Annotated in this window: 49 protein-coding genes (2 of these 49 only partly in view); 19 read left to right on the forward strand and 30 right to left on the reverse strand. The window is 68.2% G+C overall.

The window, feature by feature from the left end:
• From M2351_RS15460 to M2351_RS15545, 18 genes are all read right to left on the reverse strand, one after another.
• A protein-coding gene (locus M2351_RS15460; protein WP_264657008.1) for an SDR family NAD(P)-dependent oxidoreductase crosses the window boundary here: on the reverse strand, positions 1–742 show its 5' portion. It extends 20 nt beyond the left edge of the window; 742 of the gene's 762 nt are visible here — the first part of the coding sequence; it begins with the start codon at positions 740–742; its stop codon lies beyond the left edge, outside the window.
• A gap of 41 nt (positions 743–783) precedes the next feature.
• Complete coding sequence (locus tag M2351_RS15465; protein WP_264657009.1) at positions 784–2,445, reverse strand: electron transfer flavoprotein-ubiquinone oxidoreductase; 1,662 nt, start codon at positions 2,443–2,445, stop codon at positions 784–786.
• Between the two features lie 34 nt (positions 2,446–2,479).
• On the reverse strand, positions 2,480–3,310 hold the full coding sequence (locus tag M2351_RS15470; RefSeq protein ID WP_264657010.1) for a universal stress protein: 831 nt from the start codon (positions 3,308–3,310) through the stop codon (positions 2,480–2,482).
• Between the two features lie 32 nt (positions 3,311–3,342).
• Positions 3,343–4,242: a hydroxymethylglutaryl-CoA lyase gene (locus tag M2351_RS15475; protein WP_264657011.1), complete on the reverse strand. Its 900-nt coding sequence runs from the start codon at positions 4,240–4,242 to the stop codon at positions 3,343–3,345.
• 2 nt (positions 4,243–4,244) lie between these two features.
• A complete protein-coding gene (locus M2351_RS15480; RefSeq protein WP_264657012.1) occupies positions 4,245–6,251 on the reverse strand; it encodes an acetyl-CoA carboxylase biotin carboxylase subunit in 2,007 nt (668 codons plus the stop codon).
• Between the two features lie 5 nt (positions 6,252–6,256).
• On the reverse strand, positions 6,257–7,051 hold the full coding sequence (locus tag M2351_RS15485; protein ID WP_264657013.1) for an enoyl-CoA hydratase/isomerase family protein: 795 nt from the start codon (positions 7,049–7,051) through the stop codon (positions 6,257–6,259).
• Positions 7,052–7,065: 14 nt separating this feature from the next.
• Positions 7,066–8,673, reverse strand: coding sequence for a carboxyl transferase domain-containing protein (locus M2351_RS15490; RefSeq protein ID WP_264657014.1), 1,608 nt, complete (start codon positions 8,671–8,673; stop codon positions 7,066–7,068).
• Between the two features lie 30 nt (positions 8,674–8,703).
• Positions 8,704–9,837, reverse strand: a complete 1,134-nt coding sequence (locus tag M2351_RS15495; protein WP_264657015.1) for an acyl-CoA dehydrogenase family protein — start codon at positions 9,835–9,837, stop codon at positions 8,704–8,706.
• A 135-nt stretch (positions 9,838–9,972) separates the two neighbouring features.
• Positions 9,973–11,154, reverse strand: a complete 1,182-nt coding sequence (locus M2351_RS15500; RefSeq protein ID WP_264657016.1) for an acetyl-CoA C-acyltransferase — start codon at positions 11,152–11,154, stop codon at positions 9,973–9,975.
• A gap of 24 nt (positions 11,155–11,178) precedes the next feature.
• Complete coding sequence (locus tag M2351_RS15505) at positions 11,179–12,351, reverse strand: isovaleryl-CoA dehydrogenase (RefSeq protein WP_264657017.1); 1,173 nt, start codon at positions 12,349–12,351, stop codon at positions 11,179–11,181.
• A gap of 232 nt (positions 12,352–12,583) precedes the next feature.
• Positions 12,584–14,077, reverse strand: coding sequence for an aldehyde dehydrogenase family protein (locus M2351_RS15510; protein WP_264657018.1), 1,494 nt, complete (start codon positions 14,075–14,077; stop codon positions 12,584–12,586).
• Positions 14,078–14,118: 41 nt separating this feature from the next.
• On the reverse strand, positions 14,119–15,348 hold the full coding sequence (locus tag M2351_RS15515; RefSeq protein WP_264657019.1) for a phenylacetate--CoA ligase family protein: 1,230 nt from the start codon (positions 15,346–15,348) through the stop codon (positions 14,119–14,121).
• A gap of 176 nt (positions 15,349–15,524) precedes the next feature.
• Positions 15,525–16,370 (reverse strand): ABC transporter ATP-binding protein, encoded by an 846-nt coding sequence (locus tag M2351_RS15520; protein ID WP_406567397.1) that lies wholly within the window; start codon positions 16,368–16,370, stop codon positions 15,525–15,527.
• 73 nt (positions 16,371–16,443) lie between these two features.
• Entirely contained in the window at positions 16,444–17,727 is a 1,284-nt protein-coding gene (locus tag M2351_RS15525) for an ABC transporter substrate-binding protein (RefSeq protein ID WP_264657020.1), read from the reverse strand.
• Between the two features lie 37 nt (positions 17,728–17,764).
• The gene (locus M2351_RS15530; RefSeq protein WP_264657021.1) at positions 17,765–18,838 is read right to left on the reverse strand and encodes a branched-chain amino acid ABC transporter permease; all 1,074 of its coding nucleotides are present in this window, start codon (positions 18,836–18,838) and stop codon (positions 17,765–17,767) included.
• 15 nt (positions 18,839–18,853) lie between these two features.
• Complete coding sequence (locus M2351_RS15535) at positions 18,854–19,741, reverse strand: branched-chain amino acid ABC transporter permease (protein ID WP_264657022.1); 888 nt, start codon at positions 19,739–19,741, stop codon at positions 18,854–18,856.
• Between the two features lie 157 nt (positions 19,742–19,898).
• Positions 19,899–21,833 (reverse strand): long-chain fatty acid--CoA ligase, encoded by a 1,935-nt coding sequence (locus tag M2351_RS15540; protein WP_264657023.1) that lies wholly within the window; start codon positions 21,831–21,833, stop codon positions 19,899–19,901.
• Positions 21,833–22,717 carry an ABC transporter ATP-binding protein gene (locus M2351_RS15545; RefSeq protein WP_264657024.1) on the reverse strand — a complete coding sequence of 295 codons (885 nt, stop codon included), beginning with the start codon at positions 22,715–22,717 and terminating at the stop codon, positions 21,833–21,835. Before M2351_RS15545 ends, M2351_RS15540 begins: the two co-directional genes overlap by 1 nt.
• Before the next feature lie 199 nt (positions 22,718–22,916).
• On the opposite strand from M2351_RS15545, the gene M2351_RS15550 reads away from it, so the two are divergent.
• Positions 22,917–24,572 carry an AMP-binding protein gene (locus tag M2351_RS15550; protein ID WP_264657025.1) on the forward strand — a complete coding sequence of 552 codons (1,656 nt, stop codon included), beginning with the start codon at positions 22,917–22,919 and terminating at the stop codon, positions 24,570–24,572.
• 196 nt (positions 24,573–24,768) lie between these two features.
• Here M2351_RS15550 and mmsB read toward each other — a convergent pair whose 3' ends face one another.
• A complete protein-coding gene (gene mmsB, locus M2351_RS15555; RefSeq protein WP_264657026.1) occupies positions 24,769–25,659 on the reverse strand; it encodes a 3-hydroxyisobutyrate dehydrogenase in 891 nt (296 codons plus the stop codon).
• Positions 25,660–25,724: 65 nt separating this feature from the next.
• Positions 25,725–26,864, reverse strand: coding sequence for an isobutyryl-CoA dehydrogenase (locus M2351_RS15560; RefSeq protein WP_264657027.1), 1,140 nt, complete (start codon positions 26,862–26,864; stop codon positions 25,725–25,727).
• 162 nt (positions 26,865–27,026) lie between these two features.
• On the opposite strand from M2351_RS15560, the gene M2351_RS15565 reads away from it, so the two are divergent.
• The 3 genes from M2351_RS15565 to M2351_RS15575 all read left to right on the forward strand — a co-directional run bounded on the left by M2351_RS15565 (position 27,027) and on the right by M2351_RS15575 (position 30,032).
• The gene (locus M2351_RS15565) at positions 27,027–27,716 is read left to right on the forward strand and encodes a GntR family transcriptional regulator (RefSeq protein WP_264657028.1); all 690 of its coding nucleotides are present in this window, start codon (positions 27,027–27,029) and stop codon (positions 27,714–27,716) included.
• A gap of 90 nt (positions 27,717–27,806) precedes the next feature.
• The gene (locus M2351_RS15570) at positions 27,807–29,357 is read left to right on the forward strand and encodes a malonate--CoA ligase (RefSeq protein ID WP_264657029.1); all 1,551 of its coding nucleotides are present in this window, start codon (positions 27,807–27,809) and stop codon (positions 29,355–29,357) included.
• 105 nt (positions 29,358–29,462) lie between these two features.
• On the forward strand, positions 29,463–30,032 hold the full coding sequence (locus M2351_RS15575) for a TetR/AcrR family transcriptional regulator (protein WP_264657030.1): 570 nt from the start codon (positions 29,463–29,465) through the stop codon (positions 30,030–30,032).
• Between the two features lie 97 nt (positions 30,033–30,129).
• On the opposite strand, the gene M2351_RS15580 is transcribed toward M2351_RS15575, so the two are convergent.
• The 3 genes from M2351_RS15580 to galE are packed head-to-tail and all read right to left on the reverse strand — an operon-like array spanning position 30,130 to position 32,891.
• A complete protein-coding gene (locus M2351_RS15580) occupies positions 30,130–31,317 on the reverse strand; it encodes a DUF2336 domain-containing protein (protein WP_264657031.1) in 1,188 nt (395 codons plus the stop codon).
• A gap of 31 nt (positions 31,318–31,348) precedes the next feature.
• On the reverse strand, positions 31,349–31,858 hold the full coding sequence (locus M2351_RS15585; protein ID WP_264657032.1) for a MarR family winged helix-turn-helix transcriptional regulator: 510 nt from the start codon (positions 31,856–31,858) through the stop codon (positions 31,349–31,351).
• 13 nt (positions 31,859–31,871) lie between these two features.
• The gene (gene galE / locus M2351_RS15590) at positions 31,872–32,891 is read right to left on the reverse strand and encodes a UDP-glucose 4-epimerase GalE (protein WP_264657033.1); all 1,020 of its coding nucleotides are present in this window, start codon (positions 32,889–32,891) and stop codon (positions 31,872–31,874) included.
• Positions 32,892–33,316: 425 nt separating this feature from the next.
• Between galE and M2351_RS15595 the strand changes: the two genes are divergently transcribed.
• The 13 genes from M2351_RS15595 (at position 33,317) to M2351_RS15655 (ending at position 50,225) form a co-directional block, all read left to right on the forward strand.
• Positions 33,317–35,038: a type I secretion system permease/ATPase gene (locus M2351_RS15595; protein ID WP_264657034.1), complete on the forward strand. Its 1,722-nt coding sequence runs from the start codon at positions 33,317–33,319 to the stop codon at positions 35,036–35,038.
• The gene (locus M2351_RS15600; protein WP_264657035.1) at positions 35,035–36,414 is read left to right on the forward strand and encodes an HlyD family type I secretion periplasmic adaptor subunit; all 1,380 of its coding nucleotides are present in this window, start codon (positions 35,035–35,037) and stop codon (positions 36,412–36,414) included. Before M2351_RS15595 ends, M2351_RS15600 begins: the two co-directional genes overlap by 4 nt.
• A gap of 105 nt (positions 36,415–36,519) precedes the next feature.
• Positions 36,520–36,723 carry a hypothetical protein gene (locus M2351_RS15605; RefSeq protein WP_264657036.1) on the forward strand — a complete coding sequence of 68 codons (204 nt, stop codon included), beginning with the start codon at positions 36,520–36,522 and terminating at the stop codon, positions 36,721–36,723.
• A 515-nt stretch (positions 36,724–37,238) separates the two neighbouring features.
• Complete coding sequence (locus M2351_RS15610; RefSeq protein WP_264657037.1) at positions 37,239–38,060, forward strand: calcium-binding protein; 822 nt, start codon at positions 37,239–37,241, stop codon at positions 38,058–38,060.
• 88 nt (positions 38,061–38,148) lie between these two features.
• The gene (locus M2351_RS15615) at positions 38,149–40,530 is read left to right on the forward strand and encodes a glycosyltransferase (RefSeq protein WP_264657038.1); all 2,382 of its coding nucleotides are present in this window, start codon (positions 38,149–38,151) and stop codon (positions 40,528–40,530) included.
• Positions 40,531–40,534: 4 nt separating this feature from the next.
• Positions 40,535–41,362, forward strand: a complete 828-nt coding sequence (locus M2351_RS15620; protein ID WP_264657039.1) for a class I SAM-dependent methyltransferase — start codon at positions 40,535–40,537, stop codon at positions 41,360–41,362.
• Positions 41,359–42,672: a glycosyltransferase family 4 protein gene (locus M2351_RS15625; protein ID WP_264657040.1), complete on the forward strand. Its 1,314-nt coding sequence runs from the start codon at positions 41,359–41,361 to the stop codon at positions 42,670–42,672. The genes M2351_RS15620 and M2351_RS15625 overlap by 4 nt, the downstream gene beginning before the upstream one ends.
• Positions 42,669–44,843: a glycosyltransferase family 2 protein gene (locus tag M2351_RS15630; protein ID WP_264657041.1), complete on the forward strand. Its 2,175-nt coding sequence runs from the start codon at positions 42,669–42,671 to the stop codon at positions 44,841–44,843. The genes M2351_RS15625 and M2351_RS15630 overlap by 4 nt, the downstream gene beginning before the upstream one ends.
• A gap of 32 nt (positions 44,844–44,875) precedes the next feature.
• Positions 44,876–46,189, forward strand: coding sequence for a glycosyltransferase family 4 protein (locus M2351_RS15635; RefSeq protein WP_264657042.1), 1,314 nt, complete (start codon positions 44,876–44,878; stop codon positions 46,187–46,189).
• Between the two features lie 167 nt (positions 46,190–46,356).
• Entirely contained in the window at positions 46,357–47,496 is a 1,140-nt protein-coding gene (locus M2351_RS15640) for a hypothetical protein (RefSeq protein ID WP_264657043.1), read from the forward strand.
• A gap of 65 nt (positions 47,497–47,561) precedes the next feature.
• Positions 47,562–48,749 carry a polysaccharide pyruvyl transferase family protein gene (locus M2351_RS15645; protein WP_264657044.1) on the forward strand — a complete coding sequence of 396 codons (1,188 nt, stop codon included), beginning with the start codon at positions 47,562–47,564 and terminating at the stop codon, positions 48,747–48,749.
• Between the two features lie 165 nt (positions 48,750–48,914).
• Positions 48,915–49,682, forward strand: a complete 768-nt coding sequence (locus tag M2351_RS15650; RefSeq protein ID WP_264657045.1) for a hypothetical protein — start codon at positions 48,915–48,917, stop codon at positions 49,680–49,682.
• Positions 49,683–49,790: 108 nt separating this feature from the next.
• A complete protein-coding gene (locus M2351_RS15655) occupies positions 49,791–50,225 on the forward strand; it encodes a group III truncated hemoglobin (protein ID WP_264657046.1) in 435 nt (144 codons plus the stop codon).
• 41 nt (positions 50,226–50,266) lie between these two features.
• Here M2351_RS15655 and M2351_RS15660 read toward each other — a convergent pair whose 3' ends face one another.
• The 3 genes from M2351_RS15660 to M2351_RS15670 all read right to left on the reverse strand — a co-directional run bounded on the left by M2351_RS15660 (position 50,267) and on the right by M2351_RS15670 (position 53,556).
• A complete protein-coding gene (locus M2351_RS15660; protein ID WP_264657047.1) occupies positions 50,267–50,764 on the reverse strand; it encodes a substrate-binding domain-containing protein in 498 nt (165 codons plus the stop codon).
• A gap of 49 nt (positions 50,765–50,813) precedes the next feature.
• Positions 50,814–53,231 (reverse strand): hybrid sensor histidine kinase/response regulator, encoded by a 2,418-nt coding sequence (locus M2351_RS15665; protein ID WP_264657048.1) that lies wholly within the window; start codon positions 53,229–53,231, stop codon positions 50,814–50,816.
• Between the two features lie 139 nt (positions 53,232–53,370).
• A complete protein-coding gene (locus M2351_RS15670; protein WP_264657049.1) occupies positions 53,371–53,556 on the reverse strand; it encodes a hypothetical protein in 186 nt (61 codons plus the stop codon).
• 142 nt (positions 53,557–53,698) lie between these two features.
• On the opposite strand from M2351_RS15670, the gene M2351_RS15675 reads away from it, so the two are divergent.
• Entirely contained in the window at positions 53,699–54,562 is an 864-nt protein-coding gene (locus M2351_RS15675) for an LOG family protein (RefSeq protein ID WP_264657050.1), read from the forward strand.
• 3 nt (positions 54,563–54,565) lie between these two features.
• Here the strand turns inward: M2351_RS15675 and M2351_RS15680 are convergent, their stop codons facing one another.
• Complete coding sequence (locus M2351_RS15680) at positions 54,566–55,375, reverse strand: DUF3750 domain-containing protein (RefSeq protein ID WP_264657051.1); 810 nt, start codon at positions 55,373–55,375, stop codon at positions 54,566–54,568.
• A gap of 138 nt (positions 55,376–55,513) precedes the next feature.
• Here M2351_RS15680 and M2351_RS15685 point away from each other — a divergent pair, with 138 nt between their 5' ends.
• Positions 55,514–55,966 carry a hypothetical protein gene (locus tag M2351_RS15685; RefSeq protein WP_264657052.1) on the forward strand — a complete coding sequence of 151 codons (453 nt, stop codon included), beginning with the start codon at positions 55,514–55,516 and terminating at the stop codon, positions 55,964–55,966.
• A 243-nt stretch (positions 55,967–56,209) separates the two neighbouring features.
• Here the strand turns inward: M2351_RS15685 and M2351_RS15690 are convergent, their stop codons facing one another.
• The 3 genes in view from M2351_RS15690 to M2351_RS15700 are tightly spaced (at most 3 nt apart) and all read right to left on the reverse strand, a layout consistent with a single transcriptional unit that may run on beyond the window.
• Entirely contained in the window at positions 56,210–56,560 is a 351-nt protein-coding gene (locus M2351_RS15690) for a carboxymuconolactone decarboxylase family protein (protein ID WP_264657053.1), read from the reverse strand.
• Positions 56,561–56,563: 3 nt separating this feature from the next.
• Positions 56,564–57,079 (reverse strand): RNA polymerase sigma factor, encoded by a 516-nt coding sequence (locus M2351_RS15695; protein ID WP_264657054.1) that lies wholly within the window; start codon positions 57,077–57,079, stop codon positions 56,564–56,566.
• Positions 57,076–57,262 carry the 3' portion of a YgaP family membrane protein gene (locus M2351_RS15700; RefSeq protein ID WP_264657055.1) on the reverse strand. It continues 20 nt past the right edge of the window, so 187 of the gene's 207 nt are visible here — the last part of the coding sequence; the start codon falls outside the window, past its right edge; its stop codon occupies positions 57,076–57,078. The genes M2351_RS15695 and M2351_RS15700 overlap by 4 nt, the downstream gene beginning before the upstream one ends.

A 57,262-nucleotide genomic window follows, 5' to 3' on the forward strand; every position in this document is an offset into this window, starting at 1 on the left:
TGGCGCCGTCCAGGCGGATGACGTCGCCGTTCAGCATTTCGTTCTCGAGGATGTGCTGAACCAGACGCGCGTATTCGTCGGGGCGGCCGAACCGCTTCGGGAACGGGACGCTGGCGGCGAGGCTGTCCTGCACCTCCTGCGGCATGTTCAGCAGCATCGGCGTGCCGATCAGGCCCGGCGCGATGGTCATGACGCGAACGCCACTGCGGGCAAGGTCGCGCGCGGCGCAGATGGTCAGCGCCACGATGCCGCCCTTGGACGAGGCGTAGGCCGCCTGCCCGATCTGCCCCTCATAGGCGGCGACCGAGGCGGTGTTGACGATCACTCCACGCTCCCCCGATTCGAGCGGGTCGAGCGTGCCCATGTCGGCGGCGGCGAGGCGCAGCATGTTGAAGGTGCCAATCAGGTTGACCTCGATCACCTTGCGGAAGTCGTCGAGCGCCATCGGGCCGTCGCGGCCGACGATCCGCTTGGCCGGTGCGACGCCGGCGCAGTTGACCAGCACGCGGGCCGGACCGTGGGCAGCGCGCGCCTCGGCGACCGCCTTTTCGGCCGACTCGGCGCTCGATACGTCGCACAGCAGGCCAAGGCCGCCAATTTCCTCCGCCACCTGCTTCACCGCTGCCTCGTTCATGTCGAGCACGGTGACCTTGGCGCCGAGCTTGGCAAGGTGACGGGCGGTCTCCGCGCCCATGCCGGACGCGCCACCGGTGACGATGGCGGCCTGACCGTTGATCTGCATGATGTTTTCCCCCTGAATGACTGTTTTCGGTGTGTTGGGTTTTACATGCCGCCGGGGTAGTTCGGCCCGCCGCCGCCCTCTGGCACGACCCAGTTGATGTTCTGGGTGGGGTCCTTGATGTCGCAGGTCTTGCAGTGCACGCAGTTCTGCGCGTTGATCTGCAGCCGCGGGTTGGTCCCGTCCTCGTTGCGCACGATCTCGTACACCCCGGCCGGGCAGTAGCGCGTCTCCGGCGCGTCGTACAGCGCCAAGTTCACCCGGATCGGCGTCTCCGCGTCCTTCAGCGTCAGGTGCGCCGGCTGGTCTTCCTCGTGGTTGGTGTTCGACAGGTACACCGACGACAGCCGGTCGAACGACACCACCCCGTCCGGCTTCGGGTAGGCGATCGCCGGCGCCTCGCTCGCCTTCTTCAGCGTCGCGTGGTCGCCGTGCCGGTGGTGCAGGGTCCAGGGCGACTTGCCCTTGGTCGCCGTCTCATACGCCGCGTTGGCCAGACCCGCCCACAGACCCTTCTGGAAGCCCGGGCGGATGTTGCGCACCTCGTGCAATTCCTTCCACACCCACGACGCCTTCAGCGCCTCCGGGTAGGTCGTCACTTCACGCCCATTTTCGCCGCCGGTCAGGTGCGCGAAGATGGTCTCGGCCGCCAGCATGCCCGACTTCATGGCGGTGTGGTTGCCCTTGATCTTCGGCACGTTCAGGAAGCCCGCCGCGTCGCCGACGATCAGACCGCCGGGGAAGGTCAGCTTGGGGATCGACTGCAAGCCGCCCTCCGACAGGGCGCGGGCGCCGTAGGCGATGCGCCGGCCGCCCTCGAAGGTCGGGCGGATGGCCGGGTGCGTCTTGTAGCGCTGGAACTCCTCGAACGGCGAGAGGTGCGGGTTCTCGTAGTCGAGCCCGACCACGAAGCCGACCGACACCAGGTTGCCCTCCATGTGGTAGAGCCAGCTGCCGCCGTAGGTCTTGGGGTCCATCGGCCAGCCGATGGTGTGGACGATCAGGCCGGGCTGCGACTTGGCGGGGTCGACCTCCCACAGCTCCTTGATGCCGATGCCGTAGGTCTGCGGGTCGACGCCGTCGCGCAGATCGAAGCGCTCGAACAGCGTCTTGGTCAGCGAGCCGCGGCAGCCCTCGGCGAAGACGGTCTGCCGGGCGTGCAACTCCATGCCGGGCGTGTAGTTGCCGGTCTTCTCAAAGTCCTTGCCGATGCCCATGTCGCCGGTGGCCACACCCTTGACCGCGCCGTCCTCGTCGTAGAGCACCTCCGCCGCGGCGAAGCCGGGGTAGATCTCCACGCCGAGTTCCTCGGCCTGGGCGGCCATCCAGCGGGCGAGGTTGCCCAGGGAGATGATGAAGTTGCCGTGATTGTGCATCTGCGGCGGGGTGAAGGGCGACTTCAGCGCCTTGGTCGGGGTGAGGAAGAGGAAGCGGTCCTCGCGCGCCGGCGTGGTGAGCGGCGCGCCCTTCTCCTTCCAGTCCGGGATCAGCTCGTCGAGCGCGTGCGGCTCGAACACGGCGCCCGACAGCAGGTGGGCACCGACCTCCGAGCCCTTCTCGATGACGCAGACCGACAGCTCCTGCCCGGCCTCATTGGCCAGCTGTTTCAGGCGGATGGCCGCGCTCAGGCCCGACGGGCCGGCTCCGACGACGAGGACGTCGTACTCCATAACCTCGCGCGGGTCGCGATCCATCGCCTCAGCCATGTCGGTGCTTCCTTTTGTTTAGGGGCTTTTTTTCTTAGTGGGACAACAATACGGGTAGGGTCATCTGCCGCAGAATTTGGCGGGTGTTGCTGCCGCGGCCGAACAGCGGGAACAGCGATCCGCCATAGCCGCCGAAGCCCCCCATCACCAGCAGGTCGGAACCGTGGTCGGAGGCGCGCGATAGCACCGCATCCATGGGCGTCATGGTGCTGATGGTCAGCCGCTCCTGCTCCGCCGTCACGCCGTGGCTCGCCAGATGCTCAAGGATGTCCACCTGCGGAACGTCGCCACCCTCCCCTGCCCCAGGATGGGTGTGGAAGGCGAGCAGCAGCACCGATGACGCCCGCTTCAGCAACGGCAGCGCGTCGTTGACGGCGCGCGTGGCCTCCCGGCTGCCGTTCCAGGCGATGACTGGGCGGTCGCCAAGGCGCGGGAAGCGGCCGGCGTGGGGCACGACCAGGACCGGGCGCCCGGCGTTCAGCACGACCTCTTCGATCAGGTCCGCCGGTACGCGGTTGTCGCCGTTGGGATCGTGCTGGCCGAAGATGGCGAGGTCGACGTAGCGGCAGCAGATGGTCGTTTCGGCAATGACGTGGCCGTACTCGCCGTGGCTGAGCTGCCACCAGCGGCACGCGACGCCGGCCTCGCGCGCCTTGGTCTCGAAGCTCTCCTTGGCCCGCTCGGCCGCCTGGAGGAGCGCCGGCCCGGCCCGCCGCGTGACGATTCCGGCGCCGGAGGACTCGCTCTGCGCGAACAGGCCGGTCAGGGTGGCGCCATGGCTCTGCGCCAGGGACAGGGCGAGGGTCAGGCGCTCTTCGCACCGTTCGGTGTCGTCCAGATGCACCAGCAGGTTCGTGTAGCTCATGGCACCCTCCCCTCTTCCATTTTGATGGACGATTACGCACACCCGCGCGCGCGGGCGACCTTCGAGGCGGTCGGCCGCGCGATGGCTTCGCTGATGTAGGCACCGGCCGCCACCAGCTTGTCCAAGTCGACGCCCGTCTCGATGCCGAGGCCGTTCAGCATGTAGAGGACGTCCTCGCTCGCCACGTTGCCGGACGCCCCCTTGGCGTAGGGGCAACCGCCCAAACCCGCGACCGAGCTGTCCACCACCGCCACGCCCAGTTCCAGCGCGGCCAGGATGTTGGCGAGCGCCTGCCCGTAGGTGTCGTGGAAGTGGACGGCGATCTTGCCCATCGGCACGCGCTCCGCCACCGCGGCGATCATCGCCTGGGCTTTGGCCGGCGTGCCGGTGCCGATGGTGTCGCCGAGCGAGATCTCGTAGCAGCCCATGGCGAGCAGCTTGTCCGCCACATCGGCCACGGCGGCCGGCGCGATCTCCCCCTCATAAGGGCAGCCGAGCACGCAGGAGACGTAGCCGCGCACCGGGAGCCCTTGCGCCTTCGCCGCCTCCATGACGGGGGCGAAGCGCTCCAGGCTCTCGGCGATGGAGCAGTTGATGTTCTTTTGGCTGAAGCTTTCGGAGGCCGCGCCGAAGACGGCCACCTCGTCCACCTTCGCGGCGAGTGCCCCCTCCAGCCCCTTGGCGTTCGGCGTCAGTGCTGCGTAGCGCACGCCGGCCCCGCGCCGGATTCCCGCGAAGACATCGGGTGTGTCGGCCATCTGCGGGACCCACTTCGGCGAGACGAAGCTCCCCGCCTCGACGACGGTTAGGCCGGCGTCGGTCAGGCGGTCCACGAGGCCGATCTTCACCTCGGTGGGCACAATCTGCTTTTCGTTCTGGAGGCCGTCGCGCGGGCCGACCTCCACCATGCGGACGAACTTGGGCAGGCGCATGCTCATTTCTCCTCCCCGACGTCGAGGACCAGCAGGTCCACGCCCTCGGACACCTGGTCGCCGGCCGCGAAGTTCACGGCGGTGACGGTGCCGGCGGCCGGAGCCTTGATGGTGTGCTCCATCTTCATCGCTTCCAGAAGCATCAGCGGTGCGCCGGCCTCGACGGTTTGGCCCGCTTCGACCAGCACGCGGACGATCGTGCCCGGCATGGGGGCGGTCAAGCGTCCGGAGCCGCCCTCCTGGTCCGCGGCGCGGGCGGTCGGGTCGTCCAGGTGCAGGCGCCACACCGACCCGTCGGACAGGATGGTCAGGTCGAGGCCCTGGAAGACCACCGTGGCGCGGGTGCGCACGCGATCGATGGTGGCGGTCAGAGTCTCACCGTCCCAGGCGACGTTTTCGGCGCGGATCGCCGGGCGTCCTTCCACTTCCACCTCGTAGTCGGTGGGGCGGAAATGCAGGGTCAGCGGGCGCGGCGTCTCGCCGTCGATCAGGCGCAGTTCGTGGTGGTTGTCGTCGTTGAGGCGCCAGCCGCTGGCCGACAGCCAGGGCGAGTGCGGGTCCGACGCGGCGCGGCGGGCCTTCTTCGTCTCGGCGTTGCGGCGGAGCAGGACGGCAAGCGCCGCCAGCACCAGCCCTCGGTCCGGCACCGGGGCCGGCGGGGGCAGCAGGTCGGCGCGGTACCGCTCGATGAAGCCGGTGTCGATCTCCACCGCGCGGAAGGCCGGGTGCGCGGCGATGGCGCCGAGGAAGCCGACGTTGGTGGTGACGCCCACGACCTCATAGGCGGCGAGCGCCACGCGCAGGCGGCGCAGGGCGGCGTCGCGGTCTTCGTCCCAGACGATCAGCTTGGCGATCATCGGGTCGTAGAACATAGTGACCTCGTCGCCCTCGCGGACGCCGGTGTCGACGCGGACGTGGTCGTTCTCGGCGGGCGGGCGCAGGCGGACGAGGCGGCCGATGGCCGGCAGGAACTCGCGCTGCGGATCCTCGGCGTACAGCCGCGCCTCGAAGGCGTGGCCGCGGCGGGTCAGCTGGTCTTGCATCAGCGGCAGCGTGCCGCCAGCGGCGACGCGCAGCTGCCACTCCACCAGATCCTGGCCGGTGATCTTCTCGGTCACCGGATGTTCGACCTGAAGGCGGGTGTTCATCTCGATGAAGTAGAAGCCGCCGTCCTCATACAGGAACTCCACCGTGCCGGCGCCGACGTAGTTCACCGCCTTGGCGGCGGCCACGGCGGCCTCGCCCATGCGGCGGCGCAGGTCGTCGGGCAGGCTGGGGGCCGGGGCCTCCTCGATCACCTTCTGGTGGCGGCGCTGGATGGAGCAGTCGCGTTCGAACAGATAGACGCCGTTGCCGTGGGTGTCGCAGAAGACCTGGATTTCCACGTGACGCGGACGGCCGAGATACTTCTCCAGCAGGACGCTGTCGTCGCCGAAGGCGGCTTTCGCCTCGCGCTTGGCGCCGGCCACCGCGTCGGCGAACTCGCCCGGCGCGCGCACGACGCGCATGCCCTTGCCGCCGCCGCCGGCCGAGGCCTTGACCAGCACGGGGAAGCCGATGCGCTGCGCCTCTGCAGCCAGCGTCTCCAAATCCTGGCCCTCGCCGTGGTAGCCGGGGACGAGCGGCACGTCGGCCTGGGCCATCAGGCGCTTGGACTCGGCCTTGGAGCCCATGACGCGGATCGCCTCGATCGGCGGGCCAATGAAGACCACGCCGGCCTCCGCGCAAGCCGCGGCGAAGCCGGCGTTTTCCGACAGGAAGCCGTAGCCGGGGTGGATGGCTTGGGCGCCAGTTTGCTTCGCGACCTCCAGGATCACGTCGCCGCGCAGGTAGCTTTCGCCGACTGGCGCCGGGCCGATGCAGACGGCCTCGTCGGCCATCTCCACATGCATGGCGCGGGCGTCGGCCTCCGAATAGACGGCGACGGTGCGGATGCCCATGCGACGGGCGGTGCGGATGACGCGGCAGGCGATCTCGCCGCGGTTCGCGATCAGAATCTTGTCGAACATCGGTCTCAGCTCCGCCACGCCGGTTCACGCTTGTCCAGGAAGGCGCCCACGCCCTCCTTGCCCTCGTCGCTTGCCCGCTGGCGGGCGATGCGCTGGGCGGTGTCGAGCATCACGTCGGTGCTCATCGGCCGGCGCGCCACGGCGCGGATCAGCTCCTTCGCCGCGGTCTGGGAAGCCGGGCCGCATTGCAGCAGGTTGCACAGTGTGGCCTCGACGGCGGCGTCCAGTTCCTCCGGCTTCACGGTCTGGTGCAGCAGGCCGAGCCGCAGCGCCTCCGCGGCCGAGAAGCGCTCGGCCGTCAGGAAGTAGCGGCGGCAGGCGCGCTCGCCCATCGCGGCGATGACGTAGGGGCTGATGACGGCGGGGATCAGGCCCAGCCGCACCTCGGTCAGCGCGAAGCTGGCCGTGTCGGCGGAGATGGCGATGTCGCAGGCCGCGACCAGCCCCACCCCGCCGCCGAAGGCCGGCCCCTGCACCACAGCGACCGTGGGCTTCGGGCATTCGTCCAGGGTGCGCAGCATGGTGGCGAGGCCCATGGCGTCCTGGACGTTCTCCTCGTGGCTGTAGCCGGCCATCTTCTTCATCCAGCCGAGGTCGGCCCCGGCGGAGAAGCTTTTGCCCGCCCCGCGCAGCAGAACGGCGCGGACGGACGAATCCTGGCCCAGCTTGCGGAAGGCGTCGGTCAGGTCGGCGATGACGTGCTCGTTGAAGGCATTGTGCACCTCGCCCCGGTTCATGGTGACGGTGGCAACGCCTTTCATGGGGCCGTTGGCGGCCCGGTCGATCAGAATGTCGCTCATGCTTCCATCCCCCATCACATCCGGAACACGCCGAAGGTGGTCTTCTCGACCGGGGCGTTCAGCGAGGCCGACAGGCCGAGGCCGAGCACCATGCGCGTGTCCGCCGGGTCAATGATGCCGTCGTCCCACAGCCGGGCGGAGGCGTAGTAGGGATGGCCCTGGTGTTCGTACTGCTGTCGGATCGGGGACTTGAAAGCCTCCTCCTCCTCCGGTGCCCAGCTCTTGCCCTGGGATTCCATGGCGTCGCGCCGGACCTGGGCGAGCACGCCGGCCGCCTGCTCCCCGCCCATGACGGAGATGCGGGAGTTCGGCCACATCCAGAGGAAACGCGGGCTGTATGCGCGGCCGCACATGCCGTAGTTGCCGGCCCCGTAGCTGCCGCCAATGATGACCGTGAACTTCGGCACCTTGGCGCAGGCGACGGCGGTAACCAGCTTCGCGCCGTCCTTGGCGATGCCGCCGGCCTCGTACTTGCGGCCGACCATGAAGCCGGTGATGTTCTGCAGGAAGACCAGCGGGATGCCGCGCTGGCAGCACAGCTCGACGAAATGCGCGCCCTTCAGGGCGGACTCGCTGAACAGGATGCCGTTGTTGGCGATGATGCCCACCGGATAGCCGAAGATGTGGGCGAAGCCGCAAACCAGCGTCGTGCCGTAGAGCGGCTTGAACTCGTCGAGCACCGAACCGTCGACCACGCGGGCGATCACCTCGCGCACGTCGAAGGGCTTGCGCGGATCGCTGGGGATCACGCCATACAGCTCGCGCGGGTCGTAGGCGGGCTCCTGCGGGTCGCGCAGGTCGAGGTCGATGCGCTTGGTGCGGTTCAGGTTCGACACGACCTTGCGCGCCATAGCGAGCGCGTGGGCGTCGTTCAGCGCGTAGTGGTCGGTGACGCCGGAGGTGCGGGAATGCACGTCGGCACCGCCCAGATCCTCGGCGGAGACGACCTCGCCGGTCGCGGCCTTCACCAGCGGCGGGCCGCCCAGGAAGATGGTGCCCTGGTTGCGGACGATGATCGCCTCGTCCGACATGGCCGGGACGTAGGCGCCGCCGGCCGTGCAGCTTCCCATGACCACAGCGATCTGCGGGATGCCCTGGGCCGACATGTTGGCCTGGTTGAAGAAGATGCGGCCGAAATGGTCGCGGTCGGGGAAGACCTCGTCCTGGTTCGGCAGGTTGGCGCCTCCCGAGTCCACCAGATAGATGCAGGGCAGGTTGTTCTGTTGCGCCACTTCCTGGGCGCGCAGGTGCTTCTTGACCGTCAGCGGGAAGTAGGTGCCGCCCTTCACGGTGGCGTCGTTGACGACGACCATGCATTCCTGGCCGGCGACGCTGCCGATGCCGGTGATGATTCCGGCCGCCGGAATGTCGTCGTCATAGACGCCGTAGGCGGCCATCTGCGACAGCTCCAAAAACGGCGAGCCGACGTCGAGCAGCTGGCGGATGCGCTCGCGCGGCAGCAGCTTGCCGCGCGACAAGTGCTTGTCGCGCGCCTTGGCGCCGCCGCCCTGCTTGATGGCGCCGACCTTCGCGCGCAGGTCGGCGACCAGCGCGGACATGGCGTCGGCGTTCGTCTGGAACTCGGCGGAGCGCGCGTTCAGGGCGCTCTTCAGGACGGTCATGGCCGTCGTCCTCCCGTATTCTTTTTTGTCTTACTGGGTGAGCGCGCGGCTGATGACCAGCCGCTGGATGTCGCTGGTGCCCTCGTAGATCTGGCAGACGCGGACGTCCCGGTAGATGCGCTCCACCGGGAAGTCGTTCAGGTAGCCGTAGCCGCCGTGGATCTGGATGGCGTCGGAGCACACGCGCTCCGCCATCTCCGACGCGAACAGCTTTGCCATCGCCGCCTCCTTCAAGCAGGGTTCCCCGGCGTCGCGGAGGGAGGCTGCATGCAGGACGAGTTGCCGCGCGGCCTCAACCTTCGTCGCCATATCGGCCAGCCGGAAGGTGACCGCCTGATGCTGGATGATCGGCACGCCCATGCTCTGCCGCTCCTGCGCGTAACGGACGGCGTGGTCGAGGGCGGAGCGGGCCATGCCCACGGATTGCGACGCGATGCCGATGCGCCCGCCCTCCAGGTTGGCGAGCGCCACCTTGTAGCCGCCGCCCTCCGCGCCCAGCATCAGGTCGGCCGGGATGCGGCAGTCCTCCAGCACGATTTGGCAAGTGTCGGAGCAGCTCTGGCCCAGCTTCTCCTCCACACGGGCGACCTGGAAGCCGGGCGTGTCGGTCGGCACGATGAAGGCGGTGATGCCCTTCTTGCCGGCGTCCGGGTCGCTGACTGCGAAGACGATGGCGACGTCGGCGTTCTTGCCCGACGTGATGAACTGCTTGGTGCCGTTCAGGACCCAGTGATTGCCGTCGCGGCGTGCCTTGGTCTTGATGGCGGCGGCGTCGGACCCCGCTTGTGGCTCCGTCAGGCAGAAGCAGCCGAGCTGCTCGCCGCGGGCCATCGGCTTCAGGAAGCGCTCCTTCTGCTCGGCATCGCCGAACTTCAGGATGGGCATGCAGCCGACGGAGTTGTGCACGCTCATGATCGTGGAGATGGCACCGTCGCCGGCCGCGATTTCCTCGATGGCGAGCGCGTAGGCGATGTGGTCGGTGGCCGCGCCGTCGAATTCCTCCGGCACCAGCATGCCCATCAGGCCGAGGCTGCCCATCTCGGCCAGCTCGTCCTTTGGAAAGGCGCCCGTGCGGTCACGTTCGGCCGCGGTCGGCGCCAGCCGCTCTGTCGAGAACGCGCGCGCCATGTCGCGCACCATCCGCTGCTCTTCCGTCAGCCGCATGTTTTTCCCTCCCGATTCACCCTCTTCCCTCCGGGGAGAGGGTCGGGGTGAGGGGGTTGCGCCTTTGCCGGACGTGGCAAAATGGCGGGACCCCCTCACCCTAACCCTCTCCCCAGAGGGGAGAGGGGACTTGTGTCAGACCAACTCCACCGCCACGGCCGTGGCTTCGCCGCCGCCGATGCAGAGCGAGGCGACGCCGCGCTTCAGGCCGTTCTTCTCCAGCGCGGCCAGCAGCGTCACCAGGATGCGGGCGCCCGAGGCGCCGATCGGGTGGCCGAGCGCGCAGGCGCCGCCGTGGACGTTGATCTTGTCGTGCGGGATGTCCAGTTCGCGCATTGCCGCCATGGCGACCACGGCGAAGGCCTCGTTCAGCTCGTAGAGGTCCACGTCCTTGGCCGACCAGCCGGCGCGCTCCAGCACCTTGTTGATGGCGCCGACGGGGGCGGTGGTGAACCAGGCCGGGGCCTGGGCGTGGTTGGAATGGGCCTTGATCTCCGCCAGGATCGGCAGGCCGAGCTTCTCCGCGTTCGACCGCGTGGTCAGCACCAGGGCCGCCGCGCCGTCGGAGATGGAGGAGGCGTTGGCCGCCGTCACCGTGCCGTCCTTTGCGAAGGCCGGCTTCAGCGTCGGGATCTTGGCCGGGTCGGCCTTCAGCGGCTGCTCGTCCTTGTCGATGACGGTGTCGCCCTTGCGGCCCTTCACGGTGACCGGCGTGATCTCCTTGGTGAAGCTGCCATCCTCGGTGGCGCGCTTGGCGCGGGCCAAGCTTTCCACGGCATAGGCATCCTGGGCCTCGCGGGTGAACTGGTAGTGGGTGGCGCACTCCTCCGCGAAGGTGCCCATCAGGCGGCCGCGGTCGTAGGCGTCCTCCAGCCCGTCCAGGAACATGTGGTCGAGCACCTTGCCGTGCCCCAGCCGGTAGCCGCCGCGGGCGCGGTCGAGCAGGTAGGGGGCGTTGGACATGCTCTCCATGCCGCCGGCCACCATGACCGTGGCCGATCCGGCCTTGATCAGGTCGGTGGCGAGCATCACCGCCTTCATGCCCGAACCGCAGACCTTGGAGATGGTCGTGCAGCCCGCGGCCTCCGGGATGCCGGCGCCGATGGACGCCTGGCGGGCGGGCGCCTGGCCGAGGCCGGCCGGCAGCACGTTGCCCATGAAGACCTCGTCCACGGCGTCGGGCGACAGGCCGGCGCGCTCCAGCGCCGCCTTGATCGCGGCGGAGCCCAGCTGCGGGGCGGTCAGGCCCTGCAGCTCGCCCTGGAAGCCGCCCATCGGCGTGCGGGCGGCGCCCGCGATGACAACGGTGTCGGTCATGACCCTCTTCCCTTCCCTTGGCGCTTACGCCGTTTCCTTGAACAGCTCGCGGCCGATCAGCATGCGGCGGATCTCGCTGGTGCCGGCGCCGATCTCGTAGAGCTTGGCGTCGCGCAGCAGGCGGCCCGTCGGGTACTCGTTGATGTAGCCGTTGCCACCCAGGGTTTGAATGGCCTCCAACGCCATCCAGGTCGCCTTTTCGGCGGCGTACAGGATGGCCCCCGCCGCGTCCTTGCGCGTGGTCTCGCCGCGGTCGCAGGCCTTGGCGACCGTATACACGTAGGCCTTGGCGGCGTTCATGATCGTGTACATGTCGGCGATCTTGCCCTGCATCAGCTGGAACTCGCCGATGGACTGGCCGAACTGCTTGCGGTCGTGGATGTAGGGAATGACCACGTCCATGCAGGCCTGCATGATGCCGAGCGGCCCGCCGGCCAGCACCGCGCGCTCGTAGTCGAGGCCCGACATCAGCACGTTTACGCCGCGCCCGACGCCGCCCAGGATGTTCTCCTCCGGCACCTCGCAGTCTTCGAACACCAGCTCGCCGGTGTTGGAGCCGCGCATGCCCAGCTTGTCGAGCTTCTGCGCGACGGAGAAGCCCTTGAACGACTTCTCGATCAGGAAGGCGGTGATGCCCTTCGGACCGGCGTTCACGTCGGTCTTGGCGTAGACCACCAGCGTGTCGGCGTCGGGGCCGTTGGTGATCCACATCTTCGTGCCGTTCAGGACCCAGATGTCGCCCTTCTTCTCGGCGCGGAGCTTCATCGAGACGACATCCGAACCCGCGTTCGGCTCCGACATGGCGAGCGCGCCGATGTGCTCACCGGAGATCAGCTTCGGCAGGTAGCGGCGCTTCTGCTCCTCCGTGCCGTTCTTGCGGATCTGGTTGACGCAGAGGTTGGAGTGCGCGCCGTAGGACAGGCCGACGGAGGCGGAGGCGCGGGAGATCTCCTCCATCGCCACGACATGCTCCAGATAGCCCATGCCGGCCCCGCCATACTCCTCCTCCGCCGTGATGCCGAGCACGCCGAGGTCGCCGAATTTCCGCCACAGCTCGTTCGGGAACTCGTTGGTGCGGTCGATCTCCGCGGCGCGCGGCGCAATCTCGTCGGCAGCGAAGCCGCGCACCGAATCGCGCAGCATGTCCGCGGATTCGCCGAGGTCGAAGTTCAGGGTCGGGTACTGGTTGGACAGCATGGTCTGGGCGCTCCCCCGATGATCGCTTTTTCTTTCAGCCATACGGCTGCGTATGGGGCCGTACGGTAGCGTATGGAGATGGGCGTGGCAAGGCCTCTTAGCCCTCTCCCCTCCGGCGAGAGGGTGGCCCAAAGGGCCGGTGAGGGGGTTGCGCGTGTTGGTGCGTCCAGCACAAGCGCAACCCCCTCACCCTAACCCTCTCCCCGGAGGGGAGAGGAGACAGCAGGGCTGCTCACTTCATGTTGATCATGATCGTCTTCTTGTGGGTGAAGTGCTCCAGCATCGCCTCAAGCGAGGCTTCCTTGCCGAGGCCGGAGGCCTTCACGCCGCCGTAGGAGATGTTCGGCTGCACGACCAAGTTCTGGTTCACCTGGACGAGGCCCGCTTCCAGCCGGTGCACCGCGTCCATGGCCAGCTTCAGGTCGCGGGTCCAGATGGTGGCGGCGAGGCCGTATTCGGTGTCGTTGGCCTGGGCGATCACCTCTTCATAGTCGGTCCAGCGGATGACGCAGCAGACCGGGCCGAAGATCTCTTCCTGGGCGATGCGGTCGCTGTTCTTCACACCGGTGAAGATGTGCGGCTGGACGTACAGGCCCTTGGTCAGATGCTCGGCCGTCGGCATGGCGGAGCAGACATGGGCGGTCGCCCCACCCTCCGTGCCGATGGCGATGTAGCTCCGCACCCGGTCCATCTGCTGCGGCGAGACGATGGTGCCGATGTCGGTCGACTCGTCCAGCGGGTCGCCCATCTTCATCGCATCGACCTTCTCCTTCAGCTTGGCGACGAAGGCGTCGTGGATGCTGTCGTGGACGAAGATGCGGGAGGAAGCGGTGCAGCTCTGCCCCTGGCGGGTGAAGCGCATGCCGGCGATGGCGCCCGCGATGGCCTGGTCCATGTCGGCGTCGGCGCAGACGATCATCGGGCTCTTGCCGCCCAGCTCCAGCGTCACCGGGATCAGCTTCTCGGCGGCGGTCTTGTAGACGATCTTGCCGGTCTCGACCGAGCCGGTGAAGGTCACCTTGTGCACGTCCTTGTGCGCGACCAGCGGCGCGCCGCATTCCGGACCATAGCCGGAGAGGATGTTCACCAGACCGGCCGGCAGTACCGTGTTGATCAGCTGCACGACGCGCAGCACGGCAAGCGGCGCCTCCTCCGCCGACTTCACCACCACGGCGTTGCCCGCCACCATGGCCGGGGCGATCTTCAGCGCCATCAGCAGAAGCGGCACGTTCCAGGGGATGATCGCGCCGACGACGCCCACGGGCTCGCGCACGGTCATGGTCAGCATGGAGGGGTTGAAGGGCACGGTCTCGCCCTTCAGCTCCGGCGCCAAGCCGCCGAAGAAGACGAAGGCGTCGGCCAGCACGCCGGCCTCGACGCGCGATTCGGTGCGGAGCGCCTTGCCGGTCTCCAGCGCGATCAGCTTGGCGATCTCTTCCTTGTGGGCGTCGAGGATGCGCCCGCATTCGGCGACCAGCTTGCCGCGCTCCCGCGCCGGGCGCTTGGCCCACTCCTTCTGCGCGGACTTGGCGGAGGCGACGGCGGCGTCCACGTCGGCGGCTTCGCCGAAGGCCGCCTGGGCCACGGTCTCGCCGGTGGCCGGGTTCACCACCGGGAAGCTCTGGCCCGAGGAGGCCGGGCGGAACTCCCCGCCGAAGAAGTGCTTGCCCGACAGCGCCGTGGCGAGCGCGAAGGGATCAAGCTGCAGGTCGGTGCTGACGCTCATATCTCAGGGGTCCTCTTGGTATCGGGTCGTTTGTTGTTGGTTCAGGTCCGCGTGTCGTCGATGACCTTGCCGTCGTTCGGCAGGCCACCGGGGGCGACGAACTCCACGGTCCCCTTCAATTTGGTGACGGACGCCAGAGTTTCACGCAAGGAGGACGCGAGGGCTTCCCCCGATTCCGCCGCTTCGCAGCGGAGCGTCATGGTGTCGTTGGCGTCCTGCCGCCCGACGACCAGCCGGGCCTTGGCCACCTGCGGGTGGCGGCGGACGACCTCCGCGACCTGCTGCGGGTGGACGAACATGCCCTTGACCTTGGTGGTCTGGTCGGCGCGGCCCATCCAGCCCTTCAGCCGCATGTTGGTCCGCCCGCAGGGGCTCATGCCCGGCAGCACGGCCGACAAGTCGCCGGTGGCGAAGCGGACCAGCGGGTAGGCCTTGTTGAAGATGGTCACGACCACCTCCCCCACCTCGCCCTCCGGCACCGGGTCGCCGGTGCCCGGCCGGACGATTTCGATGATGGCGCCCTCATCCACCACCAGACCGGCGCGGGCCGGCGTCTCGTAGGCGACGATGCCCAGGTCGGCGGTACCGTAGCTCTGGTACACGGCGATGCCGCGCCCCTCGTAGAAGGCGCGGGCGTCGGACAGGAAGGGGCCGCCGGCGACATGGCCGACCGTGACGGAGGAGACGTCGAGGCCAAGCTCGTCGCCCTTCTCCAGGATGATCTTCAGGAAGTCCGGCGTGCCGATGTAAGCCTTTGGCTTCAGCTGGGCGATCACCTGGGCCTGCATCTCCGTGTTGCCGGTGCCGGCCGGGATGACCGCGGCCCCGAGCGCGTGCGCGCCGGTCTCGAACATCGAGCCGGCGGGCGTGAGGTGGTAGGCGAAGCAGTTCTGCACGAGGTCGCCGCCACGGATGCCCGAGGCATAGAGCGCGCGGGCGGAGCGCCAGGGGTCCTTCCCATGCGGCTCCGGATCATGGATCGGGCCGGGCGAGGCGAAGACGCGGGCAAGCTGCCCGATGGCGACGGCGGCCAGCCCGCCGAAGGGCGGCGCGTCCTTCTGCAGCGCGATGAGGTCCGACTTGCGCGTCACCGGCAGCCGCGAGAGCGCCGCCCGATCGCGGATCGAGGCCGGGTCGACGTCGGCCAGCAGGCGCGCGAAGTACGGCGCGTTCGCCCTGGCGTGGGCGATCTGCGCCGGTAGTGCGGCGAACAGCTCCGCCTCGCGCTGGTCGGGGGAACGGGTTTCGAGTTGGTCGTAGAAGTCGGACACCGATGCCTCCGGGCCAAAATCCCCTCTCCCAGCCCCGCTGGGAGAGGGAGGGGCCCGCCGAAGGCGGGAGGGTGAGGGCAAGGTCATCCCGAGAAACCTAGCCCTCACCCTCCCACGCCATGGGCGTGGGTCCCTCCCTCTCCCGCCGGGGGCGGGAGAGGGGGATTATGATTTCCTCAAATCCAGCGCTTGCGGCGCTTGAAGCTCTTCAGGTTCTTGAAGCTCTTGCGCTCTTCGTTGCCGCCGCCGAGGTAGAATTCCTTCACGTCCTCGTTGTTGCGCAGCTCATCGGCGGTGCCGTCCAGCACGACCTTGCCGTTCTCCATGATGTAGCCGCGCGTCGCGGCCTGGAGCGCCATGCGGGCGTTCTGCTCCACCAACAGGATGGTGACGCCGAGGTCCTTGTTGATCTGGCGGATGATGCTGAAGACCTCCTTCACCATCAGCGGCGACAGGCCCATGGACGGCTCGTCCATCAGGATCAGCTTCGGGCGTGCCATCATGGCGCGGCCGATGGCCAGCATCTGCTGCTCGCCGCCCGACAGGTAGCCGGCGAGGCCGGTGCGTTCCTTCAGGCGGGGGAAGTAGTGGTAGACCATGTCGATGTCGTCCTTCACGCCGCCGTCGCGGCGGGTGAAGGCGCCGAGGCGCAGGTTCTCCTGGCAGGTCATGTCGCCGATGATGCGGCGGCCTTCCATCACCTGGAAGATGCCGCGGCGGACGATCTGGTCGGGGTCGATGCCGTTGATGCGCTCGCCCGCGAAGGTGACGTCGCCGCGCGTGACCTCGCCGTCCTCGGTCTTCAGCAGGCCGGAGATGGCCTTCAGGGTCGTGGATTTGCCGGCGCCGTTGGCACCCAGCAGGGCCACGATCTCACCCTCCGGCACCTCCAAGCTGAGACCGCGGAGCACCAGGATGACGTCGTTGTAGACGACCTCGATGTTGTTGACGGACAGCAGCGGCGCCTTGGCCGTGCCGGGAACCGGCGCGGGAGCAATCTCCGTCGCCATGGCAGCGTTCATCATGCGACACCTGATGCGAAGAGGGGCAAGGGAGCCCCCGCCGCTCTTTCACGGCGGCGGGGGCGATCCTGACTTACCAGCCCAGCCACTCCGGCTTGCGCGGGACGTCGACGGTGGCGATCTTCTCCAGCTTGATCGTGCCGGCCTTCACCAGCTCGTCCACGGAGGCACCGGTCTCGCCCTTCACGTTGGCGCGGTAGATGTTGACCTTGTCCATGCCGCGGTGATCGGTTTCGGTCCAGGTGGAGGGAACGCAGACGCCTTCCAGGCCGGCCGGGACCCAGTCCTTCTTCTGGTACATGCCCTTGCGGATGTTCGGGCCGGTCACGCCGCCGTTGCCCTTCGCCCAGTCCATCGCTTCCTTCATGTAGAAGGCGGAGCAGATGCCGGAGACGTAGTGCACCGGGCGGTAGGCGGTGCCCGCCGCGTCGGACATCTTGGAGATCTCCTTGACCGTCTTCATGCCCGGCGCGTCGTCGCCCCAGATGGTGGCGGTGCGGACCGGGAAGATGACGCCGTTGGCGGCGGTGCCGGCGGCCTTGGCGGCGTTCTCGTCCATGCCCCAGACGTTGCCCATGAACTGCACCTGCGCGCCGACCGTCTGGCAGGCCTTCAGCACCGAGATGTTGGAGCCCGCCGTGTTGCCGAGGTAGGCGTAGTTGGCGCCGGCCTCCTTCAGGGTCAGGCACTGGGCGGTGTAGTCGCCCGGCGTCAGCGCGAACTGTACGGCCGGCAGCACGTCGAAGCCCAACTCCTTGGCGAGCGCCTCGCCGGCTTCCTTCGGGGCGTTCGGGTAGGGGTGGTTGGCGCCCATGTGGACGTACTTCGGCTTGCCCGAGCCGCCCTTCTTCTTCCAGTCCTCCGCCGCCCAGGTCAGCATGGCGCGCAGGCCGTCGGAATAGGATGGGCCATAGAAGAAGTTGTAGGGCGCCGGCTTGGAGCCGTGCGGGCCCTTGCCCGCCGGGTCGGTCAGGTGGCCGGAGTAGGAGCCGGAGTAGAACGGGATCTCGTCCTTGCCGACGAAGCCGGTCAGCGCCTCGGTGTCGGCGGTGCCCCAGCCCTGGATGGCCGCGACCTTGTCGCTGCCCGACGACCACTTCTTGTACTGGCTGATCGCGCGCGGCGCCTGGTAGCCGTAGTCCACGCTCTCCACGGCCATCTGCGTGCCGCCGACGCCGCCGTTCTTGTTGATGTAGGCGAGCGCGTCGGCCACACCCTGCGCGAAGGGCACGCCCACGTCCGACGTGGCGCCCGACTGGTCGGCGAGGTGGCCGACCGGGATCTTCTGCTGGGCGTTGGCGGCGGCGGTGAAGGCCAGGACCGTGGCGGTCGCAAGCAGGACGGTCTTCATGGTCATAGTGCGTTTTCTCCCGTTCATTATGTTTTTCAGAAGCTCAGTGCGCGAAGGGATACAGTTTCCAATAGGCCTTGATCTGTTTCCAGCGGTGGGCCAGCCCGTCCGGCTCGAAGACCAGGAACAGGATGATGACGAGGCCGATGGACATCTCGCGCAGGAAGGCAATGGCGTCCTTCAGGTTCAGCGCGCTGTCGATCGCCGTGCCGGCGAGGCTGTTGGTGAAGGCCTGCATCACCTCCGGCAGCAGCACCATGAAGGCCGTCCCCATCAGCGAGCCCATGATCGAGCCCAGGCCGCCGATGATGATCATGCCCAGGAACTGGATCGAGAAGAGGATCGTGAAGCCCTCCACCGACACGAACTGCAGGTAGTGGGCGTACAAGGCGCCGCCGATGCCGGCGTAGAAGGCCGAGATGCCGAAGGACATCGTGCGGTACTTGGTCAGGTTGATGCCCATGATCTCGGCGGAGAGATAATGGTCGCGCACCGCCACCAGCGCGCGCCCGTCGCGGGTGCGCATCAGGTTGGTCGCCAGGATGTACATCACGACCATGTAGACCAGCACGACGTAGAAGTAGCGCTCGTCTGTGTCGAAGGCGAAGCCGAACAGGCTGAAGGGCTCCGCGATCGTCCCGGCGGTGCCGCCGGTGAACCAGTCAGCGCGGGCGAAGAAGTCCTGCAGGATGTACTGCGCCGCCAGCGTGGCGATGGCGAGGTACAGGCCTTTCAGCCGCGCCGCCGGCACGCCGAACAGCATGCCGACCGCGGTGGTCATCACGCCGGCCAGCGGGATGGCGAGCGCCACGGGGATCGCGAAGCTGTTGGACAGCCAAGCCGAGGCGAAGGCGCCGAAGCCGAAGAAGGCGGCGTGGCCGATGGAGATCTGGCCGGTGAAGCCCACCAGGATGTTCAATCCCAGCGCCGCGATGCCCAGGTAGCCGATCTGGATGCACAGGTTCAGCCAGTAGCGGTCCATGAAGGTCGGGAAGACCAGCAGGATCAGCACGCCCAGGATCGCGAAATTGCGGCTGGTGACCGTCGGGAAGATGGTCGTGTCGGCGGCGTAGGTCGTCTTGAAGTCGCCGCTGGGGATGAGGCTGATGTTCGCCATGGTTGCGGCCGCTCCTTACACGCGCTCGATGTCTTTGGTGCCGAAGAGGCCGTAGGGCTTGATCATCAAGATGACGATCAGGACGTAGAAGGGGGCGATCTCGTACATGTTGCCCCAGTTCAGCCACTGGCTGTCCACGTAGTGCGCCATGTTCTCCAGCACGCCGACGATCAGCCCGCCGAGCACCGCGCCGGCCACGCTGTCCAGCCCGCCCAGGATCACGGCCGGGAAGACCTTGATGCCGAAGAAGGACAGCGCCGAGGACACGCCGTTGACCACGCCGACCGTCACGCCGGCCACGGCGGAGACCATGGCGGAGATGGCCCAGCTCATCGCGAACATCTGGCGGACCGAGATGCCCAGCGACTGCGCCACCTGCTGGTCGAAGGCGGTGGCCCGCATGGCGAGGCCCATGCGTGAGTATTTGAAGAACCAGCCGAAGCCCGCCATGATCAGCAGCGAGATGGCCAGCGACATCACGTAGACCGTCTGCACCTCCAGCCCGAAGACGTTCATGGTCGGGCTGCCGAAGATCGGCGGGAAGGGCTTGGCGAAGACGCCGAACATCCACTTCATCATCGCCTGGAAGAAGATCGACAGGCCGATGGTGACCATGATGACGGAGATGATCGGCTCTCCGATCATCGGCCGCAGCACGACGATCTGAAGCACGACGCCGAAGATCAGCATGAAGGCCAGCGTGATCGGGAACCCGATCCAGAAGGGCAGCTGCCAGTGCGTCAGCAGCCACCAGCAGGTCCAGGCGCCGATCAGCAGGAACTCGCCCTGGGCGAAGTTCACGATGCGGCTGGCCTTGTAGATCAGCACGAAGGACATCGCGACGACGCCGTACAGTGCGCCGACGATCAGCCCGTTGACGAGAAGTTGGAAGAGCAAGGTCATGGCGTGGCCTCGTCTTTTTTCCCTCTCCCCTCTGGGGAGAGGGTTAGGGTGAGGGGGTTCAGGGGGGACCGGAGAGTTCGGCAAACGCCGGACCCCCTCACCCCGCCCCTCTCCCCGGGGGGGAGAGGGGGAAAAGTGTGCGTCTTCATGGTTCCACCTACGCCGCGACCGGGGCCGGCTTTTTCGCCGGGGTGGGCAGCAGGTCGACGACCTTCAGCACAGTGCGGATGCGCTGCTTGGTGCCGTCCTGGAAGGTGATGGTGGTGTCCACGTCGATGGCTGGCTGGCCGGCGTAGATGGAGTCGATGATCTCGCCGTACTTCTCCGCGATCACGCCGCGGCGCACCTTGCGGGTGCGGGTCAGCTCGCCGTCGTCGGCGTCCAGTTCCTTGTAGAGCAGCAGGAACTTGGTGATGCGCTGGTACTCCGGCAGCGTGGCGTTGACCCGCTCCACCTCCTGGCGCAGCAGTTCGTACACCTCCGGCTTCGACGACAGGTCGGAGTAGGTTGTAAAGGCGATGCGGTTCTTTTCCGCCCACTTCGACACGATGGGGAAGCGGATGCAGATGATCGCCGACAGGTACGGGCGCTTGTTGCCCAGGATGACGGCTTCGGCGACGTAGGGGCTGAACTTCAGCTTGTTCTCGATGTATTGCGGGCTGAAGCGGTCGCCGTTGCTGGTGGTGGCGATGTCCTTGATGCGGTCGATGATGACCAGATGGCCCTTCTTGTCGAAGAAGCCGGCATCGCCCGTGTGCATCCAGCCGTCGCGCAGGTCGGCCGTGGTCGAGGCTTCGTTCCGGTAATAGCCGGCGAACATGTTCGGGTGGCTGACCACGATCTCGCCGACGCCGTTCTGGTCGGGCTCGATCACCTTGACCTTCACCCCGTCGTCGAAGGGAACACCGACCGTGTCGAAGTCCACGTCGCCCGAACGGTGCACCGTGTAGGCGCCCATGGTCTCCGTCTGGCCGTAGATCTGGCGCAGCGGCACGCCAAGCGCCTGGAAGAACTTGAACGTGTCCGGCCCCAGGGCGGCACCACCGGTCGCCGCCGACTTCAGGTTGGTGAAGCCCAACCGGTCTCGCAGCGCTGCGAAAAGAATGCGATCGGCAACGGCGGAGCGCGTTCCGTTGGCGAGCGCCTCCAGCCCCAGCTTCATGCCGTAGTCGTACATCTTCTGCTTGAAGGGGGAGCTGTCCATCATGCGGGCGCGAACGTCGGCGGCGATCTGCTCCCACAGGCGCGGGGCGAACAGCACGAAGCTGGGCCCGATCTCGCGGAAGTCGTTCATCATCGTCTCGGCTTCCTCGACGAAGTTCACGCGCATCCGCGACACCATGCCCATGCCGACCGCGTAGATCTGCTCCATGATCCAGGACAGCGGCAGGACTGACACATACTCGTCCGTCGGCCCCTTGGGGTCCACCGACAGGTAGCTGGCACAATGGCGGATCAGCCGCCCGGCCGGCAGCATCGCCAGCTTCGGGTTGGAGGTCGTGCCCGAGGTGGTGCAGAGCACCGCCACATCCTCGCCCTTCGTCGCGGAAACCAAATCCTCGTAGAACTTCGGCTTCTCATTGTGCAGTGCGTTGCCCAGCCGCACCAGCTCCGACGCCTCCATCAGGCGCGGGTCGCTGTATTTGCGCATGCCGCGTGGGTCGGAATAGATGATGTGCTTCAGCGTCGGCAGGCGGTCGCCGAGGTTCAGCAGCTTGTCGACCTGCTCCTCGTCCTCCGCGAAGATGACGTGGACGTCGGCGTAGGTGATGAGGTAGGCGACCTCCTCGTCCATGGCGTCGCGGTAGACGCCCAGGCTCATGGCGCCCATGGCGTGGGCGGCGATTTCGCCCATCACCCAGTCCGGCCGGTTGTCGCCGAGCAGGGCCACCACATGGCCGCGCGCCACGCCCAGCTTGATCAGGCCCAGCGTGAAGGCGCGCACGCGGGCGTGCATGTCCGCCCAGGTGAATTCGCGCCAGATGCCGAAGTCCTTCTCGCGCATGGCGACCTCGCCGCCATGGTCGCGGGCGTGCAGGGTCAGCAGCTTGGGCAGAGTGTCGTGCTGGTTGAGATCGGGAAGTTGGGACATCACGCGACCTCCTGCTTGGGCTGCGGCGCGGTTTCGTCGACCTCGTCGTCCTCGCCGAGGTAGGCGCGCTTGACGCGCGGATCGGCCAGCACTTCCTCCGGGGACCCCTCGCCGATCTTCTTGCCGAACTCCAGCACCATCACACGGTGGGAGATGTCCATCACGACGCCCATGTCGTGTTCGATCATCACCACCGTCATGCCGAACTCCTCGTTCAGGTCGACGATGTAGCGGGCCATGTCCTCCTTCTCTTCCAGGTTCATGCCCGCCATGGGCTCGTCCAGGAGGATCAGGTCGGGTTTCAGCGCGATGGCGCGGGCCAGTTCCACGCGCTTGCGCAGGCCGTAGGACAGCGTGCCGGCGGTGGCCTTGCGGACGTGCTGGATTTCCAGGAAGTCGATGATCTCCTCCACCTCGCGGCGGTGGGAGAGTTCTTCCTTGCGGGCGCCGGTCAGCCAGTAGAGGGAGCCGGTGAAGAAGTTGTTCTTCAGCAGGTGATGGCGCCCGACCATGATGTTGTCGAGCACCGTCATGTGGCCGAACAGGGCCAGGTTCTGGAAGGTTCGGCCGATGCCGAGCGAGGCCCGGTGGTTGGGCGTCATGCCGGTGACGTCGCGGCCCTTGAAGAAGACCTTGCCGTCGGTCGGTCGATAGCGGCCGGAGATGCAGTTGACCATCGAGGTCTTGCCGGCCCCGTTGGGGCCGATGATTGAAAACAGCTCCCCCTTGCGGATGCGGAAACTTACGTCGGTCAGCGCCTGCACGCCGCCAAAGCGCAAGGACACGCCCCGGGCTTCGAAGATGACGTCCGATGGGGAGGCCGCGCGGGTGGCGTCGGCCGGCTGGGCGTAACCGCGTGGCGGTGCGGTGGGCGCGCCTGACATTTCCTCCTCCGTTGCTGTGGAACTGATTTTGTTGTTCGCCGGAATGTTCGGTTGGCGAACTGGTCCATAATGTGGACCGTCCTTTGTGCAACACCGGCACTATAAACCGCGATCGTCACAGTTTTCAACACGGACATTCCGCCGACGCATGTTTTTTCGGGCGACATTCGGCCGCAAGGTCCATAATATGGACCTTGCCATGACCCGAACCGTGACCGACATCGAAGCCCCCTCCTCCGGCGCGTCCGGCGGCACGCAGAGCCTGGAGCGTGCGCTGACGTTGTTGCGCACCGTCGCCGCCTATGGCGCGGACGGTGCGCGGCTGTCCGACCTGATGAGCGACACCGGCCTGTCCAAGGCGACGGCGCACCGGCTGCTGACCGCGCTCGCGCGGGAGCGCTTCATCGACCAGGACCCGCGCAGCCGCCGCTACCATCTGGGGCCGGATCTGGATTCGCTCGGCCGCATCGCGGCGGCCCGTTACCGCCCATCGGACGGGCAAGCGCCGGATGCCGGAGGCGCCGCCGTGCGCCCGACCGCCTTCCTGCGGCCGGAATACCAGGGCGACGCGATTCCGCTGGCCGACCTGCTGTGCGACCGCCACGCCCGTACCGACGGCGCGCACGCCGCCCTGCTGCACGAGAGCGTCGCCGGCCAAACCACCGAGCTGAGCTTCGCCCGGCTGGAGCGCGATTCGGCCCGCTTCGCCACGGTCCTCCACCGGCTCGGTGTCGGGCGCGGCGACCGGGTTGCGGTGCTGCTGCCCAAGGGGCCGGAAATGCTCATCGCCGCGCTGGCGATCTGGCGGCTGGGCGGCGTCTACATGCCGCTGTTCACCACCTACTCGGCCGCCGCGGTGGCCTACCGGCTGGCCGACAGCGAGGCGCGGGCGATCGTCACCACCGGCTTCCTGCGTCGCAAGATCCCGCGCGACAACAGCCGCCCCGTGGTGATGGTGGAGGGCGACGAGGCCTTCGGTCCCGGCGCCGACGCGGTGCCTTTCTGGTCCGCCCTGCATGAATCCGCCCCCCTGGCCGAGGTTGCCCGCTACGCCGACCGCGACGCCTTCGCGCTGATCTACACGTCAGAATCCGAGCCGAAGCCGCTCGGCGTCTCCCTGCCCGTGAAGGCGCTGTCGGGAATCGAGCAGTACATGCGGATCGGCCTCGATCTGCGCGACGATGACATCTACTGGAACATGGCCGACCCCGGCTGGGCTTACGGTGCCTATTACGGACTGGTCGGGCCGCTGCTGCTGGGGCGCACCACCATCTTCTGCGACGGCCCCTACGACGTGCGGCAAGGTTATCGGATGCTGACGAAGTTCGGCGTCACCAACCTGACCTGCGCGCCGTCCCAGATCCGCGCTTGGCACAGCGCCGACCCGGAGGGCGGCCCGCGCCAGCTGGCGTTGCGCATCCTCTCCGTGGTCGGCGAGCCGCTGCCGCCGGAGCTGATCGGCTGGGCCAACCGGGTCGTGGAGGTGCCGCTGCTCGACCAGTACGGCCAACGTGAGACCGGCATCTTCATGATGAACCGCTACGACCCCGACCACGCCGACCGGCCGGCGGACGCGTCGCTCGGCCGGCCGATGCCGGGCTTCCGGGTGGTGATCCTCGACCCGGAGGGCCGCGAGGCCCCGGTCGGCGGCGCCGGCGAGATCGCCATCGACGTGGAGAACTCACCGCTCTTCTGGTTCGAGGCCTACGCCAACGACCCGGACCGCACCTCTTCCCGCTTCCGCCACGGCCGCCGCTACTACCTGACCGGCGACTGGGCCTTTCTGGACCGCGGAGGCAACATCCACTTCCGCGGCCGGGCGTCCGACGCCATCGTCATGCAGCAGGGGGAGTGAGGCCCGCCGTGCCCCCACCCTCCCGCTCTCAGCGGACCCAAAGGGTCCGGCTGCCGCGTCAGCGCAAGCTTTGCTTGCGCGAGAGCTTCGCGGGTCCCTCCCTCCCCCGCTGGGCGGGGGAGGGCTTAGTTGCGGCTTTGCGGGAGAGCGGCGGAGTTCCCTCCCCCGCCCAGCGGGGGAGGGTTAGGGTGGGGGTTTACTTCTGCCCGCGCAGCATGTTGACGATGCCGGAGAAGTCCTTGCCGCCGAAGCCGGAATTGCAGAACAGGGTGTAGATCTGCGCCGCCTCGCCGCCCAGCGGCAGCGGGCTGCCGGTGCTCTGGCCGGCTTCGACCGCCAGCTTCAGGTCCTTCAGCATCAGCGCGGCGGCGAAGCCCGGCTGGTAGTCGCGGTTGGCCGGCGAGGTCGGGACCGGCCCCGGCACCGGGCAATAGCTGGTCAGCGACCAGCACTGGCCCGACGACTTCGACGCCACGTCGAACAGCCTCTGCGAATCCAGGCCAAGTTTCTCGGCGAGGGCGAAGGCTTCCGACACGCCGATCATCGAGATGCCGAGGATCATGTTGTTGCAGATCTTCGCAGCCTGCCCGTTGCCCGGTCCGCCGGTGTGGACGATGGCCTTGCCCATGGCCGCCAGGATCGGCTCGGCGCGCTTGAAGGCGTCTTCCGTGCCACCGACCATGAAGGTCAGCGTGCCCGCTTCCGCACCGCCGACACCGCCGGACACCGGCGCGTCGACCATGGCGAATCCGGCGGCCTCCGCGGCCGCGGCGACGGCGCGGGCGCTGTCCACGTCCACGGTGGAGCTGTCGATGAACAGGCTGCCGGGCTTGGCGCTGGCGATGACGCCGCCTTCGCCGGTGTAGACCTCCCGCACATGCTTGCCGGCGGGCAGCATGGTGATGACGACCTCGGCCCCGGCCGCCGCGGCCCCCGGGCCGGCGGCGATGGTGGCGCCCGCGTCGCGGGCGGCGGTGCAGGCGGCCTCCGACAGGTCGAAAGCCTGCACAGCGTGGCCGGCCTTCAGCAGGTTGCGCGCCATTGGCCCGCCCATGTTGCCCAGACCGATAAAGGCGATCGTCGCCATTGCATTTCCCCCTATTTTTGCGCCGCCGGACGTTGTCGCCGGTGGATTGCGTATTGATGCGGCGATCAGCCGCCCACCAGTTGGCGGGCGATGATGACGCGCATGATCTCGTTGGTGCCTTCCAGGATCTGATGGACGCGCAAGTCCCGGAAATACCGTTCGATCGGGTATTCCTTGACGTAGCCGTAGCCGCCGTGCAGCTGCAGCGCTTCGTTCACCACCTGGAAGCCGATGTCGGTGGCGAAGCGCTTGGCCATGGCGCAGTGCATGGTCGCCTCGGGCGAGGCCGCGTCGAGGCTGCTCGCCGCGCGGTGCAGCATCAGGCGCGCCGCGTCCAGCTCCGTCGCCATGTCGGCCAGCTTGAACTGGAGCGCCTGGAAGGCGTTCAGCGGCTTGCCGAACTGCTTGCGCTCCGCCGTGTAGGCGACCGCCTGTTCCAGACAGAAGCGGGCGCCGCCGATGGAGCAGGCGCCGATGTTCAGGCGACCGCCGTCCAGCCCCTTCATGGCGATCTTGAAGCCGTCGCCTTCCTCGCCGATGCGGTTGGCGACGGGGACCCGGCAGTTCTCGAAGATGACGGCGGAGGTCGGCTGGCTTTTCCAGCCGAGCTTGTGCTCCTGTTTGCCGAAGGACAGGCCGGGTGTGCCCTTCTCCACCGCGATGCAGGAGATGCCCTTCGGACCGGGCTCGCCTGTGCGGACCATGCAGACATAGACGTCGGACGAGCCGCCGCCGGAGATGAAGGCCTTCGACCCGTTCAGGACGTAATGGTCGCCATCGCGCTCCGCCCGTGTGCGCAGGGAGGCGGCGTCGGATCCGGCGCCGGGTTCCGTCAGGCAGTAGCTGGCGAAATGCTCCATGCTCGTCAGCTTCGGCAGGAAGCGCTCGCGCTGCTCCGCGTTGCCGAAGCGGTCGATCATCCACGACGCCATGTTGTGGATGGAGATGTAGGCGGCCGTCGACGGGCAGGCCGCCGCCAACTCCTCGAAGATCACAGCGGCGTCGAGCCGGCCAAGGCCGGAGCCGCCGACGTCGTCGCCCACATAGATGCCGGCGAAGCCCAGCGCCGCCGCCTGCCGCAGCGTGTCGACCGGGAAAATGGATTCTTCGTCCCAGCGGGCCGCGTGCGGCGCCATTTCCTGGCGCGCGAAGTCGCGCGCGGTGTCGCGGAACGCTTGTTGTTCCTCGGAAAGCGCAAAGTCCATGCGCATCCTCCCCCAAAACCGCTTGCGCGAAGGCCGCCGGGGCGCGGAAGGATTCCCGGCGCTGATTGTTGCGGCAGAGCACTATCACACTGGATACGCGGTGTCCATCTCTTGTATACAGAGTGGGACAGCCCCGTGGATGGATATGAGGACGCGCTCGGGATGAGCGATCGGATTGCCGACAGCGACAAGAAGGGCCTGACCCGTGCCGACGAGGTGCGCCTAGCCATCGAGGAGGACATCTTCCTCGGCCGCCTGCGCCCCGGAACGCGCCTGGACGAGGAAAGCCTGGCGCAGCGCTTCAACATCTCGCGCACGCCGATCCGCGAGGCGATCCTCCAGCTCGTCCACGCCGGGCTGGTGGAGAAGCAGCCGCGGCACGGCGCCGTAGTGGCGCCGCTGAAGCTGCACCGCATGGTGCAGATGTTCGAGGTGATGTCGGAAATCGAGGGGCTGTGCGCCCGATTCGCCGCCCGCCGCATGTCGGAGGAGGAGAAGCAGGCGCTGAAGCGGCTGCACGAGGCCTCCAACGCGCACATGAAGGCGCGGGAGTTGGACGCCTATTACGCCGTGAACCGGGAGTTCCACGAGGCCATCCAAGCCGGCAGCCACAACGAGCCGCTGCAGGAGATCGCCCGCGGCCTATTCGCCCGTTTGGCCCCCTACCGCCGCTACCAGCTGAACCACCCGTCGCGGATCAACGACAGCTTCGACGAGCATGGCGGCGTGGTCGACGCCATTCTGGCCGGTGACCCGGAGGCCGCCTACACCGCCATGCGGCGCCACGTGACCATCCAGATCGACATCTTTGCCGAGTTCGTGTCCATCATGGGCGGGAACGGAATACAATAGTCAGATTATCTGTATACAAGTATCTGGTCAGCCGAGCACCGGTGTGGTAGATCCGGGCTCCAGCTTTGGTGCGCATGGGAGGCAGGGCACATGTCCGACGCAGCGTCCGCGGTCAGCGGCAACATCTTCGATCTCTTCTGCTCCCGTTTCCCGGCGGACCGCAGCCGCCCATTCGCGGTGCTGGAGGATGGCCGCACGGTCACCTACGGGGACCTGGAGACGCTGACCGGTCGCTACGCCCGCCTGCTGTCCGACCTCGGCCTGAAGAAGGGCGACCGCGTCGCGGTGCAGGTGGAGAAGTCCGTCGAGAACATCGTCCTCTACCTCGCCACAGTGCGCGCCGGCGGCGTCTTCCTGCCGCTGAACCCCGCCTACACCAAGGCGGAGGTCGGGTATTTCCTGACCGATGCGGAGCCGCACGTCTTCGTCGCCAAGCCGGACACGGCGGATGGCCTGCGCGAGGTCGCGGACAAGGCAAAGGTCGCGCATCTGCTGACGCTGGGGACCAAGGGGGACGGCACGCTGCCGGAGCTGGCGGCGGGCAAGGGCGCGGAGTTCACGACCGTGCCGGCCGACCCTGACGATCTGGCCGCGATCCTCTACACGTCCGGCACCACCGGGCGGTCCAAGGGCGCGATGATGAGCCACCGGAACCTCGGTTCCAACGCGCTGACGCTGCATTCCTACTGGGGTTTCCGTCCGGACGACGTGCTGCTGCACGCGCTGCCGATTTTCCACACGCACGGCCTGTTCGTGGCGACCAACTGCGTGCTGCTGAACGGCAGCTCCATGATCTTCCTGCCGAAATTCGACGCCGACCAGGCGCTGGCCCTGCTGCCCCGGGCCACGGTGATGATGGGCGTGCCGACCTTCTACACGCGCCTGCTCGCCCATCCCGGCCTGACGAAGGACACTACGGCGCACATGCGCCTGTTCATCAGCGGCTCCGCCCCGCTGCTGGCCGACACGCACAAGGAGTTCTCCGCCCGCACCGGCCAAGCGATCCTGGAGCGCTACGGCATGACCGAAACCGGCATGCTGACCTCCAACCCGCTGGACGGGGACCGCATTCCCGGAACGGTGGGCTTTCCCCTGCCGGAGGTGTCGGTGCGCGTCGTCGATCCGGAAACCGGCAAGACGCTGGGCACCGACGAGATCGGCATCATCGAGGTGAAGGGTCCGAACGTCTTTTCCGGCTACTGGCGGATGCCCGAGAAGACGAAGCAGGAGATCAAGCCGGACGGCTTCTTCATCACCGGCGACGTCGGCAAGGTGGACGGTCGTGGCTACGTCCACATCGTCGGCCGCGCCAAGGACCTGATCATCTCCGGCGGCTTCAACGTCTACCCGAAGGAGGTCGAGACGGTCATCGACGCCATCGACGGCGTTGTGGAGTCGGCCGTGGTCGGCGTCCCGCACCCGGACTTCGGCGAGGCGGTGACCGCCGTCGTGCTGCGCAAGCCCGGATCCGCGCTGGACGAGGCGGCCGTGGTGACGGTGTGCAAGCAGCAGCTCGCCAACTTCAAGGTGCCGAAGCGCGTGTTCTTCGTGGACGAGCTGCCGCGCAACACCATGGGCAAGGTGCAGAAGAACCTGCTGCGCGACGCCCACAAGGACCTCTTCACGCCCGCAAAGGCATAAAGGGCGCTCACAAGCCCGGCGATTCCTGCGGCCTGACCGGCCATTTGCGGTTATGGTGCTCCGCTGTTGTCGGTACGCCACCGTATGGTCCTGGGAGCACCGCTGATGGAAGCGAAGACGCTGAACCGCGAATCCTGGCTGTCCGCCGCCTTCTCCGCCCTAGCGGAGGGCGGCGTCGAGCAGGTGCGCGTGGAGGTGCTCGCCAAGCGGCTGAAGGTCACCAAGGGCAGCTTCTACTGGCACTTCCGCGACCGGATGGAGTTGGTCGAGGCGATGCTGGAGGGGTGGAAGGTCGGCCGCATCGAGGCGATCAAGATGCAGACGCGGCTGGACGGCTGGGCGCCGGCCGACCGGCTCCGCGACGTTCTGTCGCTCTACGGTGGAACCAGCAACCCGCGCGGTATGGCGATCGAACTGGCCATGCGCGACTGGGCCCGCCGCGACCCGCGCGCCGCGGAGATCGTCGCGGAGGTCGACCGCGAGCGCCTGCGTTGCGTGACTGACCTGTTCACCGGGATGGGACTGACGTCCGACGAAGCCTTCGCGCGGGCCTACCTGTTCTATTCCTTCATCTTCGGCGAGGGCCTGCTTGCGCGTTCTGCGGCGCCCGACCGGTTCGAGAAGGCGCGGGACATCTGCGGGCGGGTGTTGGTGCCGGGGGATGCGGAGGGGTAAGGCGCGGGTCGCCGCCGTTGCCCCCACCCTCCCGCGCTCGCGCGCGGGTCCCTCCCCCTCCCGCGAAGCGGGGGAGGGTTAGGGAGGGGGCAACAGTTCACGTCCCCGTGCGCACCGGCGCAAACGGCAGCCCGGCCTGGTCGAGCGCGCGGTCGATGACGTCGTCGGACGCGCCGTCGAACAGCTGAAGCAACAAGTCGTCCACGATCCAATCGTTGGTCGGGGTCAGGTTGGCGAACAGCTCGCCCATCACCTCGGCCTGGAAGTCGTCGCGACGGTTGTCGCTGCCTTCATACTCCATGCGCTTGGCGACGCCGATGGCGATCTGGAAGGGCGGCACGAGAACGGGCGCGACCGATGCCCGCTTCAACACCGCCCGCAGGCCCAGCGCGCCGTCGTCCCAAGCCAGCGTGCGCGCGGCCTCGCTCGTGACTTCCGCCTTGGTGGCCAGACCGGCGGAGAACAGGGCGATGTCCCCGGCGCACAGCACCCGGAACAGCAGCGCCGTGGTGAAGCGTCCGTTGGCGTGCAGCCAGCGGGCCACCGATTCCACATCCTCCGACCCGCGGAGCGCCGGGCGCAGAAGGCGCATGGTCGCCGCCTCCCGCCCGCGGTTGGTCAGCCGCTCCACCAGTTCCCGCGACAGGCCGTGGGTGTGGGCCAGCGTCGCCCGCACGGCGTCGGAGACGAAGGCGACCAGCCGTTCCACCACGGCCAGCGGCAGGCCGGGACGGGTCGCCGCCGCCTCGCTGACCATGCGCACCCGGCCGAAGCGGTCGAGCGCCCGGTGCAGCGACGGTTCCGCCACATCCGCCCCGGGGTTGCGCAGCAGGGTGGTGACCACGGCGACGTTGCCCGATTCCACGATGGCGCCGGCCACCCGCGCCGACACGGTGCGGCGGCCGGCGATGGCCATGTGCTTGCCGCTGTCCGGATCCGCCAGCACGTCGAGCAGAAGCTCGTCGCTGAGCGACCCGCTGTCGCGCAGCAGCGGGAAGGCCACCCGACCGACGTCCTTCACCAAGCGTTCGGCCAGTTCTTCCGTCAGCATCGAGTTGTTGCGGATCTGCCAGGCCACGGCCTCGCGAACCGCGGCCTGGGCGTCGGCGGCGAAGCAATGCATCACCTCCAGCGCCAGCGACCGCTCGGCCTCGGTCAGGCGGCCCTGTTCGAGGTCGCGGACCAGCTTCGCCATGGTCTCGATGCGCGTCTCCGGCGACGGGGAGGCGAGCAGCCGTTCGACGTCGCGGGCGGAAAGCCCTGGGGATGGAGAGGAATCGGTCATCGTCAGTGGTCCTTCAATCGAGTCTGGCCCTTCAATCGAGACCTTGGCCGGCGTAGCGGACCATGTCGCCCCAGATGCGGTCGAGACGGCGCAGCGTGCGGTAGGCGGCCTTCAGCTCCATCGCCTCCGCGTCGTTGCGGACGAGCGCCGACGCCTGGATCTGCTCGAACTTCGTCAGCTCGTCGCGCAGCGCCTGCCCTTTGTCGGTCAGGCGCAGCCGGGCGGTGCGGCGGTCCCGCTGGCTGGCCCCGCGGTCGATGTAGCCGGCCTCCACCAGGATCTTCAGGCTGTAGGACGCGTTTGATCCCAGATAATAGCCGCGCTCCATCAGGTCGCGGACCGACGGTTCGTCGTCGCCGATCAGCATGACCATCAGCGCCTGCACCGGCCCGATGTCGTCGATGCCCTGCTTCAGCAGGCCCGCGCGCACCACGTCGAGAAACCGGCGGTGCATCCGCTCGATCAAGCGGGCAAGCCCGTGATATTCGGCAAGATCCGCCTGATCGACGGAATCGGGATCGTCCCGGCGCTGCGTGTTCATAGACAGCATCCTCTTATTCGGCAGCCTGCGCGGTCGCCGGGCCGCGGTAGCCGTTCGGATTGCGGCTGCGCCACGCCCAGGCGCCTCCGATGATGCTGTCCAGGTCGGGGAAGCGCGGGTTCCAGCCCAACTCCGTCCGGATGCGCTCGCTCGACGCGATCAGCACGGCCGGGTCGCCGGCGCGGCGCGGGCCGACCTTCACCGGAACCTTCAGGCCGGTCACGCGCTCCACCGCCTCGATCACCTGGCGGACGCTGTAGCCCGTGCCGTTGCCGAGGTTGTAGCGGACGCTGCGCGTCTCCAGCGCGTCCAGCACGCGCAGGTGCGCGTCGGCCAGGTCGCAGACATGGATGTAGTCGCGCACGCAGGTGCCGTCCGGGGTCGGATAGTCGTCGCCAAAAATCTCGATGTGGGAGCGCTTGCCCGCCGCGGCGTCCAGCACCAGCGGGATCAGGTGAGTCTCCGGGTGATGGTCCTCGCCCAGCAGCCCGTTGGGGTGCGCGCCCGCTGCGTTGAAGTAGCGCAGGCAGGCGGAGCGCAGGCCGTGGCAGCGGTCGGCCCAGTGCAGGGCGCGTTCGATGAAGAACTTCGACTCGCCGTAGGGGCTGCCCGGATCAATCGCTGTGTCCTCGTCGATCGGCAGGCGCTCCGGCGTGCCGAACAGGTTGGCCGTGGACGAGAAGACCATCTTGCGCACGCCGGCCTCGACCGTCGCGCGGATCAGGTTCAGCGAGTTGACCGTGTTGCCGTGCAGGTAGAGGTGCGGGTCGCGCATCGACTCCCCGACCAGCGACAGGGCGGCGAAGTGGAACACCGCGTCGAAACGCCATTCGGCGAAGACGCGCTTCAGCGCGTCGGTGTCGGCCAGATCGGCTTCGACGAAGGCCGCCTCCGCCGGGACAGCCGCACGATGTCCCTGGCGCAGGTTGTCCAGCACGATAACCTTGGCGCCGCGGTCCAGCAGTTCCGCCACGCAGTGGCTGCCGACATAGCCGGCGCCACCGGTCACGAGGACGGTCATGGGCGAGTTCATCGCAAATATTCCTTGGATTTGAGAAATAATCGAGTTTCCGGTGCACCCGCCATCGTCAAAGGAGGAGACCGCCTTCGAAAGCGAGGCAAATGTTGCGTGGTGCAGCATGCCGCGTCTTCAAGCCAAAGGCTAGTTGACGAAAAAGGGGCAAAACTGTGGCGCCCACGCCGCCGGGTGCTTGGAAAATCATTTGAAATCAGAGGCTTGGAGACGGTTTTCTACCGCTTTCGGACAAGCGCAAAAGGGGTAGCGACCCAAACTTATCACACGCCTGTCGTCGGTCGGAGACGTAAGCGAGAGCATGCGGGTGCTTTCCGGACGGTGCCAAACCGGCTTCGGGAAGAAAAGAGCTAGGACAATAATTTGTTAACCAAACGATCTTTGTTTGGGAAACGCCTGCGCGACGGCAACCGGAAGGACCTTACATGAGCGGAATGGATCGGTCGCTGCTGACCCAAGCCTATCGGAAGATAGGTCGCGGCCTACTCCTGGCCGGCGCATTGAGCTTCTTCGTGAATCTGCTGATGCTCGTGGTTCCGCTCTACACCATGCAGGTCTACGACCGCGTGATGAACAGCCACAGCGTGGAAACGCTGACCATGCTGGCGATCATCGCGGTCGGCGGGCTGGTGCTGTTCGGCGTGTTGGACTACATCCGCGCACGTGCCTTCATCGTGTCGGGCGCGGTGATCGCGCACCGCTTCAACGTCCCGGCGCTGGAAGCGGCGATCGTGGACGCGCTGGGCGGCGGCATGCGCAACGCCGGCCAGACCATGCGTGACCTGAACGACCTGCGCAACTTCATGTCCGGCAGCGCGGTGACCATCCCGCTGGAGCTGCTGTGGACCCCGATCTTCCTGGTCATCCTGTTCATCCTGCACCCGGTCTACGGCTGGATCGCGGTCGGCTCGGCGCTGCTGCTGCTGGCGATGAACGCGCTGACCGACGCGCTGACCCGCCGCCCCATCGCGGAGGCGAACGAGGCCTCCGCCAAGGTCTACGCCGATGTGGCGAGCGCCGTCCGCCACGCCGAGGCGATCGAGGCCATGGGCATGCTGCCGGCGCTGGCCCGGCGATGGCAGGCGGCGCAGACCGGTTCCGCCTCGCTGGTCGACCGCGGCACGCTGATGTCGCGCGGCATGGCGTCGGCCTCGCGCTCGCTGCGGCTGATCATTCAGATCGGCACCATCTCCGCCGGCGCCGCGCTGGTCATCAGCAACGAAGCCTCGCCCGGCAGCATGATCGCCACCGGCCTGATGATGGCCCGCCTGCTGGCGCCCTTCGAGCATCTGGTGGACAACTGGCGCCTGTGGGTCGGCGCGATGACCGCGCACAAGCGCATCCGCGAGCTTCTGAACGGCGAAGGGCAGCGGCGCGGCACCATGGCCATGCCGATGCCTCAGGGCAAGATCAGCGTGGACCGCGTCAGCCACGTGCCGAAGGGCTTGTCGCGCCCGGTGCTGCGCGGCGTGTCCTTCGCGCTGGAGCCCGGCGAGGTGCTGGGCATCATCGGCCCGTCGGGGGCCGGCAAGTCCACGCTGGCCCGCCTGCTGGTCGGCATCTGGGAGCCGACGGCCGGCGGCATCTACCTGGACGGCACCAGCACCTTCCTGTGGGAGCGGGAGAGCTTCGGCAAGTATGTCGGCTACGTGCCGCAATCCGTCGCCCTGCTGGACGGCACCATCGGCGAGAACATCGCCCGCATGGCGAACGCCGACCCGGCGGAGATCGTCCGCGCCGCCCGCATGGCCGGGGTTCACGACATGATCGGCCGCCTGCCCTTCGGCTACGACACGCCGGTTGGCGAGAACGCCTTCGCCCTGTCCGGCGGGCAGCGGCAGCGCATCGCGCTGGCCCGCGCCCTGTTCGGCCGGCCGCGCCTGATCGTGCTGGACGAGCCGAACTCCAACCTCGACCATGAGGGGGAGCAGGCCCTGCTGCACGCCATCGGCCAAGCCCGTGCGGAAGGCGCCACCATCGTGATGGTCGCCCATCGCCCCTCCATCGTGTCCGTCGCCGACAAGCTGCTGGTCCTGAAGGATGGCATGGTCGAGCATTTCGGCGCGCGCACCGACGTGTTGAAGCTGGTCCAGCCCGGCGGCGCGGTGAAGGTCGCCCGACTGGTCCGGACGGGAGAATCCGCATGACGAACGCCACGATCGAACAGCCCGCCCTGGCGGCTGCGACCGCCGCCCCTGCCCCGGCCTGGGCGCCCGTGATCGACGTCGCCCCGCACGAGCCATCGCTGCGCGGCACCGCGCTGGCCGGCGCGCTCGCTGTCGCCATTGGCTTCGGCGGGTTCTTCGGCTGGGCCTTCCTGGCCGACCTGGACAGCGCGGCGCTCGCCCCCGGCACGGTGATGGTGGAAAGCCACCGCAAGACCATCTCCCATCTGGAGGGCGGCATCCTCCGGGAGCTGCTGGTGCAGGACGGCGACGTGGTGAAGGCCGGGCAGATGCTGCTGCGGCTCGACACGACGCAGAGCGGCGCGGTGGTCGCGCAGATCCAGGGCCAGTACTGGACGGCGCTCGCCCGCCTCGCCCGCCTGCGCGCGGAGCAGACCGACGCCAGGACCCCGGTCTACGCCGAGGAACTGCTGAAGGCCGCCAAGAGCAACCCCGTCGCCGCAGAGGCCATGAGCGCCGAGCAGCGCCTGTTCGAATCGCGGCGCGACAGCTACGAGGGGCAGGTCGCCATCCAGCGCAAGAACATCTCGCAGCTTCGCGACGAGATCGCCGCGCTGGAGGCCCAGCGGGCCGCCACCGCCGACCGCCTGCGCTACACCCAGGACGAGCTGCACATCGTGGAACAGCTGCTCGCCAAGGGCTACGAGCGCAAGCCGCGCCTGCTGGAACTGCAGCGCAACGTCGCGGACGGCAAAGGCCGACTCGGCGAGCTTCAGGCGAACAAGTCGAAGGCTGAGCAGGCCATCGCCGGGGCGGAGCTGGAGATCATCAACCTCGCCAACACACGCCGGTCGGAGGTCGGGACCGACCTTCAGACCGTGCAGGCCAACGTGTCCGACCTGTCCGAGCGGCTGCGCGGCGCCGACGACGTGCTGAAGCGGCAGGAAGTCGTGGCGCCGCAGGCCGGCAAGGTGACGGGGCTGCGCTTCTTCACGCCGGGCAGCGCCATTCCCGCCGGCCAGCCGATCCTCGACATCGTGCCGCAGAACGACGACCTGATCGTCGAGGCGCGGGTGTCGCCGGCCGACGTGCAGCATGTGGAGATCGGCGCCAAGACCATGGTGCGGCTGACCGGCTACCGCCAGCGGGTCGTTCCGCCGGTGCCGGGCAAGATCGTCACCTTCTCCGCCGACCAGTTGCAGGACGACCGCACGGGCCAAGCCTATTTCATCGCCCGCGTCAGCCTGGACGTCGACACGCTGAAGCGCCTGCCGAACGTGGAGCTGCATCCCGGCATGCCGGCGGAAGTGATGATCCACGGCCACTCCCGCAAGGCGATCGACTATTTCCTGACCCCGCTGACCGACGGCATGAACCGCGCACTGCGCGAACAGTAAGGCTGGATTTTTTCCACTCCGGTGCCCCCTTTTCCGTCAGGGAGGAGGGGGCACAATCATTTCCGGAGCGTTCTGTTGCGGTGCTGGAAACCACAGGAGCGTGACATGGACCGGGATCGATTGAAGCGCGTCGCCAAGGCGCTGGGCGACGTCCACCTCTACGACAAGCACCACACCGGCGAGTTCATCGCCATGCGCCTTCGCGACTCGCTGGCCGACAACCCCGGCTACGACGCAGACGCTGTGCAAGACAAATTGATGGAGTTGGCAAAGGCGGCGTTGACCGCTGCAGAAGAGGGCGAAGAGTAAAGTCGGTTTGCGTGATGTTTTATTTTGAAATTGGCGGCGTCGCGCCGCTGCCCTGATTCCTCCGGCGTTCCGCTGGGCGGACGTCTCACCCCCCTCCCCCACGGACGATGAGGGAGGGGGCGCTGCACGGCGGATTTTTCCGCCGCCCAGGCTTCGTTTCGGCAATTTTTTCGCTGACTCGGCCTGCCGCTTTGAAAGATTTTTAAAAGCGACATACCCCGGTACGCACACAGTAGCAGGGATTTGCGGCCGCCGAGCGGGTCAGTGTCACCATTGCAAAGACAAGATGTTTAGAATTTCGTCGTTTTTTGAAAGCAAAGAACACTGCATCAAGCAACGAACATCTCCGATTATTACATTTCGACTCTCAAAGCTCAACATTTTCCTGCGTTTCGCCTCGTTGTTGTCACAGCCTCTGCGCCCAATATTTGGCTATAGCGTTGGGGGTAACTCGCCATTTCGGGGTAGGTGAAAACGCCACCCCAACCCAATCACATCGTTAAGGAGTATCAACAATGGCCACCCTTCCTGGCGGCAACTATGACGATGTCAATCTCGGCACGAATCACAGCGATCTGATCGACGGGGGCAAGGGCGACGACGTCCTGTTCGGTGGCAACGGCCATGACACGCTGATCGGCGGCGAAGGCGACGACGCGCTGTTCGGCGGCAATGGCCACGACGTCGTGACCGGTGGCGATGGCGACGATGTCATGATGGGCGGCAACGGTGCCGACTCGCTCAGCGGCGGCGCTGGCGACGACTACCTCAGCGGCGGCAACGGTGCCGACGTGCTGGCGGGTGGCGCCGGCAATGACATCATCGACGGCGGCAATGGCAATGACGTCCTTTCGGGCGGCGCCGGCGATGATATCCTGCACGGCGGCAACGGCGACGACCAGCTGCTGGGCGGCGACGGCAACGACATCCTCGATGGCGGCAAGGGCGCCGACATCCTGTCGGGCGGCAACGGCGACGACTACCTCAGCGGCGGCGACGGTGCCGACACGCTGCTCGGCGGAGCCGGCAACGACATCCTGGTCGGCGGCAAGGGCGACGACATCCTGTCCGGCGGCGCCGGGCATGACGTGTTCGTGTTCTCCGGCGGCGGCGGCCAGGACGTCGTGCTCGACTTCCGCGCGGGCGAGGACGTGCTGCAGATCGACCGCAACATCAACGGCCTCAAGATCGGCGATGCGTCCGACCTGGCGTCGCGCGTCACCGATCACGGCGGTGATGCGGTCATCGACCTCGGCAACGGCGACAGCATCACGCTGAAGGGCGTGTCGGCCGAGGACATCCACAACCACCCGAACGACTACTTCGTCATCCACTAAGCGACCGGACCGGCGGCGTGTGCACCCCCGCGCGCACGCCGCCGCAAAGTCCCAGTGAAATTCGGGCGTCTGTCTTGGGTGAATGCGCATGACCGTTCTCGCCGTCCTGCCGACCTCCACCACCATCGCTCCCGCGCAGCTTCATGCGCTGGGAGACGATTTCGTTCTCGCGTCTTGGGAAAGCGACGGTCCGGAGACCTCCGGCCGCGTCGTTCCCACGCTGGATGGTGCCGAGGTTCGGCCGCCCTATACCACGCTGTCCGTGCGGACGAGCTGGGGCGGGCAGCGCGTGCTGTCGATCCTGCGCACACCGGACCAGCCGGGCGCCGCGGCCCGGTTCGTGGCCCAAGGCCGCGTGATCGCGGAAGCCCCGACCGACACCGACTTTCCCCACCTGGATCCGGCCTTCCTGCTGGGCAGCCTCGACGCCGGCTCCCGCCTGCGGGTGGTGCGGTTCCTGTTTGATTTCGCGCGCTCCACCCCCGCGCTGCGCGGCGACGCCGGCTTCGCCGCCGTCTGCCGCCGCATGGTGCTGGAGCTGTCGCCCGTTCCCTCCCCCGTTACGGCGCGTGCCGCGGCGACCGACGAGCTGCTGCTGTGCGCCGGGTCGCTGTCCGCCGGATTCGGCGAGGTGACGGGGGCGGTGATCATCGGCCACGGCGCCGTCGGACCTGCGCCCTTCGACGTCTGCGTCGGCTCCGCCATCGACAAGCGCGGGCGTCTGGCGATGTCCTTCCTGGTCGACCGGGTGCTGTGCGTGCCCGGCAACCTGCTGGTGGTGATGGGCCGCAACGGGCTGGCCTGCCGCAGCTTCGACGCGGTGCGCGCCAACCTGCCGACGCTGACCGAGCATCTGTCGACCCGCCGCGACACGCCGCTGAACCTGCGCCAGCACATCCTGCGCGGCCTTGCCCAACGCGGCCGGTCCGACGCGACCGCGGCGGCGGCGGTGCGCGAGCTTCAGGTGCTCGCCCCGCTGCCGAAACGGCAGGTCGCCGACGCCAAGCGGTCCATCGGCGCGTCCCTCGACCTCGCCGTGCCGACCGGTGACGGCGGGCTGTTCCTGGCCGGCTGGGTGCATGACCCGCACGGCCTCAGCGCCGGCCTCAGCGTGCAGACCCCCTTCGGCGCCGAACGGCGCCTGGAGGTGCTGGAGCACCGCTTCCCGCGCGAGGATGTGGCGAAGCTGTTCGGCACCGGATCGACCGACCGCAGCGGCTTCGTCGCCTACCTGCCCGGTGCGCCGGAGCCGGCGGCCGTCCTCCAGGTGCATGCGGAGCTTCTGCTGGGCTCCGGCGGGTCGATCAAGCTGGTGCCGCCGCTCCGCCCGCTGTCGCCGGCCGAGGCCCGCGCCGCGGTGCTGGGCAGCCTGCCGCCGCAGTTCGCCACGCCGCAGCTGCTGGAAACCGTGCTGGCCCCGGCCGTCGCCCCGCTGCACGCCGCCCATATGGCGAGCCGCCGTGCGCCGGAAATCGTGTCCTTCGGCCGCCGGCCGGAGAACCCGTCGGTTTCGCTCATCATCCCGCTTTACAAAACATTGGAATTCTTGCGGTTCCAGCTGTCGAGCTTCGCCACCGATCCCGGCATGGCGGACGCGGAACTGATCTTCGTGCTGGACAGCCCGGAGCAGCGCGACGAACTGGTGCACCTTCTGCAAGGCTTCCACGGGCTCTACGGCCTGCCGATGACGCTGCTGGTGCAGCCGGCCAACTACGGCTATTCGGCGGCCAACAACGCCGGCGCCGGTGTCGCCGCCGCACCCCGTCTGCTGTTCCTGAACTCCGACGTCATCCCGGACCGTCCGGGCTGGCTGGCGTCGCTGCTCGCGGCGTTGGAGGAACGGCCGGGCACGGGCGCGGTGGGCCCGAAGCTGCTGTTCGACGACGACAGCCTGCAGCACGCCGGCCTCTATTTCGACCGCGATGTGCGCGGCCGCTGGTTCAACCACCACTACTTCAAGGGCCTGCCGCGCGACTTCCTGCCGGCCCGGCGGGAGCGCAGCGTGCCTGGCGTCACCGGCGCCTGCCTGCTGATGCCGCGCGACGCCTTCGAGGCGGTGGGTGGCTTCTGCGAGGACTACGTCATCGGCGACTTCGAAGACAGCGATCTCTGCCTGCGCGTCCGGCAGGCCGGGATGGACATCCGCTACGTCCCCTCGGTGGAGTTGTACCACCTGGAACGCCGCTCCATCAGCCGGCACACGGGCTACACGCGCGGAGTCGCGTCCGAATACAACGCGTGGCTCCACGCCCGCCGCTGGTCGGGCCTGATGGAGGAGTTGATGGCCCATGATTGGGACGAGGCCGTTCCGCCGCCGCCGCGCCGGCCGCTGGAGGAAAGCTTGCTGCGGCCGATCACGGTGTCCAACGACCTGACCCCGCGCCCGTCGCTCCTCGCCGACATCCGCGCCCCCCTCAGCACATCTGACTCGCCGCATCACAGCGGACGCGCAAACCGGAAACGGAAATAGTGCCATGAACGAGATCCTGACCGGCAACCGCCTCGCCGTCCTGCGCCGCAACACCGACCCGCGGCTGGAGTGGCTGTGCGCGCAGATCGCGCGCAACCGCTTCCTGCCGGTGCCGCCGCCCGACCGCGTCTTCATCGGCGACGGCGACTTCCGCGCCATCGGGGCCGAGTTCCTGCGCCACTTCGTGCGCTACGGCGGCCTGAAGCCGTCCGACCGCGTGCTGGAGATCGGCTGCGGAATCGGCCGCATGGCGCTGCCGCTGACCCAGTACCTGGAGTCCTCCTACGACGGCGTGGACATCGTCGATGACGGCATCCGCTGGTGCCAGGAGGCGATCACCCCGGCCTATCCGGAATTCCGCTTCCAGTGCCTGGACGTGGCGAACGCGCTCTACAACCCCGGCGGCCGGTTCGACGCGGCGAAGTCCACCCTGCCCTACACCGACCACGGGCACGACTTCATCATCCTGACCTCGGTCATCACGCACCTGCGCACGGCCGAGACGGTGCGCTACGCGGCGGAGATCGCCCGCGTGCTGCGGCCGGGCGGGCGGGTCTTCCTCAGCCTGTTCCTGGTGGACGCCAAGGCGCGGGACGGCATCGCCAAGAAGACCGCCCGACCCGCCTTCATCGACGCGCCGGGTCCGGAATACATCGCCGACGAGAACGCGCCCAACGCCGCCGTCGCCTATTCCGAAGCCTTCCTGCTGAGCGTGTTCGAGGCGCAGGGCCTGCGCCCGGCGAAGCCGGTCCTGCGCGGCCACTGGAGCGGGCAGCGCGAGGCCGAGAATTTCCAGGATCTGCTGGTGCTGGAAAAGGAAGGTGCCCGATGAGTGCCCCCACCGGCCTTCCCCGCGTCCTGATCGTCGCCCACAACCACCCGAGCCTGCACCCCGGCGGCACGGAGATCTTCGCGCACGAGCTGTTCCGCGGCATCAAGGCGCTGGGGGCCGACGCGCTGTTCCTCGCCTGCACCAACGGCATCCACCGCGACCGCAAGCCGGGCACGAACCTCCAGACGCTGGGCCGCAGCGCCGACGAGGTGGTGCTGTGGGCCGGCCACTTCGACCATTTCTTCCAGAGCCAGATCGACCTGCACGGCATCGTGCCGGACCTGTCGAACCTGCTGCGCGCCTTCCGGCCGGACATCGTGCACATCCACCACACCCTGCTGCTGGGCGTGGAGATGCTGTTCCTGATCCGCCGCATCTGCCCGGAGGCGCGGATCGTCTACACGCTGCACGACTACTACCCGATCTGCGCCAACGACGGGCAGATGGTCACGACGAACGGGCACGCGCTCTGCAAGGCGTCCTCGCCGGACGCCTGCCACCGCTGCTTCCCCGACCGGCCGGCCGATCAGTTCGTGCTGCGCGAGAAGCACATCAAGGCGATGTTCGGCCTTGTCGACCAGTTCCTGGCGCCGAGCGCCTTCCTGCGCGACCGCTACGTCGCCTGGGGCATCCCGGCTGACCGGATCGAGGTGATGGAGAACGGCCGCCCGGCGGTCGATCCGGCGCCGCACCGCGCGCTGCCCGCGGGGGCTCCGCGCAACGCCTTCGCCTATTTCGGCAACCTGAACCCGTTCAAGGGCGTGACCGTCGCGCTCGACGCCGTGACGCGGCTCGCCCGGACGGGTGCCGACTTCTGCCTGGCCGTGCATGGCGGGGCGCCGTTCCAGACCGACGCCTTCAAGGCGAAGGTCGAGGAGGGCTTCAAGGCCGCCAAGGGGCACGCCGTCCAGCACGGCCCCTACCGCCGCGAGGAGATGGCCGACCTGATCGCCGCCTGCGATTGGGTGGTGATGCCGTCGATCTGGTGGGAGAACGCGCCGCTCGTCATCCGCGAAGCCTTCCAGCATGGCCGCCCGGTCATCTGCAGCGGCATCGGCGGCATGGCGGAGGCGGTGTGCGACGGGGTGGACGGGCTGCATTTCCGGGCGGGGGACGCCACGGATCTGGCCCGCGTCATGAATCGCGCAATGACCGAGCCCGGACTTTGGGAAAGGCTCGTGTCCAACATACCGGTGGTCCGCACGACTGAAGAGGCCACCGAACAACACGTCATGCTGTATGACGCAATAATATGGGGTGATGGGGGAGCGCATGGACAGGGCTCGATTGCGGGGAGCATCGCAGGATGAAGGAACCGATCACCAAGGCCGACATCACGGCGGCCATTCTACTTGACGACGACACGTTGGTGCTGTTCGGAGCCATCGATCGGACCTTGCCGGCCGCGGGGGTCGTGCATCTCGACGGTTCGGTCGAAGGGCGCTACGGCGGCCGGTCCTGGACGGACGCGGAGGGCGAGCGCTGGTTCCTGGGCGGCGTCCGAGTGGCGGGCCTGGCGCAGCTGCGCCCGTCGCGGGTGGAGATCGCCGACGAGGGCGGGGAGCGGCTGGTCCTGCCGCGCCTTTCCAACGTCCGCACCAACCCGTCGCACCTGATCGCCGCGCTGAAGGCGTTCCAGCCCGGCGCCCTGTCGCTGGCGCTGGACTTCACGCTCGCGCTCGCCGCGTCGTCCGGCACGCCGGCGGATGGGACGGGTGACCGCATCGGCCGCCTGCTGTCCGGCCTCGTGCAGGAGGTGTCGCAGCCCGACGGCTTCACCGAGGTGTTCGGCCGCTTCCGCGACGGCAGCCTGATGCTCCAGGGCTGGGCGCGCAGCTTCAAGACCGGCGCGCAAAAGATCCTGATCGAGGCGGAGGAGATCGGCATCCACCGCGCCACCGCCGCGTCCTTCGCGCGGCCCGACCTGCCGTCGGATGCCGCCGGCGTACTGGCCGTGCTGACCGACCCGACGCCGGCCCCCGGCACCGTCCGCCGCATCCACTACCGCGCCGCCGACGGCTGGCGCCACATGGAGATCTTCGAGCAGCGCACCATCCTGCCGGAGGGCGTGGCCGCCGCGCACGTCCGCGACATGCTGGGCAACCTGCACGACGCCGAGGCGCGGCAGGCGGTCACCCGCATCGCCGCGTCGCGCTACGACGGGGCGGAGACGGTGTCGCAGCTCGACGTGCCGGTCCGCATGGGCATGGACATGGTGCTGCGCGTGCCCGGCGCCGGCCTGTTCGTCGCCGGCTGGCTGCTCGACCCCACGCACCAGGTGCGCGCGGTCACGCTGAAGGGGCCGGGCGTCTCCGCCCGCCTGGACGGCGAGTGGTCGCGGCTGTCGCGCCGCGACGTGACGGAGGCCTTCCAGCACGACGGCCTGTTCGCCGGTCGGCTGGTTCCCGGCCAGGACCAGCACGGCTTCACCGTCTTCGCGACGGAGCCCGCGGGCGTGGCACAGACGGCCGATTTCCACCTGGAACTGGAACTCGCTAACGACCGCTTCGCCTTCCTGCCGCTGAGCTGCCTGCCCCCGGCCCCGGAAGCGCTGAAGCGCATGTTGTCGCTGGTGAACCTGGACAGCCCGTCCATCGAGACGCTGATCGCCCGGCACGTCGGGCCGATGCTGCGCACCGCCCGCACCCGCGGAGCGGATCTGAAAGCCACGGGCATCCACCCCATGGGCCGGCCGGTGAAGGCGCCGCGCGTGTCCGTCGTCCTGCCGGTGACCGACCGGCGCGAGGACGTGGACCTGAACATCGCGCGCCTCGCCATCGACCCGGACTTCGCCGACACCGAGCTGCTGGTCGTCGCCACGGCCGGCACGCACGAGCGGCTGGGCGGGGCGGTGCGGCAGGCCGCGGCCTTCTACCGCCAGTCAGTGACGTTTGTCGCCGCGCCCGAGGCGACCGACGCGTTCGAGGCCATCGCCGCCGCCCTGCCCCACGCGCGGGCGGAACGGGTGCTGATGCTGTCCCCGTCCGTGCTGCCGACCGAGAAGGGCTGGCTGTCGGCGCTGGAGCGGGTGTCGCGCAAGTCCGGCGGGCCGGTGATGGTCAGCCCGACGCTGCTGTACGAGGACCATTCGATCCGCTTCGCCGGCATCATGGCGGTGGAGGGCTCCGACGGCGCCAAGACCTTCGAGCGCCGTTACGCCGGCTACCCGCAGGATTGGCTGAAGGAGCACGAGGCGGCCACGGTGGACGCCGCTGCTCCGGAATGCGCCCTGCTGCCCAAGGACGCGCTGGCCCGCGCGCTCTCGACCATGGGGTCCTACATGGGGGCCGACCACAAGGGGCTGGACCTCTGCCTGCGCCTGCGCGCGCTGGGCGGGGCCTGCGTCTGGCTGCCGCGCGTCACGCTGGTGGCGCTCGACGAGCAGCCGCGCGACGCGCACGCCGACCGCTGGCACCGGGCGGGCGCCATGGTGGACCGGTGGAGCTTCGAAGACACTTGGTCCGCCCGCGTCGCCGCCTGACCCCCGCAAGCCCATTCGAGATCGGCCGAACCATGAGCAACAAGCGCGTCCTGATCATCAGCCACGGCCATCCCGCCTTTTCGCTGGGCGGCGCGGAGGTGGCCTCCTACAACCTGCACCTTGGCATGCACGACCTGCCGGGCTGGGAAAGCCATTACCTGGCCCGCACCTCGCCGCCGGTCACGCCGCACGGCAGTTCAGCCCTGATGGCGCTGCGCCAGAAGGAGCGTGAGGTCCTCTACTACGCCAATGACTACGACCATTTCCGCCTGTCGAACCGGAACCTGCCGGGCCTGGAGAAGGACTTCGTCCGCTACATCCGCGACCTGCAGCCGGACGTCGTCAACTTTCACCACTTCATCGGCTTCGGCGTGGAGACCATCCAGGCGATTCGGCAGGCGCTGCCGCGCGTGCCGATCGTCGTGACCTTCCACGAGTATCTGTCCATCTGCAACCACCATGGCCAGATGGTGAAGACCAGCCGCAACGCGCTGTGCTACCGCTCCAGCCCGGCGGACTGCGCCGGCTGCTTCCCGCACATCGGCGAGGCGGAGTTCTTCAAGCGCGAGTTGTTCCTGAAGACCTTCCTGGAGCAGGCCGACTTCTACGTCAGCCCGTCGAACTTCCTGATCGACCGCTACGTCGACTGGGGCCTGCCCCGCGAGAAGTTCCGGATGATCGAGAACGGCCTGACGATCGAGGGCATCGCCCCACCCCGGCCGCTGGCCCGCGGCGGCAAGCGCAACCGCTTCGCCTTTTTCGGCCAGCTGACCGAGTTCAAGGGCGCTCACGTCCTGGTCGAGGCCATCGGTCGCATCTCGGAAAAGGCCTGGGGGGAGGACGGCGCGTTGATGATCTTCGGCGGCAACCTGGAACGCCAGCCGGAGGCCTACCAGAAGAAGTTCAACGAGGCGGTCGAGCGCGCCGGCGACCGCGTGCGCTTCTACGGCAGCTACCGGTCCGCCGAACTGCCGGGCCTGATCAAGGACGTGGACTGGGTGGTGATGCCCTCCATCTGGTGGGAGAACTCGCCGGTCGTGATCCAGGAGGCATTCCTGCACGGCCGCCCGATCATCAGCAGCAACATCGGCGGCATGGGCGAAAAGGTCACCCACGGCGTGGACGGCCTGCATTTCCGCAACGGCAGCGTCGAGGATCTGGTCGACCGCATGACCGAGGCGCTGACCACCCCCGACCTGTGGGACCGCCTGCGCATGCGCATCCGCCGCCCGATCGACCGCGCCGAATGCGCCCGCCGTCACGCGGACGTCTACGACGCGCTGATCGCCGCCGCGGGTGGTGGTGCGGTGTCAATGCCCGAGCGGGCCGTGGCGCAGAAGGTGTGATGCGGCCGATGTGGATGACGCTTGCCCCCACCCTAACCCTCCCCCGCTGGGCGAGGGAGGGGAAATCGGCCCTCCCCCGCCCAGCGGGGGAGGGAGGGACCCGCGAAGCGGGAGGGTGGGGGCGATACGCCTCGCACATCCTGCGCGCCGCCCTGTTGGCGTCGTCGATGCTGCTTGCCACCGCCAATGCCCACGCCGCTGACCTGCGCGTTTCCCCCGCCCCGGGCGCGGCGCCGGAAACCGTCTACGACCACCGCAGCCAGGCCTGCGAGGCGTGGGACGTGCCCGACGCTCCGGCCCGCGCCTGGAAGGGCGCCGACGGCACCGTCCATCTGCTGGCGGCGCACACCAACGCGCGCACGCTGTCCGGCCCGTCGCTGAACAGCCTGCGCCACGACTGCCGCGTGGTGTTCAAGTCCGGCAAGCGCGACGATCCGGGCAAGTACGACGACGTGGGCTGGCTGACCTCGCCCTACACGCTGGACGGGACGACCGTCTACGGGCTGGTACACAACGAGTACCATGGGCACAAGCGCCGCGACCTCTGCCCGGTCGGCGACTACATGGCGTGCTGGTGGAACGCGCTGACCCTGTCCGTCTCGCGGGACGGCGGGCAGAGCTTCGGGCCGGGGCGCTACGTCGCCGGCATTCCGTACAAGTTCCGCGGCGACCTCGGCCATCGCGCCGGGCTGTTCGCGCCCAGCAACATCGTGGAGCGCGAGGGCTGGTACTACGCCATGGCCTTCGCCGAGGGCATCGGGGAGCAGAAGCGCGGCGTCTGCGTGATGCGGACCCGCGACCTGGGCGATCCGAAGTCCTGGCGCGCTTGGGGTGGGCAAGACTTTTCAGTCCGCTTCGCCGACCCCTACGTGGAGGGCGAGGCCGACGCCGCAACCCACGCCTGCGCGCCGCTGCCGGCCGACCGCCTGCCCTTCACCGTCACCAGCCTCGTCCGCCACAGCGGCACCGGGCTGTGGGTCGCGGTGATGGCCGGGCGGAGGGCCGAGCGGCCGGGGGCGGAGCCGGTTTCCGGCGTGTGGACCTCCACTTCTCCCGACTTGGTCAGCTGGTCGCCGCCGCGGCTGGCGCTGGCCGCCCCGTTGCTGACCGACAAGGCCTGCGGCGTGGCGGAAAGCTACTACTACCCGGCGATCCTCGACCCCAACGCGAAGACGCGGAACTTCGAGGACGTCGGCAACAGTGCGTACCTCTACATGACGCGCCTTGCGCAGAACGGCTGCAAGCCGACGCAAGACCGCGATCTCGTCCGAATAATGATCCGCCTTGAGCCAATCACGGGCGGGTAAAATCAACAAACGGTTCGCTTCGAAACTCAACCATTCCACCACACCCCCGATCCAGGAGAATTGCGTTGGCTAACATTCTAGTCATGATTCCCTCCGGCGAAGTCTATGATCATGACTGCGTGCGGTGGTACAGCTATCAAAACATTCAGCGCAGCATCAATCATTACCACAACATCGGCGACGCCTTCGTCTACGATTCGTCGCTGAAGCTGCTGACGTACGATCGCCTGGACGTCGTGGAGATCCGCGAGTTCAAGCAGGAAGTGGTGGACAAGGCGAACGCGGAATACGACTACGTCTTCCTGCGCGGCTCCAACTACATCCACAATCACATGACCTGGCCGGAAGCGACCGAGCAGGTCCTGTCGAAGCTGCGCATCCCCGTGATCGCCTTCGGCGTCGGCGCCCAGGCACCGGCCACCGGCAAGATGGAGCTGTCGGCCGAGAGCAAGCGTATCTGGCAGATGTTCGCCGACAAGTCGACCACGCTGGGCGTGCGCGGCACCTACACGGCCGAAGTGCTGTGGGACCTCGGCATCAAGAACGTGCGCATCGTCGGCTGCCCGACCGCCTTCCGCAACCGCGATCCGGAGCTGCGCATCGACCTGCCGTCGCTGGACAGCGTGCGCAACGTCGGCATCACCATGCGCCGCGAGGTGTCGGCCCACTATTCGCCGGACGTGAAGACCTACCTGGCGCGCCACCGCGACTTCGTGAAGGACATGAGCCGCCGCTTCGACACCGTCCTGATGATGCAGGGTGAGGTCGAGGAGAAGAAGCTGCTCTGGGGCACCGACGAGCAGAAGGCCGAGGCCTGGGAAGAGCTGCACAAGAACCCGTGGCTGAAGACCGGCTACTTCGACGAGGAACTGGACGAGCTGTACCGCACCCGCCTGTGGTATTCGGACGTCGTCGCGGACTACGAGAACCTCGTGCGCTCGAAGGACCTCGTGCTCGGCTACCGCCTGCACGGCAACCTGATGGCGCTGTCGAACGGCACGCCGTCGGTCTACTTCAGCTACGACAGCCGCACGGCGGAGTTCGCGGAGACCTTCGCGATCCCCTGCTACGACGTCTATTCCGACAAGCCCTTCGTCCTTGAGGAATACTGGGACCAGAGCCTGTTCGAGAAGTTCAACCGCACCTTCTACCAGCGCTACCGCGACATGCGGGAGTTCCTGGACGAGAACTACCTCCCGCACCGCATGCCGAGTCCGGCCGCGCGCAAGACCCCGCAGCGCAAGGCGGCCTGACGGCGCGCGACGCCGGGTCCCAGCGCCCTCTCGGCCCAACCCGCTCCCCCGCTGCGGGCTGGGCCGAGATGGTGCCGGAACCCGGCGTCGCCGTTGTCCTGTTTTGTTGGGTGGAGCGCAGCGCAACCCAACACCCCCCGTTCCAGCCGACCGGAAGAGCGAACCATGCCCGACACCGCCATTCCCGAACCCGTCGCCCCCGAGATCGCCACCGAGGTCGCCCCATCCGTCATCGAAGGGCGCGTGGACGCGATCCAGGCCGGCCGGATCTATGGCTGGGCGTGGGACCGGTCCTACCCCAACGATCGGCTGGAGGTTGAATTCCGGGCGGAGACGCTGGACGGGCGCGGCCTCGTGCTTGGACGCGCGCTGGCGGACCGCCCGCGCGAGGATCTCGTGGGCGGTGGATTCGGCGACGGCCACCACGCCTTCGAGGCTGACCTTGTCCTGCCGTCGGACCTCGACCCGACCCGCGTCGTGGCGGTGATCCACGCGCCGAGCACGGGAACGATCACCACCTTCGTGCAGCCGAGCGCTGAGGAAAAGCTGCTGGAGCGCACGCTCGCCCCGCACCTGATGCGCATCGGCGATGGGGTGGAGGCGGCGCGGCGCGACAACCAGCGGATCGTCGCGACCCAGCAGGGCATCGCCCGGCTGCTCCGCGATCTTCAGGAACGCGTTGGGGCGGAGCAGGCCGGCAACGCCGCTTCCGCTGCGCAACAGGCCGCCCACGCCGAGACGCTGGTCGAGTTGAAGGAGCGCATCGCCGGGCTGGAGGTGTTCCTGGTCCGCATGGACACGACCATGCGCGGCTTCGACACCGCGCTGAAGGGCAAGGCGACGCAATCCACGGCCCCGATCATCGCGGCGGGCATCGGCGCCGCGGTGGGCGCGCTGGTCGCGGCCATCATCGGGCGTCTGATCTTCCACTGATCCGATCCGCACAGAGGTGGGTTGCAGGACTGGCGGCGGAGCGCGCGCGCCTTTATATAGGGCGCTTCGAACCGGGGTGCCCCGGAGGATTATCAGGACCGCGCCAGCATGGACCAGAGCCGTTTCCCCTCGCCGCAAGCCGCCACCATCGCCGAGCGGGTCGCCAAGACCGGCATCGACGAGGCGATGATCGAATCCCTGGTCCGCACCTTCTACGGCAAGATCATGGCCGACCCCGTCCTGGGCCCGATCTTCGGCGCCGCCATCACGGACTGGGAGCCGCATCTGCGCAAGATGATGGACTTCTGGTCCTCCGTCGCGCTGCTGACCCATCGTTACGACGGCCGCCCTGTCCCGGCGCATGTCCGCCTGGACATCCGTCCGGAACATTTCGAGCGCTGGCTGACCCTGTTCCGGGAAACCACGGCCGAGGTCTGCACGCCGGAGGCCGCCGTCTTCTTCGAGGACCGCGCCCAGAACATCGGCCGCAGCATCCAGATGGGCGTGGACTTCTTCCGCAACCAAATGGCCGCCAAGGCGTAAGCCCCTCCCCCGCCGAAGCGGGAGAGGAGAAAAAAGAGACCTTACGTCGCGCGCACCGGCTTGCCGGGCACGCCCCAGCTTTGCGTGAAGTCGCGGACGCCGGGGATGGTCATCAGGTTCGCGTCCTTCACGTAGACATACTGCTTGGGGCCAAGCTCGTACTCGGTCAGGGTGACGCCCTTGGCTTGGCAGCGCTTCAACTCGTCCGCCTTGATGGACCGGTCGGAGACGACCATGTCCGGCGTCTCCAGCCCGACGCCGGCGCAGAAGGCGCGGAAGCCGCTGTTGGTGCCCTCCGCGACGAGGCGCGGCTTGGTGTCGGGCGTGCCGCCGAAGCGGTCGGCTGCGGCGCCGATCGGGCCGCGCATCGCCGGGCTGCCGACGATCCAGATCCCACGCTCCTCCGGCGGGGGCTTCGGAACGGTGGGTGCGGGCAGCGTCGCCGTCTGGCGCGGCGGCGGTTGGAAGCCGGGGAACTGGCAACCCGCCAGCACGGCCGCCGCGGCAAGCGCGGCCATCCCCTTGGTGACGACTCTCAATCGGTCCTCCACGGAAGCGTTTTGTACGGTCCGGTCTGGGACGTAACGCTCAACTTGGCCGTACGGCTCCTAAATGGCGGGCGAGTGCGGCTTCCAAAAGGCGCGGCGTCACCGGCTTGTGCACCAGGGCGATTCCATGGGCGGCGGCGTCGCGCTGCGGTTCCGGCCCGATCTCGCCGGTGATGATGATGGCGGGCACGCCATCGTCGAACATGTCGCGGATGCGCAGGATTGCCTCCGTACCGACGCGCCCCTGGCGCAGGCGGTAATCGGCCAGCACCACGTCGGGCCGTCGGGCGACGGCGCGAAGGCGGGTGACCGCCTGGTCCGTGCTTCCGGCGGTCAGGACGTCGAACCCCCACTCCCGCAGCATCGTCGCCAGCCCCATCATGACGATGGCGTCGTCCTCCACCACCACGGCCAGCCGTTGCTGCTGGTTCGCCGCTTCCCGCACGGGGATCGACCTGACCGGCTGCGGTGCGGCCGCGCAGTCCGGACCACGCTCCATGCGCTGCGCCAGGGGAACATCGACGGAAAAGATCGAACCGCGCCCGGGGTGCGAAACCATTTCCACCGGATGGTCGAGAAGGTGCGAGAGCCGCCGCACGATGGCGAGGCCCAGCCCCAGGCCCCGGTCGCGGTCGCGCTCCGGGTTGCCGACCTGATGGAACTCCTCGAAGATGCGCCCCTGCTGCTCCGGGGCGATGCCGATGCCGGTGTCGTGGACCTCGATCCGCAGCCGGTTGCCGTGCGGCGTGCAGTCGACCAGGATGCGCCCGCGCTCGGTGTAGCGGATGGCGTTGTCGACGAGGTTGCGCAGCATGCGGCCGAGCAAGACCCGGTCGCTGCGCACCCGGCCGGTGCAGGGGATGACCTGCCAGCCCAGACCCTTGGCCTCGGCGACCGGAGCGAAGGCGGCGGACAGGGGGCTGATGAGGTCGGCGATGCAGAACTCCTCGACCTGCGGCGCCACGATCCCGGCGTCGAGGCGGGAGACGTCCAGCAGGCTGTCCAGCAGGTCCTTCAACGTGTCCAGCCCCTGCTGCAGCCGGTCGAGCACCGCGCGTCCCGGCTCGTCGGCGATGTGGGCGCGCAGCGCGCCGGCGAAGAGGAGGATGGACTGCATGGGCTGGCGCAGGTCGTGGCTGGCGGACGCCAGGAAGCGGCCCTTGGACCGGTCCGCCTCCTCCGCGGCCTGCTGGGCGCGGCGGATGTCGTGGATGTCCACCGCCGTGCCGATCCAGGACACGATCCGCCCCTCCTCGCGCATCGGCACGACGCGAGTGAACTGCCACCGCCACCGGCCGTCGGCCCGTCGCACCCGCATTTCCAGCTGGTAGGGCGTGCCCGCGGCGATCGCGCCGTTGCGCAGATCCAGGAAGCGCTTGCGGTCGTCGGGGTGGACGAAGTCCCATTGATTGGGCCCAAGCCGGTCGATCCCGGTGTAGCGCCGCCATTCGGAGTTCACGAACTCCACCGACCCGTCCGCCCGATTGATCCACATGAACTGCGGCGTGTGGTCGACCAGGTTGCGGAAGCGCGCCTCGCTGACCCGCAAGGCCTCCTCCGCGCGCTTGCGGGCGGTGATGTCGCGTGCCACGCCGGCCACCCCGACGGTGGCGCCCGCGGCGTCGCGCAGCGGCATCACCGCGATCATCAGCACCCGGTTTCCATTGCCATCCGGAAATGGCAACTCCTCCTCCACCGTTTCCTCGCGCCCGCTCTCGACGACGCGTTGGCACAGGGCGTCGAGCCGGGCGGCGTCCTCTGGCGGGAACAGGTCGTGGTCGCACTGTCCCACCACCTCGTCCCGGCTGCGCCCGAACAGGCGGGCGGTGGCGGAGTTGACGAGGGTGAAGCGGCGGTCGCGGTCCTTGGCGAAGATGGGGTCGCTGGCGCTCTCGATGATGCTTTCCAGCAGCGCGTGCTTTTCGCGCAGCCGCTGTTCGGCCTCGCTGGTGGCCAGCTCCGCCGCGCGCACCTCCAACTGGTGCATGGCGAGGCGGGCGAACTCCTCCAGGTCGTTGCGGCTCTCCTCGTCGAACTCCGGGCGGGGCTTCATGTCGATGATGCAGAAGGTGCCGATCAGCAGCCCGTCCGGCGTCTTCAGCGGCGCGCCGGCGTAGAAGCGCAGGTGCGGCGGCCCGGCCACCAGTTCGTTGTCGGCGAAGCGTTCGTCCCTGGTCGTGTCGGGGATCACCAGGACTTGGTCTTCCAGGATGGTGAAGGCGCAGAAGGAAATGCGGCGCTCGATCGACTCCGGCACTAGGCCGAAGCGGGCCTTGCACCACTGCCGCGTCTCGTCCACCAAGTTGACGAGCGCGATCGGCGCGTCGAAATGTCGGGACGCCAGCCGCGTCAGGCGGTCGAACACCGGTTCCGGCGGCGTGTCGAGCACGCCATAGCCCTTGAGCTTGTCGATGCGGGCAAGCTCGTTCAACGGCCATGGCGGCTCGATGCGGCTCAATGCGGCTCCTTGTCCCATGTTCCGGATTCAGCGCGCCGAATGCTTTCCGGTCCAGCACAAAATCCTAGCAACATCGGCACGGGGAGGAGCGTGCTCTTAAGGACAGGGCATTCCCTGCACAAAAGTCAGGCAAAGATCCTCAGCGGTCCTGCTGGTAGCCCTGATGCGTCGTGTTCTGCTTCACATTTCCTTGGCGGTCCTGCTCCTCCAGGTTCTGCGGCGTCGGCTTTGCGGCCGCTTGGTCGTCCTTGCCGACCTCCGGCGCGCTGCCCGGCCCCTTGTCGCTGCGTGCGGCGGGCGGGACCGGCGGCATGGATTTGGACATTCGGATTCTCCCCAATGGTGGCACCCCTCGGCAACATCGCGCCGCCGGCAACGGTTCCGTCTCCGGAAAAGACGCGGCATTCAAGCACCGCACCCCCTACATGCTCTAAAAGAGACCCATGTTCTTGAACGGGGAGACAGGAATGCCGGACAGCATGCCGAACCACGAGTCCTCCAGCTACCGCCTTGCCTTCGAAGACCGCGACTTCCTGCTGGGCGAACCGATGCGCGGCGTGCGCTTCATGCTCGAATACGCCAAGCCGGAAATGCACCTGAAGGCCTGGGGAATCCGCTCGACCATCGTGGTGTACGGCAGCGCCCGCGTTCCCTCGCCCGAACAGGCGGAACGGATGCTGCGCGAGGCGCGCACGCCCGAGGAGAAGCAGCATGCCGAGCGGCGCGCCAAGCAGGCGCCCTGGTACGAGGAGGCGCGCAAGTTCGGCCGCATCGTGTCGGAGCGGGGCGGCGCTCTGGCCCCGACGTCCGACGGGCAACGGGACAACGTCATCGCCACCGGCGGAGGCCCCGGCCTGATGGAGGCGGCGAACCGCGGCGCGCAGGAGGTTGGCGCGCCCAGCATCGGCTTCAACATCAGCCTGCCGCACGAGCCGCGCCCGAACCCCTACAGCACGCCGGACCTGACCTTCCGCTTCCACTACTTCGCCATCCGCAAGATGCATTTGGCGATGCGGGCCAACGGGCTGGCGATCTTCCCCGGCGGCTACGGCACCTTCGACGAGGCCTTCGAGATCCTGAACCTGCGCAACACCAACAAGGCTTCCCGCCTGCCCATCGTGTTCGTCGGCCGGGACTATTGGAACGAGGTCGTGAACTTCCAGGCGCTGGCCGACCACGGCATGATCAGCCCGGGCGACCTCGACCTGTTCGACATCGTGGACACCGCCGAGGAGGCCTGGGACTGCATGAACCGCCTTGGCCTGAAGCGCGGCGCGCCGCCGCTGGGTCCGGCCGGAACGGGCCAGTCCTCGGCGGACGAGGAGGAGTGAGGCTCAGCCGTGCGGCGCGGCACCTTCCTCGGCCGTCTCGGCCGTCGGGGGAGCTGCGGCGCGCAAGCCCCGGCCGAAGGGGGCGATGCGGCCGAGGCCGGGGAACTTGATGGCGAGGTCCAGCGGGTCCACCCCCACGGTCAGGCCGAGGAGGTTCAGCTCCACCCCCTCCTCGACCGCGACCAGCAGGCCGGCGGCACCGAACAGGTTGACCTGCCAGCCGGTGCCGCTGGGCGCCCGCGCCACGAAGGGGGCGGCGAGGAAGTCCTTGCCGAGCGCTGTCGCCGGCAGGTCCAGGCGCAATTCCGGCACGGCGCGCCCGATCCAGGCGGCGAAGGTGTTGCTGTTCGGCCCGGGCCACAGGCGGTATTCCCCGGCGTAGGGGTAGCGGCGCGCGGCCTCCGCGATCTTGGGGATGGCCGCTTCCGCCGCCGCTCCGCGCAGTTCGGCCAGGACCGAGGGCTGGGACCCGAACCAGCGCCCGTCGGGGTCGCGATTGCTGATCGCCACGGTGGGGAGCCCGCGGTAGGCGCGCCAGCCGATCACCTCGTAGACGGTGTAGGCGCGCGCCCCCGCCGGCTTGACCGCGAACCAGGGGTGCACGCCGAAGGCGCCGCGCCAGGACAGGGCGCGGGCCGCGTAGACCTGGACCACCGCCTCCGGCGTGGTGGCCGGGTCGGGTGCCAGGCCCACGGGGCTGCGGTCGGCGCGGCTCCAGTCCACGCCGAGCGACGCGGAGCCCGACGCGATCACGAAGGCCGGCCCCGCCAGCAGCAGGACCAGCAGCAAAAGAAATCCTAAAAGCACTTTCACCCGCCTCTCCCGCCTACCCTGCGGCGTTGCCCACGGCATCCGTGTTCCAATGCTACCATCGCCTCTCCGGCCCTCCCTGTTGTAGGAAGGAGACCGTCCCAATGCCCTGCGCCGCCGACGCCATCCGAGGAGCCGCCCATGACCGCCGATCCGACTGACCTTATCGACCGCATCACCCGGCAGGCTCCTACCCGCGCCGCGACGGCCGAGGTCGCGCGGGCGCTCGGCTGGACGACCGGGCCCAGCAAGAAGGGCTGGAAGGTCGTGCAGCCGACCGGCTATGTCGGCGGCATGGTCGTCCCACCGAGCGCCGAGACCACCGCCGCCGAGGTCTGGTTCGACCCGGACGGCCGCGAGCGCGGCCTTACCGGACCCAACGAGGAGTTCCCGCCCTACCTGACCAGCCTCGACACCGCGCTCGGCGCCGTTCCCGGGGAGCGTCGGGCCGACCTTCTGCGCCGCGCGCTGGACCGCCACCGGGACTGGCAGGCCGAGTCCGGGCGGGACGACGCGGCGCTGTCGCGGCTGGCCGCCTTCGTCATCGCGGAGTGGCTGGCGGAGCGGGCCATGCGACGCAATGAAACGCCATGAAACATCGAACGCTGTGATGTCGCACGGGCGGTCGAGGCGGACGGGTGGTAATGCCGGGGGGATTCACCACAAAGACAAAAAGGGCACAACGGACGTCACGAAGAGGGCCGACGCCGGACATAGGTGTTCATTGAAGCACCCATGTGCAACAAGATTCTAGCGGATTTGCGCGGGCGGATTCCGGGTGTTTGTGATTTTGATCCTATCGAATTTCGGGGAAGGACGCAACGGGGACGCGGCTGGTTACGACGTCTCCCCATTCTCCTGGCTGCGGTCGAAGAGGCGCAAGGCCAGAAGGGCGTGGCCGAGCGTTCCGCCGGCCCGCACTGCCGCCGCGACAAGGGCCGCTTCGGCCAGTTCCTCACGGGTAGCGCCCGCCTTGGCCGCCGCGCGGGAATGGACGTCGAGGCAATAGGCGCATTGCGTCGTCATCGCCACAGCCAGGGCGATCAGTTCGCGGTATTTGAGCGGGATCAGGCCGTCCTTGCGTTCAACGGCGTGGTTGAAGGCGAGGAACGCCTTGGCCTCCACGGGAGCGCACGCGGCAAGCGTCGGGATGGACTTGAGGTCGTCCGGGGTCTGGTACTCGGTCATTGCTTACCTCGTCAGGTATTCGCGCATCAGCAGGCGTGCGCGGTGCAGCCGCGCCTTCACCGCCTGCCGCGTGGCGCCGAGCGCCACGGCTATTTCGTCGATGGTCATTTCCTTCACGTCGCGCATCAGCGCGACCTCGCGGTAGTGCGGCGGAAGCGCTTCGAAGGCGGCGGCCACATCGAGCCGCAATTCGGCTTCCGGCCAGTCGAGCAGCAGCCGCTCGGCCTCGCCCTCATCCACCGCGAGCCCGCTCCGACGGGCGAGGCGAAGGCATTCCCGCCGGACGACGCTGAACAGCCAGCCTGAGAAGGACAACACCGTGCGAATGGTGCCGACGTGCCGGAAGAGCCGCCATAAAGCTTCCTGTGCGGCGTCTTCCGCATCGGCGGAGGTACGGCAGGTCGCGCGGGCGTAACGGCGGATGTCAGGCTGCGCCATCTCCAGCAGGCGAACGATCGTGTTCTGGTCGCCGAGACGGGCCGCCTCGAACATCTCGATCGGGATTGTCGCCGCTTTCATGAATTCCTCCTTCCAATGCCCGCAACCGCACACATCGGGCAATAGCCGAAAACGCCAGTCAGCGCGAACCCCAGACCGCCTGTTGCCGCCAGCCACGCCGTTATGCCCGACAGATGGATGAACGCCGCGACCGCAGCGGCGAGGCCGAGGGCGACCCGCACAGCCTGATGCGTGCCACCGAGG

The organism is Azospirillum canadense (assembly GCF_025961225.1).
GTDB classification, from domain to species: Bacteria; Pseudomonadota; Alphaproteobacteria; order Azospirillales; family Azospirillaceae; genus Azospirillum; species Azospirillum canadense.

What these genes read in the sequence shown, in the direction of transcription:
- M2351_RS15465 (WP_264657009.1), bottom strand. Translation starts at nt 2,445, where the DNA reads ATGGCTGAGGCGATGGATCGCGACCCGCGCGAGGTTATGGAGTACGAC.
- M2351_RS15470 (WP_264657010.1), bottom strand. Translation starts at nt 3,310, where the DNA reads ATGAGCTACACGAACCTGCTGGTGCATCTGGACGACACCGAACGGTGC.
- M2351_RS15475 (WP_264657011.1), bottom strand. Translation starts at nt 4,242, where the DNA reads ATGCGCCTGCCCAAGTTCGTCCGCATGGTGGAGGTCGGCCCGCGCGAC.
- M2351_RS15480 (WP_264657012.1), bottom strand. Translation starts at nt 6,251, where the DNA reads ATGTTCGACAAGATTCTGATCGCGAACCGCGGCGAGATCGCCTGCCGC.
- M2351_RS15485 (WP_264657013.1), bottom strand. Translation starts at nt 7,051, where the DNA reads ATGAGCGACATTCTGATCGACCGGGCCGCCAACGGCCCCATGAAAGGC.
- M2351_RS15490 (WP_264657014.1), bottom strand. Translation starts at nt 8,673, where the DNA reads ATGACCGTCCTGAAGAGCGCCCTGAACGCGCGCTCCGCCGAGTTCCAG.
- M2351_RS15495 (WP_264657015.1), bottom strand. Translation starts at nt 9,837, where the DNA reads ATGCGGCTGACGGAAGAGCAGCGGATGGTGCGCGACATGGCGCGCGCG.
- M2351_RS15500 (WP_264657016.1), bottom strand. Translation starts at nt 11,154, where the DNA reads ATGACCGACACCGTTGTCATCGCGGGCGCCGCCCGCACGCCGATGGGC.
- M2351_RS15505 (WP_264657017.1), bottom strand. Translation starts at nt 12,351, where the DNA reads ATGCTGTCCAACCAGTACCCGACCCTGAACTTCGACCTCGGCGAATCC.
- M2351_RS15510 (WP_264657018.1), bottom strand. Translation starts at nt 14,077, where the DNA reads ATGAGCGTCAGCACCGACCTGCAGCTTGATCCCTTCGCGCTCGCCACG.
- M2351_RS15520 (WP_406567397.1), bottom strand. Translation starts at nt 16,370, where the DNA reads ATGAACGCTGCCATGGCGACGGAGATTGCTCCCGCGCCGGTTCCCGGC.
- M2351_RS15525 (WP_264657020.1), bottom strand. Translation starts at nt 17,727, where the DNA reads ATGACCATGAAGACCGTCCTGCTTGCGACCGCCACGGTCCTGGCCTTC.
- M2351_RS15530 (WP_264657021.1), bottom strand. Translation starts at nt 18,838, where the DNA reads ATGGCGAACATCAGCCTCATCCCCAGCGGCGACTTCAAGACGACCTAC.
- M2351_RS15535 (WP_264657022.1), bottom strand. Translation starts at nt 19,741, where the DNA reads ATGACCTTGCTCTTCCAACTTCTCGTCAACGGGCTGATCGTCGGCGCA.
- M2351_RS15540 (WP_264657023.1), bottom strand. Translation starts at nt 21,833, where the DNA reads ATGTCCCAACTTCCCGATCTCAACCAGCACGACACTCTGCCCAAGCTG.
- M2351_RS15545 (WP_264657024.1), bottom strand. Translation starts at nt 22,717, where the DNA reads ATGTCAGGCGCGCCCACCGCACCGCCACGCGGTTACGCCCAGCCGGCC.
- M2351_RS15550 (WP_264657025.1), top strand. Translation starts at nt 22,917, where the DNA reads ATGACCCGAACCGTGACCGACATCGAAGCCCCCTCCTCCGGCGCGTCC.
- mmsB (WP_264657026.1), bottom strand. Translation starts at nt 25,659, where the DNA reads ATGGCGACGATCGCCTTTATCGGTCTGGGCAACATGGGCGGGCCAATG.
- M2351_RS15560 (WP_264657027.1), bottom strand. Translation starts at nt 26,864, where the DNA reads ATGGACTTTGCGCTTTCCGAGGAACAACAAGCGTTCCGCGACACCGCG.
- M2351_RS15565 (WP_264657028.1), top strand. Translation starts at nt 27,027, where the DNA reads ATGAGCGATCGGATTGCCGACAGCGACAAGAAGGGCCTGACCCGTGCC.
- M2351_RS15570 (WP_264657029.1), top strand. Translation starts at nt 27,807, where the DNA reads ATGTCCGACGCAGCGTCCGCGGTCAGCGGCAACATCTTCGATCTCTTC.
- M2351_RS15575 (WP_264657030.1), top strand. Translation starts at nt 29,463, where the DNA reads ATGGAAGCGAAGACGCTGAACCGCGAATCCTGGCTGTCCGCCGCCTTC.
- M2351_RS15580 (WP_264657031.1), bottom strand. Translation starts at nt 31,317, where the DNA reads ATGACCGATTCCTCTCCATCCCCAGGGCTTTCCGCCCGCGACGTCGAA.
- M2351_RS15585 (WP_264657032.1), bottom strand. Translation starts at nt 31,858, where the DNA reads ATGAACACGCAGCGCCGGGACGATCCCGATTCCGTCGATCAGGCGGAT.
- galE (WP_264657033.1), bottom strand. Translation starts at nt 32,891, where the DNA reads ATGAACTCGCCCATGACCGTCCTCGTGACCGGTGGCGCCGGCTATGTC.
- M2351_RS15595 (WP_264657034.1), top strand. Translation starts at nt 33,317, where the DNA reads ATGAGCGGAATGGATCGGTCGCTGCTGACCCAAGCCTATCGGAAGATA.
- M2351_RS15600 (WP_264657035.1), top strand. Translation starts at nt 35,035, where the DNA reads ATGACGAACGCCACGATCGAACAGCCCGCCCTGGCGGCTGCGACCGCC.
- M2351_RS15605 (WP_264657036.1), top strand. Translation starts at nt 36,520, where the DNA reads ATGGACCGGGATCGATTGAAGCGCGTCGCCAAGGCGCTGGGCGACGTC.
- M2351_RS15610 (WP_264657037.1), top strand. Translation starts at nt 37,239, where the DNA reads ATGGCCACCCTTCCTGGCGGCAACTATGACGATGTCAATCTCGGCACG.
- M2351_RS15615 (WP_264657038.1), top strand. Translation starts at nt 38,149, where the DNA reads ATGACCGTTCTCGCCGTCCTGCCGACCTCCACCACCATCGCTCCCGCG.
- M2351_RS15620 (WP_264657039.1), top strand. Translation starts at nt 40,535, where the DNA reads ATGAACGAGATCCTGACCGGCAACCGCCTCGCCGTCCTGCGCCGCAAC.
- M2351_RS15625 (WP_264657040.1), top strand. Translation starts at nt 41,359, where the DNA reads ATGAGTGCCCCCACCGGCCTTCCCCGCGTCCTGATCGTCGCCCACAAC.
- M2351_RS15630 (WP_264657041.1), top strand. Translation starts at nt 42,669, where the DNA reads ATGAAGGAACCGATCACCAAGGCCGACATCACGGCGGCCATTCTACTT.
- M2351_RS15635 (WP_264657042.1), top strand. Translation starts at nt 44,876, where the DNA reads ATGAGCAACAAGCGCGTCCTGATCATCAGCCACGGCCATCCCGCCTTT.
- M2351_RS15640 (WP_264657043.1), top strand. Translation starts at nt 46,357, where the DNA reads ATGCTGCTTGCCACCGCCAATGCCCACGCCGCTGACCTGCGCGTTTCC.
- M2351_RS15650 (WP_264657045.1), top strand. Translation starts at nt 48,915, where the DNA reads ATGCCCGACACCGCCATTCCCGAACCCGTCGCCCCCGAGATCGCCACC.
- M2351_RS15655 (WP_264657046.1), top strand. Translation starts at nt 49,791, where the DNA reads ATGGACCAGAGCCGTTTCCCCTCGCCGCAAGCCGCCACCATCGCCGAG.
- M2351_RS15670 (WP_264657049.1), bottom strand. Translation starts at nt 53,556, where the DNA reads ATGTCCAAATCCATGCCGCCGGTCCCGCCCGCCGCACGCAGCGACAAG.
- M2351_RS15675 (WP_264657050.1), top strand. Translation starts at nt 53,699, where the DNA reads ATGCCGGACAGCATGCCGAACCACGAGTCCTCCAGCTACCGCCTTGCC.
- M2351_RS15685 (WP_264657052.1), top strand. Translation starts at nt 55,514, where the DNA reads ATGACCGCCGATCCGACTGACCTTATCGACCGCATCACCCGGCAGGCT.
- M2351_RS15690 (WP_264657053.1), bottom strand. Translation starts at nt 56,560, where the DNA reads ATGACCGAGTACCAGACCCCGGACGACCTCAAGTCCATCCCGACGCTT.
- M2351_RS15695 (WP_264657054.1), bottom strand. Translation starts at nt 57,079, where the DNA reads ATGAAAGCGGCGACAATCCCGATCGAGATGTTCGAGGCGGCCCGTCTC.